General features: G+C 42.0%; 46 protein-coding genes and 1 riboswitch (1 of these 47 running past the window's edge). Of the genes, 14 read left to right on the forward strand and 32 right to left on the reverse strand.

Features of this window, described 5'->3' with window-relative positions; all coding sequences use genetic code 11:
• Positions 1–662: 662 nt before the first annotated feature.
• Both WKT12_RS11275 and WKT12_RS11280 read left to right on the forward strand, forming a co-directional pair.
• Entirely contained in the window at positions 663–1,631 is a 969-nt protein-coding gene (locus WKT12_RS11275) for a hypothetical protein (RefSeq protein ID WP_340319736.1), read from the forward strand.
• A 2-nt stretch (positions 1,632–1,633) separates the two neighbouring features.
• Complete coding sequence (locus WKT12_RS11280) at positions 1,634–2,494, forward strand: hypothetical protein (protein WP_340319737.1); 861 nt, start codon at positions 1,634–1,636, stop codon at positions 2,492–2,494.
• A 550-nt stretch (positions 2,495–3,044) separates the two neighbouring features.
• Here WKT12_RS11280 and WKT12_RS11285 read toward each other — a convergent pair.
• The 3 genes from WKT12_RS11285 to WKT12_RS11295 are packed head-to-tail and all read right to left on the reverse strand — an operon-like array spanning position 3,045 to position 7,815.
• On the reverse strand, positions 3,045–3,803 hold the full coding sequence (locus tag WKT12_RS11285) for a DUF4465 domain-containing protein (protein WP_340319738.1): 759 nt from the start codon (positions 3,801–3,803) through the stop codon (positions 3,045–3,047).
• 41 nt (positions 3,804–3,844) lie between these two features.
• Positions 3,845–5,818, reverse strand: coding sequence for a YncE family protein (locus WKT12_RS11290; protein ID WP_340319739.1), 1,974 nt, complete (start codon positions 5,816–5,818; stop codon positions 3,845–3,847).
• The gene (locus WKT12_RS11295; protein ID WP_340319760.1) at positions 5,818–7,815 is read right to left on the reverse strand and encodes a TonB-dependent receptor plug domain-containing protein; all 1,998 of its coding nucleotides are present in this window, start codon (positions 7,813–7,815) and stop codon (positions 5,818–5,820) included. Before WKT12_RS11295 ends, WKT12_RS11290 begins: the two co-directional genes overlap by 1 nt.
• A gap of 154 nt (positions 7,816–7,969) precedes the next feature.
• Positions 7,970–8,180: riboswitch (cobalamin riboswitch) on the reverse strand.
• A 66-nt stretch (positions 8,181–8,246) separates the two neighbouring features.
• On the opposite strand from WKT12_RS11295, the gene WKT12_RS11300 reads away from it, so the two are divergent.
• Complete coding sequence (locus WKT12_RS11300; RefSeq protein WP_294595088.1) at positions 8,247–9,425, forward strand: phosphoribosylaminoimidazolecarboxamide formyltransferase; 1,179 nt, start codon at positions 8,247–8,249, stop codon at positions 9,423–9,425.
• 92 nt (positions 9,426–9,517) lie between these two features.
• Here WKT12_RS11300 and WKT12_RS11305 read toward each other — a convergent pair whose 3' ends face one another.
• The 9 genes from WKT12_RS11305 to hpt form a co-directional block, all read right to left on the reverse strand.
• The gene (locus WKT12_RS11305) at positions 9,518–10,132 is read right to left on the reverse strand and encodes a porin family protein (RefSeq protein WP_340319740.1); all 615 of its coding nucleotides are present in this window, start codon (positions 10,130–10,132) and stop codon (positions 9,518–9,520) included.
• A 297-nt stretch (positions 10,133–10,429) separates the two neighbouring features.
• A complete protein-coding gene (locus WKT12_RS11310; protein ID WP_021970751.1) occupies positions 10,430–10,972 on the reverse strand; it encodes an outer membrane beta-barrel protein in 543 nt (180 codons plus the stop codon).
• A 57-nt stretch (positions 10,973–11,029) separates the two neighbouring features.
• Positions 11,030–11,221 carry a hypothetical protein gene (locus tag WKT12_RS11315; protein ID WP_021970752.1) on the reverse strand — a complete coding sequence of 64 codons (192 nt, stop codon included), beginning with the start codon at positions 11,219–11,221 and terminating at the stop codon, positions 11,030–11,032.
• Between the two features lie 23 nt (positions 11,222–11,244).
• Positions 11,245–11,871 carry a M23 family metallopeptidase gene (locus WKT12_RS11320; protein WP_021970753.1) on the reverse strand — a complete coding sequence of 209 codons (627 nt, stop codon included), beginning with the start codon at positions 11,869–11,871 and terminating at the stop codon, positions 11,245–11,247.
• Positions 11,871–12,542 (reverse strand): B3/B4 domain-containing protein, encoded by a 672-nt coding sequence (locus WKT12_RS11325; RefSeq protein ID WP_021970754.1) that lies wholly within the window; start codon positions 12,540–12,542, stop codon positions 11,871–11,873. The genes WKT12_RS11320 and WKT12_RS11325 overlap by 1 nt, the downstream gene beginning before the upstream one ends.
• Positions 12,543–12,615: 73 nt before the next feature.
• Positions 12,616–13,422 carry a peptidoglycan editing factor PgeF gene (pgeF, locus tag WKT12_RS11330; RefSeq protein WP_021970755.1) on the reverse strand — a complete coding sequence of 269 codons (807 nt, stop codon included), beginning with the start codon at positions 13,420–13,422 and terminating at the stop codon, positions 12,616–12,618.
• Positions 13,422–14,606: a GTPase ObgE gene (gene obgE, locus WKT12_RS11335; protein WP_021970756.1), complete on the reverse strand. Its 1,185-nt coding sequence runs from the start codon at positions 14,604–14,606 to the stop codon at positions 13,422–13,424. The genes pgeF and obgE overlap by 1 nt, the downstream gene beginning before the upstream one ends.
• Positions 14,607–14,777: 171 nt before the next feature.
• Positions 14,778–15,347 (reverse strand): adenylate kinase, encoded by a 570-nt coding sequence (locus tag WKT12_RS11340; protein ID WP_021970758.1) that lies wholly within the window; start codon positions 15,345–15,347, stop codon positions 14,778–14,780.
• 30 nt (positions 15,348–15,377) lie between these two features.
• A complete protein-coding gene (gene hpt / locus WKT12_RS11345; protein ID WP_021970759.1) occupies positions 15,378–15,914 on the reverse strand; it encodes a hypoxanthine phosphoribosyltransferase in 537 nt (178 codons plus the stop codon).
• Positions 15,915–16,014: 100 nt separating this feature from the next.
• Here hpt and WKT12_RS11350 point away from each other — a divergent pair, with 100 nt between their 5' ends.
• Entirely contained in the window at positions 16,015–17,532 is a 1,518-nt protein-coding gene (locus tag WKT12_RS11350; protein ID WP_340319742.1) for an NAD(P)H-hydrate dehydratase, read from the forward strand.
• 9 nt (positions 17,533–17,541) lie between these two features.
• Positions 17,542–18,594: a DUF4831 family protein gene (locus tag WKT12_RS11355; protein WP_021970761.1), complete on the forward strand. Its 1,053-nt coding sequence runs from the start codon at positions 17,542–17,544 to the stop codon at positions 18,592–18,594.
• Positions 18,595–18,784: 190 nt separating this feature from the next.
• Here the strand turns inward: WKT12_RS11355 and WKT12_RS11360 are convergent, their stop codons facing one another.
• Positions 18,785–20,140 (reverse strand): MFS transporter, encoded by a 1,356-nt coding sequence (locus WKT12_RS11360; protein ID WP_340319743.1) that lies wholly within the window; start codon positions 20,138–20,140, stop codon positions 18,785–18,787.
• Between the two features lie 182 nt (positions 20,141–20,322).
• Between WKT12_RS11360 and WKT12_RS11365 the strand changes: the two genes are divergently transcribed.
• Positions 20,323–20,877 (forward strand): DUF3332 domain-containing protein, encoded by a 555-nt coding sequence (locus WKT12_RS11365; RefSeq protein ID WP_021970763.1) that lies wholly within the window; start codon positions 20,323–20,325, stop codon positions 20,875–20,877.
• Positions 20,878–21,097: 220 nt separating this feature from the next.
• Here WKT12_RS11365 and WKT12_RS11370 read toward each other — a convergent pair whose 3' ends face one another.
• Positions 21,098–22,105: a class II fructose-bisphosphate aldolase gene (locus tag WKT12_RS11370; protein WP_340319744.1), complete on the reverse strand. Its 1,008-nt coding sequence runs from the start codon at positions 22,103–22,105 to the stop codon at positions 21,098–21,100.
• A 463-nt stretch (positions 22,106–22,568) separates the two neighbouring features.
• Here WKT12_RS11370 and WKT12_RS11375 point away from each other — a divergent pair, with 463 nt between their 5' ends.
• The gene (locus WKT12_RS11375; protein ID WP_007571099.1) at positions 22,569–22,820 is read left to right on the forward strand and encodes a type B 50S ribosomal protein L31; all 252 of its coding nucleotides are present in this window, start codon (positions 22,569–22,571) and stop codon (positions 22,818–22,820) included.
• Between the two features lie 385 nt (positions 22,821–23,205).
• On the opposite strand, the gene WKT12_RS11380 is transcribed toward WKT12_RS11375, so the two are convergent.
• Genes WKT12_RS11380 through proB form a run of 3 tightly spaced genes read right to left on the reverse strand, consistent with a single transcriptional unit; the run spans position 23,206 to position 26,574 of the window.
• Positions 23,206–24,864 (reverse strand): AMP-binding protein, encoded by a 1,659-nt coding sequence (locus tag WKT12_RS11380; protein ID WP_021969880.1) that lies wholly within the window; start codon positions 24,862–24,864, stop codon positions 23,206–23,208.
• 39 nt (positions 24,865–24,903) lie between these two features.
• Positions 24,904–25,461, reverse strand: coding sequence for a helix-turn-helix domain-containing protein (locus WKT12_RS11385; protein ID WP_340319745.1), 558 nt, complete (start codon positions 25,459–25,461; stop codon positions 24,904–24,906).
• 30 nt (positions 25,462–25,491) lie between these two features.
• Entirely contained in the window at positions 25,492–26,574 is a 1,083-nt protein-coding gene (gene proB, locus WKT12_RS11390) for a glutamate 5-kinase (protein WP_340319746.1), read from the reverse strand.
• Between the two features lie 167 nt (positions 26,575–26,741).
• Between proB and WKT12_RS11395 the strand changes: the two genes are divergently transcribed.
• A complete protein-coding gene (locus WKT12_RS11395) occupies positions 26,742–27,524 on the forward strand; it encodes a Cof-type HAD-IIB family hydrolase (RefSeq protein ID WP_340319747.1) in 783 nt (260 codons plus the stop codon).
• A 155-nt stretch (positions 27,525–27,679) separates the two neighbouring features.
• Here WKT12_RS11395 and WKT12_RS11400 read toward each other — a convergent pair whose 3' ends face one another.
• On the reverse strand, positions 27,680–28,408 hold the full coding sequence (locus WKT12_RS11400) for a class I SAM-dependent methyltransferase (RefSeq protein ID WP_021969876.1): 729 nt from the start codon (positions 28,406–28,408) through the stop codon (positions 27,680–27,682).
• Between the two features lie 188 nt (positions 28,409–28,596).
• Here WKT12_RS11400 and argR point away from each other — a divergent pair, with 188 nt between their 5' ends.
• The 6 genes from argR to WKT12_RS11430 all read left to right on the forward strand — a co-directional run bounded on the left by argR (position 28,597) and on the right by WKT12_RS11430 (position 33,282).
• A complete protein-coding gene (argR, locus tag WKT12_RS11405) occupies positions 28,597–29,082 on the forward strand; it encodes an arginine repressor (RefSeq protein ID WP_021969875.1) in 486 nt (161 codons plus the stop codon).
• Between the two features lie 14 nt (positions 29,083–29,096).
• Entirely contained in the window at positions 29,097–29,663 is a 567-nt protein-coding gene (locus WKT12_RS11410; RefSeq protein ID WP_340319748.1) for a GNAT family N-acetyltransferase, read from the forward strand.
• Between the two features lie 81 nt (positions 29,664–29,744).
• Positions 29,745–30,953: an argininosuccinate synthase gene (locus WKT12_RS11415; protein ID WP_021969873.1), complete on the forward strand. Its 1,209-nt coding sequence runs from the start codon at positions 29,745–29,747 to the stop codon at positions 30,951–30,953.
• Positions 30,954–30,955: 2 nt separating this feature from the next.
• Positions 30,956–31,168, forward strand: coding sequence for a PspC domain-containing protein (locus tag WKT12_RS11420; RefSeq protein ID WP_340319749.1), 213 nt, complete (start codon positions 30,956–30,958; stop codon positions 31,166–31,168).
• Positions 31,161–32,129 (forward strand): N-acetyl-gamma-glutamyl-phosphate reductase, encoded by a 969-nt coding sequence (gene argC, locus WKT12_RS11425; RefSeq protein WP_021969872.1) that lies wholly within the window; start codon positions 31,161–31,163, stop codon positions 32,127–32,129. The genes WKT12_RS11420 and argC overlap by 8 nt, the downstream gene beginning before the upstream one ends.
• 25 nt (positions 32,130–32,154) lie before the next feature.
• Positions 32,155–33,282, forward strand: a complete 1,128-nt coding sequence (locus WKT12_RS11430) for an aspartate aminotransferase family protein (RefSeq protein WP_340319750.1) — start codon at positions 32,155–32,157, stop codon at positions 33,280–33,282.
• A gap of 192 nt (positions 33,283–33,474) precedes the next feature.
• Here the strand turns inward: WKT12_RS11430 and WKT12_RS11435 are convergent, their stop codons facing one another.
• From WKT12_RS11435 to WKT12_RS11500, 14 genes are all read right to left on the reverse strand, one after another.
• Positions 33,475–34,383 carry a peptidoglycan DD-metalloendopeptidase family protein gene (locus tag WKT12_RS11435; RefSeq protein ID WP_021969870.1) on the reverse strand — a complete coding sequence of 303 codons (909 nt, stop codon included), beginning with the start codon at positions 34,381–34,383 and terminating at the stop codon, positions 33,475–33,477.
• 339 nt (positions 34,384–34,722) lie between these two features.
• Positions 34,723–35,364, reverse strand: coding sequence for a DUF3256 family protein (locus WKT12_RS11440; protein WP_340319751.1), 642 nt, complete (start codon positions 35,362–35,364; stop codon positions 34,723–34,725).
• A 284-nt stretch (positions 35,365–35,648) separates the two neighbouring features.
• Positions 35,649–36,377 (reverse strand): iron-sulfur cluster repair di-iron protein, encoded by a 729-nt coding sequence (gene ric / locus WKT12_RS11445; protein WP_021969867.1) that lies wholly within the window; start codon positions 36,375–36,377, stop codon positions 35,649–35,651.
• Between the two features lie 251 nt (positions 36,378–36,628).
• A complete protein-coding gene (locus WKT12_RS11450; protein ID WP_340319752.1) occupies positions 36,629–39,367 on the reverse strand; it encodes a hybrid sensor histidine kinase/response regulator transcription factor in 2,739 nt (912 codons plus the stop codon).
• Between the two features lie 93 nt (positions 39,368–39,460).
• Positions 39,461–40,351, reverse strand: a complete 891-nt coding sequence (locus WKT12_RS11455) for a carbohydrate kinase family protein (protein ID WP_340319753.1) — start codon at positions 40,349–40,351, stop codon at positions 39,461–39,463.
• A gap of 22 nt (positions 40,352–40,373) precedes the next feature.
• Entirely contained in the window at positions 40,374–41,543 is a 1,170-nt protein-coding gene (locus WKT12_RS11460; protein WP_021969864.1) for an MFS transporter, read from the reverse strand.
• A gap of 30 nt (positions 41,544–41,573) precedes the next feature.
• Entirely contained in the window at positions 41,574–43,763 is a 2,190-nt protein-coding gene (locus tag WKT12_RS11465) for an alpha-galactosidase (protein WP_340319754.1), read from the reverse strand.
• A gap of 120 nt (positions 43,764–43,883) precedes the next feature.
• Positions 43,884–45,761 carry a GH32 C-terminal domain-containing protein gene (locus WKT12_RS11470; protein ID WP_021969862.1) on the reverse strand — a complete coding sequence of 626 codons (1,878 nt, stop codon included), beginning with the start codon at positions 45,759–45,761 and terminating at the stop codon, positions 43,884–43,886.
• Between the two features lie 180 nt (positions 45,762–45,941).
• Entirely contained in the window at positions 45,942–48,350 is a 2,409-nt protein-coding gene (locus WKT12_RS11475) for a hypothetical protein (protein WP_021969861.1), read from the reverse strand.
• A gap of 275 nt (positions 48,351–48,625) precedes the next feature.
• Complete coding sequence (locus WKT12_RS11480; protein WP_445323141.1) at positions 48,626–50,437, reverse strand: DUF4980 domain-containing protein; 1,812 nt, start codon at positions 50,435–50,437, stop codon at positions 48,626–48,628.
• A gap of 19 nt (positions 50,438–50,456) precedes the next feature.
• Positions 50,457–52,031, reverse strand: a complete 1,575-nt coding sequence (locus WKT12_RS11485; protein ID WP_340319755.1) for a glycoside hydrolase domain-containing protein — start codon at positions 52,029–52,031, stop codon at positions 50,457–50,459.
• Positions 52,032–52,096: 65 nt separating this feature from the next.
• Positions 52,097–53,509 carry a DUF4960 domain-containing protein gene (locus WKT12_RS11490; protein WP_445323142.1) on the reverse strand — a complete coding sequence of 471 codons (1,413 nt, stop codon included), beginning with the start codon at positions 53,507–53,509 and terminating at the stop codon, positions 52,097–52,099.
• Positions 53,510–53,530: 21 nt separating this feature from the next.
• Entirely contained in the window at positions 53,531–55,264 is a 1,734-nt protein-coding gene (locus tag WKT12_RS11495) for a RagB/SusD family nutrient uptake outer membrane protein (RefSeq protein ID WP_340319757.1), read from the reverse strand.
• Between the two features lie 26 nt (positions 55,265–55,290).
• Positions 55,291–57,671, reverse strand: the 3' portion of a protein-coding gene (locus WKT12_RS11500) for a SusC/RagA family TonB-linked outer membrane protein (protein ID WP_445323143.1). 646 nt of this gene lie beyond the right edge of the window; the window shows 2,381 of its 3,027 coding nt (coding positions 647–3,027); its start codon lies off the right edge, out of view; the stop codon is at positions 55,291–55,293.

Consider the following 57,671-nt stretch of genomic DNA (forward strand, 5'->3'; position numbering starts at 1 on the left):
AAGATTCAAACCGAACAAACTTTGCCACAAACGGCAGAGTTCCCACAAAAAAACTAAAAGTAGGAAGGAAATTTACACTACAAGAAGTGCCCAATTTCACCACATCTTAAATTCAGACCGAACAAATCTTGCCACAAACGGCAGAGTTCCCACAAAAAAACTAAAAACTTGAAGAGAATCCACACCCAAAGAAGCACCAGATTTCACCGCATCTTAAGATTCAAACCGAACAAACTTTGCCACAAACGGCAGAATTTTCACAAAAAAGCTAAAAGTAGGAAGGGAATTTACATCACAAAAAGCATCAAGTTTCACCACATTCTTAAGATTCCGACCGAACAGACTCTGCCACAAACGGCAAAGATTGTACTGAAGTAGCAAAAAAATACTAAATCAAATTCTGGAAAATTAAGATAAACAATGTTCAATAACACCTCCAAACGCCCTAATTAAAGAGTAAATAATTTCTCTAAAAAAAACATTTCACTAATTTTGTCAGTAGAACAATTTAATTACGAAACACTCTTTACAAAAGTTAAGAACAAAGCAATACAGAAAAGACAGATTCACGCAGAATCTATAAAAATTATTACAACATCAGAAAGAAATATCATACAATCAACTTAATATCCCCCCATCTCGAATTTAAACTAATACTCAATATGAACATGAAATATGCATTAAGCAGTATGCTACTATGTTTCAGCCTGTTCTGCTTGCCAGGCTGCAACGACAGTGAAACTCCCTCCAACGCTCCCGGCGGAGAGGAAATAGAAAATACTACCAAAAGCTACGACTGGCAACTGGAGGGTAAGTGGAAATATGCTTCGGGCAATGACAGCGATTTTTCCCAGACGCTCATTTTCGAAAAAAACGGCAAAGGGTCTTATGATGACGGTACACTGGAATGGTACTGTTCCAACAATCAATTGTACATTGATTTTGACAACGGCAAATCCATAAAAGATTGTAACTATTCGTTTTATGGAGCAACTCTTCAGTTGAAAAATCCCCAGCTGTCGTATATTCTCGATTGTCCCGTTATCGGTTCCTGGCTTGCAACTGACGCACACAACCATTTTACCGGCTCTACTTTCTATTATACTTTCGCTCCTGATGGCGGTGCCGAATGTTTCACCTTCAATGCTTCCGGTATTTGGGAAAGTCAGAAATACTCGTGGTTCAGGACCAAAGACGGCATCCAACTGCTATTCAATATGACTACCAAAGACCTCATCTGTCAGGCGGATGCAGAGAAACTGACAATACAAGGCGACGGAGAATTCAACCATGCCAGTCCGTTCTATGGCAAATGGAAGTCCGTCTATTCACAGGATGGCGTCATTAACGAAGAAGATGAAAACTTTTCCACCATCGAGCTTTACCAACGAACCGATGATGATTACTTTATCTACTATAAGAAAGATAACAAATATGCCAGCTTCCAAGGTCTGATGTCTATCTTGCTCCCCAACAGAAGTTTATTAATAAAACCAGCCGATGGCAATGATCCTCTGTTCCTCTATTTCCGTTTTTATTATTCAAAAGATTCAGGAAAGGTTTATCTGGAACTAAGCAAAGACAACTCATTTACAGAATATACAAGATATGAATTTGTAACAGCATTATGAGCATGAAGAAAGCGATATTACTACCTATGCTGTGCCTCATCACCTTATGTGGATGTGAAAAGAGCACTGAATTATCCGAAATCACAGGCAATACAGGGAACAGTGAAAACCCTGAAACAGAAACGCCGGAAAACGGAAGTCTGACCTTTCAGTTACATACGGATAAGACAACCTGCAACTTGCTGGATCTGACCGTTTTTTCAATTTCGTTCAATCGTACCGTTTCCATGCTGGACATATCCCATCAGTTTGATTCAATTGCGTGGATAGTAGAAGATAAAGACAAAAATCTCCACTCATTCTGTATCATGGAACAGAATAAAAAGTTTTTCCAATGGAGTCACTGCTTTTATTATCCCGGCGAGTACAAAACATATCTGGCAGGATATAAAGACCAAAAAGAAACCTTCAGAAGTGATACACTCGACCTGCAAGTCGTTACAAAAGACTTTTTAGGCTGGAAATGGAACGAATTTCCCGATGAAACAGGGCAGACGGGAACTGGTACCGTAAACCTGTTCAACAACAACTTCGAATTGACATATTATAATCAGTTGTCCGACAATGGTGTGCCAGGGTGGAACCTTTACGTATTTAATTCTGCCGGCGAAGACGAACAGGAATTCTACGAAAAATCATCTGAGGCACTTTACCGCTACATAACAAGAATATACGGTACTCCTTCCATTGACAGAAATTCCCCCGAACTGACAGAAGCATATACAACCGATTTTGATTATCATCCTGACTATGCAACTCCTCTGGCTATTTGGGAAACAGAACAGACACGCATCGTACAGCTTCGGATTGATGACAGTTGGCCAACAGTTCGCATTTATGCGGAACCGCTTTCCGAAAAATGATCTGCCTAATAAATGACAGCAATCACTCCATTTTAGCATAGATAAACTTGACTTAAAGACCGAAAACCTGAAAAACAAAAAAAGCTGATTAAGAGTCTGTTGCCTAACCAAGATGGCTAAGAGCGGTACAGCTCAAAGGCAAAAGAAAAGACGATGCCAAACCCTTTTACTGAAGTTGTTACGTAGTCAGTTTGATATCAGAGTATGATTAGTGGTTTGACAATTTTTATCGGACAGCAATAACAATCTATAAGTTACAACAAACAAACCTCCTGCTTTAGCCTTCGTTTATTTATATGGCTAAAAGCAGGAGATTTTTTACTATTAAGTTTCAATCTATACGATTATTACTTTAGTAAGTTAAGACGGCCCCCCTTTCAGGTCCCTGTAGCTATTCCGTCATTTTCCGGAAGATCACTTTGGTTTGGACCATTTTCCCTTTCTCTTGGTATCATGAGTTGCCTACGTCTTAAAAGCAGAACCCCATCTTTACCAAAAGTCAGTTTTGACATACAGTCACCCTCCTAATTAGAGTAAGGAAGATAAAACCTTATTTTTCAGTCAATGTAATACCATCCAGACAGAAATAGTTCGGAGTATTCATGCCATACTCTCCTGTATCGGTAGATTCCATCTCGAAAGTAACATAAGCAGCACCTGCCAGCGGAGTCCAGTCGAACCATTCCCAAGTATTTACAACCGAACTCTTTCCATCGCGATAGTCTGCCAGATAGAAAGTACTTCTTCCGACTTCTTCACCAGAAGCATCATGACCGATAGCTGTTACTGTAAAATAATCTCCATCGGTAAAGGGACCTTTTACCACTCCACTGCCATCGTTTCCATCTTTTATTGCCAGATAATCGTAAGTCGTATTGGTAATGTAAGCACCCTTGAACTGATACTTATCTGTCTGCAAGTTATCCAATTGTGTAGGATTCGACAATGCTACGGTAAGATATACACTACCTTCTTTACCCTTACCTGTTATAGCACTGAGATTTAAATAGCCCGGAGTAGTTACATCGGTGGTATTGGTATATGTAAATCCGCCGCCGAATCCCCAAGTGTCGCTAAAATAGCTGTTACACTTAACCAACGATTTACTGTCTGTAAACGATGTAAGTTTATACCAGTCATTGTATTGTTCACCCTCTGTGGGAGCAAACGCCGTATTAGCTTCTGTCAGCTTGTCTTCGAAACTAACTACCACATCCTGCTTCTCAGGCACTGTTGGTGTTTCATCATCACTACAACTCCACAATCCTACGCATAAGCATGCGTACAAAACAAAAAATAACTTTTTCATCTGTCGTTTAATTAATTAAATGAATAAATATAGTTTACTGTTCATTTCTTATAATGCAAATTCTCTATTCCGGTAATCTCGGTAGAAAGCTCTCCTATCTGTCCGCAATATTGGTTGACTGCCGTATAAATCTTCACAAAATCAATCTCATCGAGAGTTACCTTGTTACCCTGGGCATCTACCGCCCAGTCTATCTTGAACTTCGACATTTCCGTACTGTTAGGGTGATTATCGGCATACCCCCAGTCGTAAGCATAGCCTACCCAAACTCCATTTTCATCAACGGCATTGTCTTTCAGACGAGTTCCACGGAACGTCAAGCGGTCACTTTCTTCCCAAAGCGGATAATACGAAGCCTGCTGATGGAACGTATTCCGATACACATAGCCTTCGTTTCCCTGATTATCCGTCCAGCGCACATCCGCATCTTCGGGCTCAGGACGATAATAGGTTATTTCGTAATTACGAATTTCCGTATTCTTTCCGTACTCACTGCCAGCCAATTCATACCACGTATCATCGGGCAGACCGTTGCCGTTCTCATCTTTCGACACCAGTACGATACCCGGTTCGGCACTTCCTCCCAGACGATCCTGCCAGGCATTCGGATTGTAGTTGGCGTTACCGTAAATCTTGAAATCGTACTCTCCGGCGACATTCGGCACAGGCTGAGAAAAGCCCAACACGATATATCCTCCATATGCCCCCAACGATAACAAGGACTTCTTCTGAAGCCGCTCGGTGGCATAGTCCAATACCTGCTGTTTGGTCGTAAAACCTTCAACGTAAGCCGTAGTAGTCGTATTCATATACTGCGTAGGTGCCGGAACATAATCGAGCACCTTATCGGCATAGGCAGCCATCCCGTCCGAATCATCCGGATTCTCCGGCGTATCGACATTGGCTGCCTCATCGCGGAACAGTACGGTATTCGGGTTCAACCCTACCCCGCTCAAACGGAACATGAGCTCACCCTCAGGTGTGAAGCACAACAAATCACCGTCTACCTGATAATTGTAGGCTTCTGTGATATATATATTACTGCTATACGGATTCACCTGAATGGAAAACGGACGCTCTATCCGAGTACCGTCGGTGATGAACTGGCTTCTCACCACCTCCCCTGTAGTCAGATTGAAAACCTTGAAGGCCGTCTGTCCGGTAGCGTAATCGTAATTATAGAGATAAGCCGTGTTGTAATCGAAGGCAAAGTCCATGACCGGCTCATCATATATCTTTTCCACTACATCCGACTGCGTGTTTATCTTCACCAGCTTATAGTCGCCTTGTTCTATCTGTTCGCCTTGAGTGGCAACCCACACACTATGATCAGGACCAGCCAATATTTTCCCCGGATTGGGACCGACCTCTATCTTCTTGCTTTCTGTAAAGGTCGACAGATTGACAACAGAAACCGTACGGTCTACTCCTATCCCAGCCCAGTCCAATCCTCCAGAATTGGAAACGTAAAGTTTACCGTCCTGCACACACAAATCCTCCGGATTACGACCCACTTCCGTGATGCCGTCTATCTCCAGCGAAGTCGTATCGATACGGGCTACTGTTCCATCGTAAGAACAGACATAGGCCTTTCCTTCCTCAAAAGTAATAGCACGAGGCTGACGGGAACTACCATTATCGGTCAGCATCGGAATCTGTTTGATGGAAAGCCCTGTCTGAAGGTCTACTACCTCTACCGTACTTGAAACATTCACAACTATATACAACTTACTGCCGTAAATATCCATGTCATTGGCCGTATCTCCCAGCCCGCGATGATTCAGCGCACGGAAATAATCGTACGAACAAGTCCCCGTCTGAAACGAATACCTTGCCAGCGTACTGTTATTCAGGTTAAACAGTCCCTCGTTCAATATATACATTTCCGCCGTTCCGTAATCCTCGACTACCCCGTTCGCCTCACCTGCCACATAAGGTTTATCTTCCAGATCGTCGCAACCGGCAAACAGGAGAGCCAGCGAACATATTATAAAAACCAGCTTCTTCATGCACATCAATATTTAACCCCGACCGTGATACGGAAAGACCGTCCGGGCATCGGGAAGTTTTTCACAATTTCATAATTCTTATTTGCCAGATTCAGTACCTCGACTGACAAGGAAATATCAGTCTTTCCCCATCGAAAACCGCGACGGGCAGACACACTGTGATCGGTATATCCATTCAACCGGTTCTTGGCTATATTCTGTCCCAGTGCATAACGCTTGCCCGAAAACAGCATGGAGTACGACAAATCGACCCACGGCGTTTCGAGTACGGCCTGTCCGGAGCCCGAAACACGTGGTGTATACGCAATCTGATGCTTATAGGTCTTTCCTTCCAGCGTAGAAAGATCCGGATTGGTGACATCCAATGCCCGCTGGTACGTATAATTTCCCGACAGAGTCAGCACATACTTTTCCACCGGCTGTATGCTCAGGCTTGCCGTAAAGTCTATTCCCTTTATATCGACCTTACCGAGATTGACCATGCTCCAGATAAACAGATTCTTGGTAGGTATAGCCACTATCTTATCTGTCACCCGGTTGGAATAAGCATCCACCGTAGCCGAAACATAAGGAAGCCAGTCGGATACATGCTTGCTGTATGTCAGCCCGACATTCAGCTGACTGGCATTTTCCGGTTTCAGACGAATGTTCCCTGTCTGTCCGTAATACAAGTCATTGAAACTCGGCAAGCGGAAAATATCTTTATAGAAAAAACGAATACGAAAATCTTCGGAAGCAAACGGCTTAAACGATACACTGGCATATGGGGACAATTTCCGATGCCCTCCGGCACTATTACCTTTGGCTACATCCTCATAAACCACTGTCGACAACAGAGAAGCCGAAAGTGTCATCCACTCATTGACATATTTGCCCGCCAGCGCGGTGAGCCACGAATAGCGTACAGGCTTGGCAAAATCTTTCAAGTCGCAGTTCATGCGGTTAACACTTCCGTCGGTCGAAAGAGAAAAAGAAAGACAATCCAACGCACGGAAAAGTACGGCTGCCGAAAGATAATACTCCTGCTGGAAATAACTGTTTTCACTCTGTCCGGTAGTTCCTTTATAATCAGGGTCCAGATAATGCTGGTACATCCAGTTCCATTTACCCGATGCCTGAAAGGCCCACTTACGGTTGAACTCTTTCTTATACTGGCTTTGGACAAACATATTCTTGTCCCATAAATGCTGGGAGGAATAATCGTAATACAGTGTAGTCGCATTGGGAAGTCCACGAGATGACTGGTAATAATAAGCCTTCAGCCTCCACTGTTCCGTATCGGAGAAATTACCAAACAAGCCGGCCTCAGCACGAAAGGTCTGTACATCGGTATTTTTACGCTTTTCACGGCTGGACTGATCGCCTTCATCGCCATAATATAAAGTATAAGGGTAGTGCCCGTCGGACGACATCCATTCGGCATTGGCCGTCAGTGCCCATTTCGCTCCCAGCTTCTGCTCCAGCAAGAGCGAAGGATTCAGCAATCCCCACGAGCCCGATTTCAGCGAAGCACTGAGATTTGTCGGCTTATCGTCATGAAAAACAGGAGTCAGTGTTTGGATATTTAAAACTCCAGCCGAAGCGAAGAACCGGGCAGGCTGAAAAATTTGATCACTTTGCCCGTTACTTAACATCAGACGGTCTACGTTCTCCAACGAAAAACGCCCGATATCCACCTGACCGGTCTGACAGTCGGTTACAGCAATCCCGTCGTATCCCACTACCGTATGCTGTGCTCCCAGACTTCGGATGGAAACCGTTTTCAGTCCTCCTATCCCCCCGTAATCTTTTACCGTTACTCCCGAAAAATGTTTCACGGCATCGGACACCTGCATCACATTCAGCGTTTTCAGTTCCTCACGGGAAAAAATCTGGAGAGGAGCGGCCGAACGTACTTCACGCGTCTGGTAACGGTCGGACACCACCACCTCCGGTATGTAATAAACCTTCGTGGTATCTACATCCTGCCCGCCATAACATCTCGCTGCAAACCCGACCAGCATTATCCAACTACATACGATATACCTCATTTTTTCATACATTATAATTACAGCCAACGGATTCTCCGCTTCTGCATCGCTTACGAAAATAAAGCATCGGGGTGAACAGAAAGAATATGTACCGACAGATCATCCCACGCTTTTTCCTCGAAAGCTGTGAAGAAACTATGCATGGCAGGTCTTCTGACTCATTCCTATTGCAGACTACCTTCCCGGAAAATCATTCCAGTGGCTTAAGCGATTGCCTGCAATATACACGGAATTTACAGCAGCGGGACTGTTCAGGACTTGCACCTGATTCCCTTTTAATCATCAGATTATCCAGTGAAAAAGAGATAACCTTTTGAACCAATGCGTCACAAAGGTAGAAAGTTTTTTCAATAAGCCGAAAATATTCCGTAATTTTGTAGACAAGCAACTAAAACATATAAATTATGGCAAAAGAACTCGAATTGAAGTACGGCTGTAATCCTAACCAGAAACCGGCACGTATTTTTATGCAAGAAGGAGAACTGCCTATCGAAGTATTGAACGGACGTCCCGGATACATCAATTTCCTGGATGCACTGAACGGATGGCAGTTAGTGAAAGAACTGAAAGAAGCTACCGGACTTCCGGCCGCAACCTCGTTTAAGCATGTCAGCCCTGCAGGTGCAGCCATCGGTCTGGAACTGGACGATACGATGAAAAAGATTTACTTCGTAGACGATCTTCCACTTTCTCCGCTGGCAAATGCATACGTACGTGCCCGTGGAGCCGACCGTATGTCTTCATATGGTGATTTCATCGCACTGAGCGACGTGTGTGATGAAGCTACCGCCCGTTTCATTCACCGTGAAGTTTCCGATGGAGTGATTGCTCCGGGCTATACAGACGAAGCGCTGGAAATACTGAAAAGCAAACGTAAGGGTACATACAATATTATCAAGATAGATCCGTCCTACCGTCCTGCACCGATAGAACACAAAGATGTGTTCGGTATTACATTCGAACAAGGACGTAACGAAATCAAGCTGAACGGTGACAATCTGTTTGCCAACATTCCTACTCAGAATAAGAACTTCCCCGAATCTGCACGCCGCGATCTGATGATTGCCCTGATTACACTGAAATATACCCAGTCGAACTCCGTATGTTACGTAAAAGACGGACAGGCTATCGGTATCGGAGCCGGACAACAGAGCCGTATCCACTGTACCCGTCTGGCTGGAAACAAGGCAGATGTCTGGTATCTGCGCCAGCATCCGAAAGTTCTGAACTTGCCATGGGTAGAAAAAATCCGTCGTGCCGACCGTGACAATACCATCGATGTTTATATCAGCGACGAGCATGACGATGTGCTTGCCGACGGTGTATGGCAGCAGTTCTTTACCGAAAAGCCGGAAGTTTTGACTCGCGAAGAGAAACGTGCATGGCTGAATACACTGAAAGGTGTTTCACTGGGTTCAGACGCATTCTTCCCCTTCGGTGACAACATTGAACGTGCTCACAAAAGTGGTGTAGAATACATTGCACAGGCAGGAGGATCCGTACGTGATGATCATGTAATCGCTACTTGCGACAAATATGGTATTGCCATGGCATTTACAGGTATCCGCTTGTTCCACCATTAATAAACCGCAATAACTCACAAACGATAAAGGCGGACAACACCGGCACTCTTTTTCCGGTTGTTGTCCGCCTTTTTGTTTATCTGTTCCTTCACTCAGAATTTATATCCTACCGTAGCGAAAATAGCCAAGTTACGAGGTCCGTGTTTCCACATACGAGCCAAACCAAATTCACCTTCTATACCTACCAGATAATGACGGAAATCAAGGTTCACACCCGCTTGTATACCTGCATCGAAACGACGAAGACCATCCCATATTTTCACATTATTCAAACAAGCATCATTGAAAGTAGCCCAGGACGAAGTAACATCATCCGTTTTCTGTTCAGTTTTACCTACAATACCACAACCGATGTACCCACCTCCGGCTATCACAACATCAAAGTTTTTAGGAGTTCCTATATGAAAAGCAGCCAAAATCGGCATTTCAAAATAATTCTGGTTGACAGTTTGCTTCGTATCACCCATCAACGAATATTTTGCACCCTTCGAAGTCCAGTTTAACCCTGTCTGAAAAGACACCCATCCTGTAAGTGGTATATCCACCCCGACTCCGATACGCTGGTTAAACAAAGCTTTTGCCGGTCCATAACCATCTCCCATCCACGAAGAAGCTCCTAAACCAATTTTTAAATTCCACATTGTTTCTTGTGCGTTGACAAACATTGCCGACAGAACACATAATACTAAGAGATACAGTTTTTTCATAGTCAAGACTGTTTATTGTTGAGAAAATAAGATACGCTTATTCCAATTAAGGTCATTGAGAAAAAGCTTCTAAAAACAAATATAAGCATATCACTCAACATTCACAATCTAAATTTTGGAAAAAGAATCACGAAACAACCATAATGACTATAATATCCGACTTTTTTACATCTTGTTCTTTCCTAACTGAAAATAAATTACCCCTGCTGTATGAATCGAACAAAATATACAACAGGGGCAACGGTTATACAACCCATACAGACTTTCTTGCCTGATTATACCTTTAAAAAGGTTGCATTAAAATTCATAATCGATACCGATAGAAATATTCTCTCCCTCGAGAGTTACGCCAAAGCCATCAGATCCTTTGAAATAATCATCACGATAACCAGCAAAACCAACTTTAGTGATAAAGCTGAAGCTATGATTTAACTTAACAGCCAGCCCCGGCTTCAAACCGATTTCAAAACCATTCACAGCATCTCCATGTTCAGCTTTTGAAGTAGAAAAGCCTAAACCCATATCGATAAACAAACGTACAATTTTGTTTTCATAGAAAGAATAACGAGCATACGGAGCTATCGCAAAACTATTTATATGTGAGGATATTTTTGCATGCTCATCATCATAAGATGTAGTACCCTTATGAGAATACGATAACTCTCCACCTATAGCCCAACGTTCATTCAAGTTATAACCGAAATCAGGCGAAATCGAGAATGTATTAATGTCGGCATCACAATCTCTCCAAAGACTGATACCACCTCCCAAATACATTTCCTGTGCATACGACGACAAAGCAGCCATCAACACAACCACAAGCATTAAAATTTTCTTCATGATTACATAAAAAATTAGTTAGTTATACAAAATATGTCTAGTGCTACGTTATTAGCCTTATCCATTCTTATGACGGTTAGCCCGTCTGCGGCGATATTCTGCTTTCATTTTAGCCGATCCAGAGCCATGCAGTCCAGTAATATACGTTTTTTTCTTCGCCTTTGTCTTTACCTTATCTTCCTTCTTTGCCGAAGGCGACTTGCTTCCTTTAAAGACAATTCCCTCTGTAAGTATTTTCTCTATATCCATATATTTTACCTTTTTCTTTTAATTTATTTTTTCGGTACTAATTTTACATGATTTCCATTCTTGGTACACACAAGCGTACGCTTTAAAGGAGTTCCCGTTTTCATATCAAAAAGAATACTCGGATTCAAATGTTGTCCGTTCACCCTTATTTCAAAATGCAAATGTTCTGTTGTAGCTCGCCCGGTGCGTCCTGTCAGCCCGACAGGTTGTCCGGCCTTTACCGTATCACCAACAGCTACCAAATTCTTCGAATTATGACTGTAAATGGTTTCCAGCCCGTTAGCATGCCGCACAACAACGACCTTGCCATATCCGCCATAATGCTTTGCCATACGTACTATCCCATCGAAGACACAGCGAATGGTATCATTCGCACGAGTCTTTATATCCGATCCACTATGTCCACCTCGCGCTCCATATGCAGATATCACCTTTCCTTTTGGCAATGGAAAACAAAATGCTGAATCCGGAAGGTTCTCTAAATGAATTTCAAAACTATTCCCCTTAGCAAAAAGCTCAGGAGTCTTTACACGAATATGGTTGCGCTCCATTACCGAAAATCCTTTCGGATCAGGCTCTGCTGCATATACAGATAATATACATCCCAACCATCCACACAGTAACAATCCAGCTCGTACTATTCGTTTCATCACTCAAAAAATACAAGTTCAACATCCTGGGCATCGGCAAACTCTTTCAGTAAGCCAATCATATAATTAACATTATCTTCCAGCCCCTCACTTCCACTATATCCGTTCATAATAGCAAGCAGATGTGTGGTGCTTTCACTTATCTTCGTGCGTTCATTATCGCTGGTAGGAGTTCCCACACCCCCTACAGCATCACGATATACCGGCATACCTTCTATATTCAGCTCGCCACGACCGATTCCCTCATAAGGTTCTCCCGCCTTACCGATACCTAATACCAGCCGATCGCCCTGTATCTTGTCCAGATCGAAGCCTCCGATGGAATGTCCGCTATATATTGAAGCCAGATTAATCAAATCTACCAATGTATCTATCTGATACAAAGGAATACCTCTCAATATACGACGACACAGAGCTTCCGAAGAAGGACGGTAACGACTAGGATCTTTCCCACATTTCTTATAAGCCTGTCGGGTTGCCTGAATAGCCGGCATTTCCTTAATGGAGTCGGTTGTATATTTAGAGCGATACAAAGCTGTAAACTCCCCGATACGTTTCCACAGCTCTTCATTATATGCTGTATTTTTTACCGTAGCAAAAACTGCAGCTCCACGAAACTGAGGCCATGCATGCTTCAGCTCATCGGATACTTCTATGGTTAATTTCTTCATTGTATACTGATTTTATTATTACTTCAACAAAACTCCTGTTCAATACAAACTACGACAAAAATAGACTGTACAATTAAACAGACTCCAACATAATACCTGAAAGAATACGTCCCGAAGCAATACCCTGCCTGCGCGCGGAAAAGAAATCCGAATTTTCTTTCCAGGTACAAATGCCACTTATCTCAATATTCGAAGGTAATACTCCAAAATCAAGTAACTGCAATCGGTTCGCCTCCCACAAATCAATATGCCATTTGTCACTACGGAAAGCGATATGCTCCATATCAAAACCACTCTGTTTAAAACAATCATATACTTCATCGCCCACTTCGAAAGCTTCCAGCGATATACTTGGGCCAATACATGCTATCACATCCTTACCTTGAGTCCCATAAGTACAACTCATAATTTCCAAAGTTCTGGTAACGATACGAGCAACCGTCCCTCGCCAGCCTGCATGTATTGCAGCAACAACACGATGCTTCACATCGAAACACATCACAGGCACACAGTCGGCTGTTGATATGCAGATACATTTTCCAGAGACATCAGTTACCAGTGCATCCACCCCTTCCAGCAATGAGGTTCTTTCTGCTTCCGGCCTATCAAGAAATTCATGATCGATAATCCGTACTTCCGTACGATGCACCTGATGCGGTATAATCAATTCCTTTTCTGTGCCCGGCAGCAAATCACACAATAACTGTCTGTTTGCCAAAACATTCTCCTGTGTATCTCCGCAGTAACTATTACAATTAAAGGAAGCATACTTTCCTGTACTATACCCGCCATGGCGAGTTGTGGAAAAACAAAAAATGCCGGGGTACGATTTCATCAAACCATACTCCAACATTCTTTTATCGTTTGAATACTGAATCATCACTTCTGCGGTTCGTCGTCCCAATCTACTTCCTCATACTCGTAGTCAAAATCTTCATCATCGTCAGCATCCTCATATTCATAATCGAAGTCCTCATCCTCACCCATTTCCTTCAACTCTTCCTGAAGCTTGGTTACATCTTTCGCACGGTGCACGATAGATGCCTGACGAAGTCCTTCCAAACGGTTGCTGTCTTTGTTCAATTCTTCCCACAAGATATCTTTCAACTGCTGAATGCCCATATTGGCAACAGACGAAATAAATACATGAGGTATATTTTCGGGCAATGTCGGTGTCAGCATCTCTATCAATTCTTCGTCCAGCATGTCACACTTCGTAATTGCAAGCACCCGTTGCTTGTCGAGCATCTCCGGATTAAACTTAGCCAGCTCATTCAGCAAAATATCATATTCGCGACGGATATCATCAGAATCGCCGGGAACCATGAACAACAACAACGAGTTGCGTTCAATATGACGCAAAAAACGAAGTCCAAGTCCTTTACCTTCACTTGCACCTTCTATGATACCCGGGATATCAGCCATGACGAACGACTTGCCGTCACGATAAGATACGATACCCAGATTAGGTTCCAGTGTAGTAAACGGATAATTAGCAATTTTCGGACGTGCAGCTGATACGGTAGACAAAAGAGTCGACTTTCCGGCATTCGGGAAGCCAACCAGACCGACATCTGCCAATAGTTTCAATTCCAAAATAACAGTCATCTCCTGCATCGGCTCACCAGGTTGCGCAAAACGCGGTGCCTGACGAGTAGCTGTACGGAAGTGCCAGTTGCCCAGTCCTCCACGCCCTCCTTTCAAGAGAATGACTTCCTGTCCGTCTTCGGTAATGTCGCACACATATTCGCCTGTTTCGGCATTGTATACCACAGTACCGCACGGTACTTCAATAACCTTGTCGGCACCATCTTTTCCGAAACTCTTGTTTTTCGAGCCATTTCCTCCGTGTTCAGCAAACACGTGACGCTCATATTTCAGGTGCAGCAAAGTCCAGTAATTGCGGTTTCCCCGCAAGATAACATGACCTCCTCTACCACCGTCGCCACCGTCAGGACCTCCGTTGGGCATATATTTCTCACGGCGCATGTGTACCGAGCCGCGCCCTCCCTTACCGGAGCGGCAGTAGATTTTTACATAATCAACAAAATTCGATTCAGCCATAATATTTCTTTGAAAAATTAAAAAAGCCGACCGTCAGTCAAACGGTCCTTCTGAAAAGTATACGGTTCACAGACTATCCTCTCAGTCTGTTCCGCACTACTATTTATTAAAAAAGAGAACGAGAAACCTCCAAACGGAAGTTCCTGCATTCTCCGTTTTTATGTCACTTAATTAAAGTTTGTCGATAGCTGTGCAAATATCTGCAAAGATACCATCCATTGAGCCCAGACCGTTGATGTGGCAATACTTACCATCATTCTTATACCAGTCAATCAGAGGAGCAGTCTGAGAATGATAAACTACCAGACGTTTCTTGATAGTTTCTTCATTATCGTCAGCACGACCTGATTCCTGTCCACGCTTAATCAGACGAGTCATCAGTTCATCTTCGGGTACTTCCAGATCAAGCATGATAGAAACCTCCTGACCACGAACCTTCAACATTTCTTTCAGAGCCTCAGCCTGAGCGATTGTACGTGGGAAACCATCGAAAATAACACCTTTGCTATCTTTGAAGCTATCGAATACGCTAGCCAGAATATCAATCATCAAAGCATCCGGAATCAACTGACCGTTATCGATATATCCTTTGGCAGTCTTACCCAGTTCTGTACCATTCTTGATTTCTGCACGCAAAACGTCACCAGTAGAGATGTGGTTCAAGCCATATTTCTCTACAATACGAGCACTCTGAGTTCCTTTACCTGAACCCGGTGCACCGAAAATTACAATGTTCAACATCTTTCTTACCTTTATTTAATTTATGAATAATTATTCTATCACTGTATAAATGTCACGGTAGTTACGTCCCAATCCGTCATAATCCAGTCCATATCCAACGATAAAATCGTTCGGAATATTCATTGCTACATAATGAATATCCAGATCCACCTTCAGTTTATCAGGCTTCACCAGCAATGTAGCGATTCTGATTTCTTTCGGATTATGTGCACGAAGCGTTTCTACCAACTGCTTCATAGTAAGTCCCGTATCGACAATATCTTCAACAATTACAACTGTACGTCCGGTAATGTCATCGCCCAGGCCTACCAGTTCCTTCACCTTTCCTGTGGAAGACGTACCTGCATACGAAGCCAGCTTCACAAAAGACACCTCACAAGGCATAGTCAAGTGCTTCATCAGATCGGCGGTAAACATAAACGAGCCATTCAGTACACTTATAAAAAGCGGGTTAGTACCAGATAAATCACGATTGATTTCGTCAGCCACACGGGCAACTTCCGTTAATATCTTCTCCTCAGGAATAAAAGTCTTAAAGCGTTTATCTTTGATCTGAATTACACTCATAATATATAACTTTATAAAATTGGGACAAAAATACGAATTATCCCTCAAACTTCTATACTTTTTTCGTACTTTTACCGACAAATAGCTATTGAGAATAAAGATGAAAATACTTAGTTGCACTCAACAAAAAGAGGCGGATGCTTATACTATCGCCCAAGGAAACATACTTTCCATCAATCTGATGGAGAAAGCAGCCTCACTGCTTACTGAAGAAATCTGCCGCCGCTGGGATAAATCCCATCGCATTGTTATATTTGCAGGTTCAGGAAATAACGGTGGCGATGCCGTAGCCGTGGCACGTATGCTGTTCCAGAAAAGCTATACTGTAGAAGTCTATTTGTTCAACATCACCGGTGTATTATCGGACGACTGCATGAAGAACGTACAACGCTTACAGGAATGTGGTTTCTCCAATTACCACGAAATCAGTACCAGCTTCGATCCTCCAAAACTGACCAAAGACGATATTGTAGTAGACGGACTTTTCGGTTCCGGTCTGAACAAACCGTTAAGTGGCGGATTTGCATCGGTCGTGAAATATATCAACGCATCACAATCTACCGTCGTTTCCATCGATCTCCCTTCAGGATTGATGGGAGAAGACAATTCAAACAATATCCGCCAGAACATTATCCGTGCCGATCTTACATTAAGCATACAGTTGCCTAAGCTTTCCTTCCTTTTCCCCGAAAACGAAGATATCGTAGGCGAATGGAAATTACTGGATATCGGCATCAATAAGACTTTCATCGAAGAAGCAGTAACTCCCTATACCATAACCGAAGCTGACGACATACGCCAGATGATAAAACCACGCGGACGTTTTGCGCATAAAGGTAATTTCGGACACGGGCTGCTGATTGCCGGTTCATACGGTATGGCAGGAGCTTCCGTCCTTGCAGCACGCGCTTGCCTGCGCTCGGGCATCGGACTGCTGACTGTCCACACTCCTGTGCGCAACCATGATATTGTGCAAGCCACCGTTCCCGAAGCTATGGTACAGAACGACGTGCATGAACTTTACTTTGCCGAACCCGTAGACCTGGACAACTTCCAGGCACTTGCTATCGGTCCGGGACTGGGACAAGAAGAAGAAACCGCACTTGCTACATTCGACCAACTGAAAGAATGTTTCATACCATTGGTACTCGATGCCGATGCTCTGAATATATTCAGCACGCACCGCAATTACCTGAACCGCATCCCGAAACGTACCATCCTGACACCTCATATCGGAGAACTGGAACGTATTATCGGAAGATGCAACAACAGCTTCGAACGACTGACAAAGGCTAAAGAACTTTCTGCCTACCTGCAATGCTATATTGTACTGAAAGGCGCCTATACCGTTGTCATCACTCCCGAAGGAAACTGTTATTTCAATCCGACAGGTAATCCGGGCATGGCAACCGGAGGAAGCGGCGATATATTGACAGGTATCATTCTTGCCCTGCTTTCACAAGGTTATGCACCAGAAAATGCTTGTCGCATAGCGGTATATGTACACGGCCTGGCTGGCGATATAGCCCGCTACCGAGCAGGAGAAATCAGCATGACAGCAAGTGACATCATTGAAGCTTTGCCTGAAGCGTGGAAAAATATTACAGAAACTAAATAACAAACTATTATGAACAGAACGATTATTGCATTGGGGTTGTTGGCATGTTCAGCACATATTGCAGCACAAGACATAAACATATACACTCCGGGCAGTGATGAAGGAATCGTATACTTCCTGCCTAAGACTGCACTGGAAGTCAACATTATTGCTACACGCATCACCTACCAGCCGGGAGAGTTATGCCAGTATGCCAATCGTTACCTGCGCATGAACAACGTAAATCCCCAGCCTGAAACGTACTGGGAAATTAAACAAATTGATGTTCGTTCGGCCGGAGTACCCGATTCCACTCAGGCATATATCATTAAACTGAAGGACAAAAGTGTACTGTCTAACATCGAACTGACTGAAGACGGCATTGCCAAAGCCATAAACACTACGTTCCCGAAAGAGTACGAACAAAAGCAAGACTACGAATTGGAAAAGCCTCTTCCTCACGAAAGTACACGCAAGTACATGACAGAGGAAATTCTGATGGCAGGTTCTACGGCAAAGATGGCGGAACTTACAGCTAAGGAAATCTACAATATACGCGAAAGCAAGAACTTGATTCTGCGTGGACAAGCTGACACGATGCCTAAAGACGGAGCATCCTTGAAACTGATTATCGACAATCTCGACAAGCAGGAAAAGGCACTGACGCAAATGTTTGCCGGAACAACCGACCGTGAAGACAAGGTATTTACAGTCCGTGTCACTCCAGAAGACAATGTAAAAGATAAAATCGTCTTACGTTTTTCTCGCTTACTGGGAGCTTTGTCTACCGATAATCTGGCAGGTGACCCGATATATATCAGTATCAACAGCACAGTTCCGCTGCCAGCCGCAACCGACGACGGTAAGAAAAAGAAAAAACCCGAAGGAGCCATCTACAACATTCCAGGAAAAGGACATGTTTCTGTAAGCTATCAGGGAAAGAAATATTTCGAAAACGATTTGCCCGTTACCCAATTCGGTTCAACTGAAGTATTGGTTAATGACCTGTTCAATAAGAAAATCAATACACGCGTTGTATTCAATCCGGCAACTGGAGCAATTCTGAAGATAGAAAAAGACTGATTCCAATTATACTAAAAAAAGTCATGGGGCTGCACCGTCAATTAATCCTCGGTACAGCCCCATTACTTTTTTTCTCTGCGATAAAGCCTTACACATAAAAAAAACACCTCCGCAGAAGTCCACCTGCAGAGGTATTTTATCAATCATTTTTTCAGGAACAGTCCGTTTCCTGCTTATAATCCAAAAGCAATTATTTTATGTTAGCCTCTTCCAGTTTGTATCCGAACTTCTTGTCGGCTACTTTCAGCGCAAAGGCGATTATCAATGACAGCACTGCAAGACCTGTAAAGATGCACATCGGCAACGTATAATCGTATAGATTCGCACCATTTACCTTTCCTACAATACAATATTTATCCAGCACAACACCAATCAAAGTAGGTATACCCCACAATCCGATATTCTGAATAAAGAAAATCAATGCATAAGCAGTGCCCAACTGATGAGCAGGGAATATCTTGGCAACCGAAGGCCACATGGCAGAAGGTACCAGCGAAAAAGCAACACCCAGTATAATCATCAGCACGATGGCTACCAAAGAACTGGTAACAAAAGGCAGTGCATAAATACAATGTACCCCAATCAGCATGGCAGCACCCAGCATCATGATAGAAGCAGCCTTACCACGTTTATCGACCATTCCACCGAATACCGGAGTAAGGAACAAAGCGCCCAAAGCAGGAAGTCCGGCAAAGAATCCGGCAACACTTTCATCGATGCCATATTTACTGATCATCAATTCGGAAGCAAACTTCTGGAACGGGAATACACATGAATAGAACAATACGCAAAGCAAGGCAATCAACCAGAAACCCGGATTAGAAAGAATTTTGGCAACATCCTTGAACGAGAATTTTTCTTCCGGAGAATTGTCCACTTCAGCCTCAATCTGACGGTCCAGCTTCTTATCCAATACAGAAAATGCAAAGAAAGCAATCAAACCACCTACCAGACATACCAGTCCGACCAGTACCGGAGTTGTAATATCGTAAGCACGCGCCATCGGGATAGCCACTGCATAGGCAGCCTGCGAACCCACACGAGCCAGCGCAACCTGAACACCCATCGCTGTAGCCATTTCCTTTCCACGGAACCATTTTGCAATCATCTTGGTAACGGTGATACCCGCAACTTCTGCTCCCACACCAAAGACAGAGTAACCAGCCGATGCCACGAATACACTTACCTTATATCCCAATATCGTACCGGTAGCATCTGCCATGCCAGTCATGGCATAATATTCTACTCCTGTACCCAGCACCATCAGTATGGTAGCCAGTTTTCCGGTGAAGCGAATACCAAAACGGTCAAGTATCAGTCCACCCCATATCAACATCAGGAAGAAAACATTCAGAAAGCTGTATGCCCCCGTAAAGAGTCCAAACTCACTACTATCCCACTTCAAATCGGTTTCAAGCATCGTCTTCAACGGTGCAACAACATCATTTACGTAATACGCAGCCATCATTGTGAAAGCAACGATAGCCAATGCTCCCCAGCGGATAGCCCGGGAATCATTCAGTCTTTTGAGATTCTGTTCTTTCATCTATTTTTTATTTATTTTTATATATTCCTTAAAAATGCGACAAAGATACGTTTTTTTTCATCGTTTCTATTTCATTTTTCAAAATATGTTCTAACTTTGTAACAGAACGTAACACACATTTAAGGTAAAACGCGTGCAAAGTTCTATAATCAATTTCATTCCATCAATAAAAAGAATCAACCATGAGAAAAACAAAAGTTACAGTTCTTTGCGCCGTAATGAGCGGAAGTCTTCTATTTTCCTCTTGCATCGGTTCATTCGGACTTTGGAGCAAGCTTAAAGACTGGAATCAAGGATTAGGCAATAAATTTGTAAACGAAATCGTATTTCTGGCATTTCATATCGTACCGGTATACGAAGTTGCTTACATAGCCGACATTGTAGTACTGAACTCCATCGAATTCTGGTCGGGTTCAAACCCCATTGCACAAGTAGGTACAGAAAAAACAATCCAAGGTGAAAATGGTGAATACCTTGTACGTACCAACGCCGACGGTTACACCATTATTAAAAAAGGAGAAGAAGACAAACCTCTGGATTTAGTATACAATAAAGAAAACCGCACATGGAATGCGGTAGCCGAAGGACAGACATTCGAACTGATAACCATGAACGAAGACGGAACCATTACATTCAAACAGAAAGATGGTACTCCGATGACTGTTACCCCCGACATGATGGGACTGTCTACAGCACGTGCCACACAAAACGGTTCGTTATTCTTCGCTGCAAAATAAGCAATCAATCGAAAACACACATACACACAGAGAAATGTGCTGGAATTTTATAGAATAAATTCCGGCACATTTTCTTTTATACAGCAGTGTCTTCCCTGTCCGGTAGCGGTACACAGCAAGTCGGCAAACAAATTCAATAAAAAAAGCAGCCTCTCCACCACGGAGAAGCTGCTTCACTATTATAATTAAGGTGTATAAAGTCTTTATTATCTACCTGTCATTAGCACTGAGCCAACTTACCGTCTGAGCCCAATACGTTGATGATTTTGTGCTTGTAAAGTTTTTCCATGTTATCACGAGCCGGGCCCAGATATTTACGTGGATCGAATTCAGCTGGTTTTTCAGCGAATACTTTACGGATAGCAGCAGTCATAGCCAGACGAGAGTCTGAGTCAATGTTGATCTTGCAAACTGCAGATTTAGCAGCCTTACGCAACTGATCTTCAGGAATACCGATAGCTGCTTCCAGTTTACCTCCGTATTTGTTGATAGTATCAACTTCTTCCTGAGGAACTGAAGAAGATCCGTGAAGAACGATAGGGAATCCAGGAAGTTTCTGCATTACAGCGTCCAGAACAGCGAATTCCAATGGAGGAGGAACCAGACGACCTGTAGCCGGATCAACGTGGCACTGTTCCGGTTTGAACTTGTAAGCACCGTGAGAAGTACCGATTGAGATAGCCAATGAATCGCAACCTGTACGAGTAGCGAAGTCGATTACTTCTTCAGGGTTAGTGTAAGTGTGGTGTTCTGCAGAAACTTCATCTTCTACACCAGCCAATACACCAAGTTCACCTTCAACTGTTACGTCGAACTGATGTGCATAGTCAACTACCTTCTTAGTCAAAGCTACGTTTTCTTCGTAAGGCAGGTGAGAACCGTCGATCATAACTGAAGAGAATCCCATGTCGATGCAAGATTTGCAGAGTTCGAAAGAATCTCCGTGGTCGAGGTGCAATACGATTTCAGGATGAGCGCAGCCCAATTCCTTAGCATATTCTACAGCACCTTCTGCCATGTAACGCAGCAAAGTCTGGTTTGCATAGTTACGAGCACCTTTAGATACCTGAAGAATAACCGGAGATTTTGTTTCTACAGCTGCTTTGATGATAGCCTGCAACTGTTCCATATTATTGAAGTTGAATGCAGGGATAGCGTATCCACCTTTGATTGCTCTGGCAAACATATCTCTAGTGTTTACCAAGCCTAATTCTTTGTAATTAACCATTGTTGTAAATTTTATAATTGTTAGTGATTAAATTCCATACGCAAATTTAAGAAGAAATGTCACAACTCTTTTCTTCCGCCGATAAAAAAAGTGTTTCAACCATGCACATTTTGACTTAAATCATTTCGATTTTGCCTAAAAACACCTTAGTATGCAAAGTGTATGTTACAAATATAACTGCCGTATCCGCCCTTTCAAAAAGTTAAAACAAGCCTCTGTTTTCATCATTACAGGCCGTACAAGAAAGCATTTTTACACCTTATAATATATGAAAAACGACATATCTTCCGAAAAAGCTCCCTGCCTCGGATTACATCCGACAGTTCTTTATATAAAAAATTGCACAAATCATTTTCTATTTCAAAGAAAAGCAGTATCTTTGCAACCCGAAACAGACCATTACACACTTGTTTTGCAGTGTTACCACATATAGCAAATAATAACAATAAAAGTATATACTGAAATGAAAAAAGGCATTCATCCTGAAAACTACCGTCCGGTAGTATTTAAAGACATGTCAAACGGTGACATGTTCTTGTCACGTTCAACTTGTGCAACTAAAGACACAGTAGAATTCGAAGGCGAAACTTATCCTTGTGTTAAGTTGGAAATCTCTAGTAGCTCTCACCCGTTCTACACAGGTAAATCTAAATTGGTAGACACTGCAGGACGTGTTGATAAGTTCATGAGCCGTTACAACCGTATCAAGAAGTAATTATTACTTGCCGATATATAGAATCGGGCGTTTCTTTCACGTGGGAAACGCCCGATTTTATTTTATTCCCTCCCTTCCTTTTCGTCCGGCATTCGGTCAGGATGCCGTGCCGTCCGCAACAGCCGTTTTCTTCTCTTCCGCCTTTATCCGCCTCCGTCTTTTACACTCCGGCATAGTCTTCCCTGCAAGGTAATAGCTGTTCATAAATCTTTCCCGACCTTTTATTACATGCTTCCCGAGAACAGTATAAAAACGTCTTGACGTTTTCCGAAAATTTGTACAAAAAATAATCTTTTTTGTACAAAAAAAGAAGGCATTGCCACGAGAGATTCTACCCTCTCCCAGCAATGCCTCAACAATATCAGCAAGAACTTTTCAGAAAGCCTTACTTTGCAGTATCTTTTGCACGTATTTCCACACGGCGAATCTTTCCGCTGATAGTCTTTGGAAGCTCGTCGACAAACTCGATGACGCGCGGATATTTGTAAGGAGCAGTCACACGCTTTACATGATCCTGCAATTCTTTTATCAGTTCCGGACCGGCTTTCTGCTTGTAATCCTTTGCCAGAACGATAGTAGCCTTTACCACCTGACCACGTATTTCATCGGGCACACCGGTTATGGCGCACTCAACAACAGCCGGATGAGTCATCAAAGCACTTTCTACTTCAAACGGGCCGATACGGTAACCCGAGCTCTTGATTACATCATCGGCACGACCTACAAACCAGTAGTATCCGTCTTCATCGCGCCATGCCACATCTCCTGTATAATATACTCCGTCGTGCCATGCTTCACGCGTCAGTTCCGGATCACGATAATATTCCTTAAACAATCCCAGCGGCTTGCCCTTATCGGTACGGACAACTATTTGTCCCTGCTCACCATCTTCGGCCGAACGACCGTCGGGAGTCAGCAAATCGATATCGTACTGCGGATTGGGCACTCCCATGCTGCCCGGTTTCGGATCCATCCATGGGAAAGTAGCAAGAGTAAGAGCTGTTTCTGTCTGTCCGAATCCTTCCATCAGACGGATGCCTGTAATTTTCTTGAATGTTTCATAAACCGAATAGTTCAAAGCCTCGCCGGCAGTAGTACAATATTCCAACGATGACAGGTCGAACTTGCTCAAGTCCTCACGAATCAAGAAACGGTAGATGGTAGGAGGCGCACACAAAGAAGTAATATGATAATCGTGAATCTTCTGCAAGATATCGGCAGGCGTAAACTTTTCATGATCGTATACAAAAATATTGGCCCCGGCAATCATCTGACCATAAAGTTTTCCCCATACAGCCTTACCCCATCCGGTATCGGCAATCGTAAGGTGAAGACTATCTTCATGCAGATTATGCCAGAAACATCCCGTCGCAATATGTCCCAGCGGATAAGTAAAGTCGTGTGCCACCATCTTAGGTTCTCCGGTAGTACCCGAAGTAAAATACATCAGCATGATGTCGTCATTCGTATTCACATGTTCCGGACGCACAAAAGGAGCAGCACTTTCAATGCCCTTGTGGAAGTCCTCAAAACCTTCCGGATAATCCGGTCCTACGCTGACCAGCTTCTCTACGCTGGGAGATTCAGGCATTGCATCCAGTATATGCTTGGTAATAACTTCTTCACCCGCAGCCACAATCATCTTGATAGTAGCAGCCTTGCAGCGGTAAACGATATCTTTTTTTGTCAGCAAATGAGTAGCAGGAATAACAATAGCGCCAATTTTATGCAAAGCCAGAATGGAGAACCAGAATTCATAACGGCGCTTCAGAATCAGCATGACCTTATCACCATGACCTATACCGAGGCTTTGAAAATAAGAAGCCGTCATATCGGTATATTTCTTCAGATCGGCATAAGTAAACTGAATATGTTCTCCTTTGTCGTTTGTCCAAAGCAAGGCATTCTTTTCCGGACGCTCTGCTGCCCAGGCATCCACTACATCGTAACCGAAATTAAAGTTTTCGGGGACTTTTATCTTGAAATGCTTTATAAAGTCCTCTTGCGAGGTAAAGCTTGTTTGTTCCAAAAATCGTTCTAACATATATTATATCGATTGTTTTTAGTAGTTGGTTTGTATTGTTTATTGCATAACGACAGCCAGAAACTTCACGGTCTTTCCATCGAGTGCCAGCATGCCATGTGGCTTACTCGAATCGAAATAAAGGCTGTCCCCCGGATTCAGGATAAGCTCCTTGCCGTTGATGTTCAGCAGCATACGTCCTTCTATCACCAGATTAAACTCCTGTCCTTCATGAGTATTGAAGTATACCGGAGTACCTTCCGGTTTCGGTTCTACCGTTACTACAAACGGATCAGCCTTACGTCCCTTGAAGCCAGAAGCAAGCGACTGGTATTTATATGCTTTGGTTCGCTCTACAGAAACACCTGTTCCACGGCGAGTAAGAAAATAAGATTTCATCTTTGGCTCTTCACCAAACATCAGTTCATCCAGCGTAATGCCGTACTTACGTGCTATCCGCTGCAATACGCTCACGGAGAAATCACACTCACCCGACTCAAGGGCACGATATTCTTCCACCGCAAAGTTACAGTCGGCAGCCACTTCCTCCACACTCAAGTCTAAAGCGTCGCGCAAACCTTTCAAGCGTTCGGCTATCTGCTTAATTTGTTCATCCATATTTATTATGCTTTAAAAATGATTTTCAGATTAGTCAAGGTACAGGTAATCGTAATGCACCAGCGGACGCTGCCCGTGCATGCCCAGCATTTCGCGCGCCTCAGCAGAGTCGACTCCGATACGTCCCACTCCAATCTGGCACCCCCGTGCATCCATTATCTTTACGATATCGTCTTTTTCAAACTCTCCTTCGATAGCCGTCACTCCCACCGGAAGTATACTGACAGCCTTTTTGCCTTTCACAGCCTTGACGGCTTGGTCGTTCAGGTGCAATTCTCCTTTGGCAAATCCTTCGCTGTGAGCAATCCACTTCTTGACACTCGACACAGCTTCGGAAGAAGGAACAAAACGCGTACAGACCGTTTCGTCGGGATGCTGCAACAAATCGAGTAAAATATTTTCCTTTTTCCCGTTGGCAATAATAACAGTAATGCCTTCATCGGCCACTTTGCGGGCTATAGTCGTCTTGGTAAGCATACCTCCCCTGCCAAAGCCCGACTTCTCGGTCTGAATATAGTCGGACAAATCCTTTCCATGTTCCACCTCCCGTATGACCGATGTACCCGGCTGCGAAGGCGAACCATTGTAAATACCATCAATATTACTCAGGATTATCAGTGCCTGCACATCAAGCATTGAAGCAATCATGCCCGAAAGCTCATCATTATCGGTAAACATCAGTTCAGTAACGGAAATTGTATCATTTTCGTTTACGATAGGAATCACCCCGGTTTCCAGCATCACCCGCATACAGTTACGCTGGTTCAGATAATGACGACGGGTAGCAAAACTCTCCTTTGTTGTCAGTACTTGCCCTACGGCAATGCCATGTTCACGAAACAGTTCGTAATATCGGTTTATCAGTTTTGCCTGTCCCACGGCCGAATACAACTGACGCTGTTCAACACTGTCGAGCTTTCGCGACACTTTTATCTCACTGCGCCCCGAAGCAACGGCTCCCGAAGAAATTAGCACAACCTCTACTCCTGCCTTATGCAGTTCGGCTATCTGATCAACCAGTGCCGACACACGCGTTACGTCCAGCGTTCCGTCCCGGCGGGTAAGTACGTTACTTCCTACCTTTACTGCTATCTTTGTAAACTGATATGCCATAATAACGTCTGTTTCTTTTTTTCGCATGGCAAATATAACTTTTTACTTCGTAAAGCAAGCGAACTGCATGAATAAAATATAAAATTGTTACTTATTGATACACATCAATCCAAATTCAGGGGAAAATCAGTACCTTTGCGTGACAAAAATTTAACACCTTACTACATATGGTCAAAGCTATCTTCTTCGATATCGACGGCACACTGGTATCATTCAATACACATGCTATTCCTCAGTCTACACAAGACGCACTGAAACAATTGCGTGAAAAAGGTATCAAGGTATTCATTGCAACAGGACGCCCCAAAGTACTGATGATGGAAGCTGTAGGACATTTACCGTTCGACGGGTTCATTACCCTGAACGGCGCACACTGTTTCACTTCCACCCATCAGGATATTTACAAGGGGAATATACCGGAAGACGATATTGAGCGCCTCATCGGTTATCATCACGAGCATCCGGAAACACCTTTCGTCTTTGTACACGACGACGAATGGTTCATTACCAATGTAAACGAGGCAGTAAAGGAAGTAGCTCAACTGATTGAAATAAATATTCCTCCCGTACGTCCTATAGAAGAAGCGCGCAACAAGGAAATCTTACAGATTATGGGATATTTTAAAGAGGACGATGAACTGGAAGTATTCCGCAAGGTACTGACACATTGCGAACCGATGCGCTGGTATCCACTCTTCGCCGATATTATCGCACGCGGCAACAGCAAAAGCAAAGGAATAGACCATGTACTGGATTATTATGGTATCGACCTGAAAGACACGATGGCGTTTGGCGACGGAGGTAATGACGTCCCCATGCTGAGTCACGTAGGACTGGGAGTGGCTATGGGCAATGCTTCTCCTGAAGTACAGGCAGCTGCCAATTATGTAACAACTTCGGTAGACGAAGACGGTATCATAAATGCCCTGAAGCATTTCAATATCTTATAAGAACTGAAGTGAAAGAATAACAGCCGGACGTTTTGTCTTGCCGGCATTTCGCAGAACAATACTTACCTTTCAGCAAATATCGATTGCCCCGACAACTGTCCTTAACAGCATCATTCAGGTCGGGGCAATCGACATCTCTGAAAAAAAGATCAATATCAATCAATCCAGAGTTTTGCCAGATAATCGTAGTGTTCACCTTCCGCTACGATTTCGGCATGAAATCCGTATTGCGACACATAAGCAGAAAGAGTATCAAAATCGATATACAACCAGTCGAATGTATCTCCTTTTATCTGCTTGTACTGCATCCGGAAGTCAACTTCTCCATAATAATCAGCAGCCAGATCGAGCACATAACTGCCGTCTTCATCTTCATACAGGTAACGCAAATCGCTGGAATCTAACAAAATACATCCTCCAGGAGCAAGCAATTGCTTCATCCGCAGACAAAAATCGGGCATATTTTTCAATTTGCCGATAATACCCGAACCATTCATCAGCATTAGAATCGTATCAAACTGTCCGGTAAAATGTTCATCGAATACATTGACATGCAACGCCTTTACTCCCCGTTCCTGCATAGCCTTGACCGACAGCGGCGATATATCAATAGCAAGACTGTCCTTTCCCAACTCCTTTAGAGCCAGCGAATGGCAGCCACTTCCCGCTCCCACATCCAGAATCCGGCCCTTCGCCAGTTGCAAGGCTACCTGTTCCTGACGGGGCATATCCTTGTAGGTACGAAACAATTCCGTTACGGGAATCTCATCTTCATCAAACTGCGAGGAAAACACCCGCAAGCGTCCAGCCTTACCCAGTTTGAGAAAATCATAAATAGCAGCCCCCATCGGGTCCTTTTCTTCCGGCAATAAATTTATATCCATATCAGTGAATTATTCATTATTATATATACCGGCAAAGATACAAAAAGAGGTTTAAACTGCATAACAATGATTATTTATTCATCCCGTTTGTATAAATCGAGAATAAAACAAGAAAAAAATACGTTTTTCTGTATATTATTTCAATATTATCTGTATATTTGCAGCCTATTAAAGAATAATTATACACAATGAAAAGTAAGAACAGCCGACTTGATTCCATTAAGATGATTATCTCAAGCAAGGAGATAGGAAGCCAGGAAGAGCTTCTTCAGGAGCTGGCAAAGGAAGGTTTCCAACTGACACAAGCAACACTTTCACGCGACTTGAAACAACTGAAAGTTGCCAAGGCTGCCAGCATGAACGGAAATTATGTATACGTATTGCCCAACAATACCATGTACAAACGTATGACCGAACCCCACACAGCCTCTGAGATGCTCCGTCAACCGGGATTTGTGTCTATTGAATTTTCCGAAAATATTGCAGTCATCAAGACAAGACCAGGATATGCCAGCAGTCTGGCATACGACATCGACAACAATCACTTCCACGAAATCATCGGAACCATTGCTGGCGACGACACAATCATGCTCATTGTCCGTGAAGGCTGTACCCGCACCAGCGTAAAACAAGCACTGGCACATGTAATACCGAATATAAACCTAATAAAATAAGATACAGAAAGAAAATGGATACTAAACAAATTGATGTTATGGTAGCCGACGCCTCACACGAGGTATACGTTGACACAATATTAGATACAATCCGTGAAGCAGCCAAAGTGCGCGGCACAGGTATCGCAGAACGTACGCACGAATATGTAGCGACAAAGATGAAAGAAGGTAAAGCTATCATCGCTTTGTGTGGTAACGAATTTGCAGGATTCACTTACATCGAATCATGGGGGAATAAACAGTTTGTAGCAACCTCCGGACTTATTGTACATCCTAAATATCGCGGATGCGGACTTGCCAAACGTATCAAGCATGCGTCATTTACACTGGCACGTCTGCGCTGGCCGAAAACAAAGATTTTCAGTCTGACTTCGGGAGCTGCCGTAATGAAAATGAATACAGAATTAGGATATGTACCTGTCACTTTCAATGAGCTGACCGATGATGAATCGTTCTGGAAAGGATGTGAGGGTTGTATCAACCACGAAATTCTGGTTGCCAAAAAGCGTAAGTTCTGTATCTGCACAGCCATGCTTTACGATCCGGCATTGCACACAGACGACAAAATAAATAATTTTTAAATTCAATCAATCAACAAGAATATTAATACAGAAAAAGATGCCTCATTTTTCAGCCATCGTTTTTCACTAAATAAAAGCCTTATGGAAGAAAAGAAAAAAGTAGTCGTTGCGTTCAGCGGCGGGCTGGACACCTCATTTACAGTCATGTATCTGGCAAAGGAAAAAGGTTATGAAGTATATGCGGCTTGTGCCAACACAGGCGGATTCAGCCCCGAACAGTTGAAGCAGAACGAGGAAAATGCCTATAAGTTGGGAGCCACCAAATATGTTACACTCGACGTTACTCAGGAATATTATGCAAAGAGTTTGAAATACATGATTTTCGGAAACGTATTGCGTAACGGTACTTATCCTATTTCTGTAAGCTCGGAACGTATCTTCCAGGCACTTGCCATTGCACGTTATGCCAATGAAATCGGAGCACATGCCATTGCTCACGGTTCTACAGGTGCAGGCAATGACCAGGTTCGCTTCGATATGACTTTCCTGGTAATGGCTCCGGGAGTTGAAATCATTACGCTTACCCGCGATATGGCACTGAGCCGTGATTATGAAATCAATTACCTGAAAGAACATGGCTTTGAGGCTGATTTTACCAAACTGAAATATTCATATAATGTAGGTATATGGGGAACTTCTATCTGTGGAGGTGAAATTCTGGATTCAACTCAGGGATTACCAGAAAGCGCATACCTGAAACAGGTAACAAAAACGGGCAGTGAACAGCTCAAGCTAGAATTCAAAAAAGGAGAATTGTATGCTGTCAACGGTGAAGTGTTCGAAGATAAAATCAAAGCTATTCAGAAAGTAGAAGAAATCGGAGCAGCTTACGGTATCGGACGTGACATGCACGTAGGCGATACCATCATCGGTATCAAGGGACGTGTAGGCTTCGAAGCCGCCGCTCCTATGCTGATTATCGGTGCACACAAGTTTCTCGAAAAATATACATTGAGCAAATGGCAGCAGTACTGGAAAGATCAGGTAGCCAACTGGTATGGCATGTTCCTGCACGAAAGCCAGTATCTGGAACCGGTAATGCGCGACATCGAAGCTATGCTTCAGGAATCACAGCGTAATGTAAACGGTACAGCTATTCTCGAACTTCGTCCGTATTGCTTCTCTACCGTAGGCGTCGATTCAAAAGACGATCTGGTTAAGAATAAATTCGGTGAATATGGTGAAATGCAGAAAGGATGGACTGCCGAAGATGCTAAAGGCTTCATCAAGGTACTCTCTACTCCGCTGCGTGCTTATTATGCAAACCATAAAGACGAGGAGAATATCTGATTATGTCTGGTAACCAAAAGCTCAGACGTCCACGTACGGGAAGAATGATAAGCGGAGTATGTGCAGGACTGGCGAACTTCTTCGGTCTTGATGTATCTATCATCCGCATCGTATACGTGATACTGACTTTTTTTACTGCATTTGCAGGTATACCTATTTATATATTAATGTGGATTATTATTCCACAAGAAAACAACCATTATTTTCATGATTAAAGTAGGAATTATAGGAGGGGCTGGATATACGGCAGGCGAACTGATTCGCCTGCTCATCAACCACCCTGATGTAGAAATAAAATTCATAAACAGCTCCAGTAACGCCGGCAATAAGATTACCGACGTGCACGAAGGATTGTACGGCGAAACCGATCTGGTATTTACAGATGAATTACCGCTCGATACAGTCGACGTCATATTCTTCTGTACAGCACACGGTGACACCAAGAAATTCATAGAAAGCCACGACATCCCCGAAAATGTGAAAATCATCGACCTCTCGATGGATTACCGTATCAAGGACGAAAGTCATGATTTCGTATACGGTCTTCCAGAACTGAACCGCCGGGTAATTTGCCAGAGCAAGCATGTGGCCAATCCGGGATGCTTTGCTACATGTATCCAGCTTGGATTACTTCCGTTGGCCAAACACCTTATGCTGAATGATGATGTCATGGTAAATGCCATCACCGGAAGTACAGGAGCAGGAGTTAAACCGGGAGCGACTTCACATTTCAGCTGGCGTAACAACAATATGAGCATTTACAAACCGTTTACTCATCAGCATGTTCCCGAAATCAAACAATCTCTGAAACAGCTTCAGAACAGTTTCAATTCTGAAATTGACTTTATCCCGTACCGTGGTGATTTTGCCCGGGGAATTTTTGCCACCATCGTCGTAAAGACCAAAGTGGAGCTGGATGAAATTGTCAAGATGTATAAAGACTATTATGCTGAGGATTCATTTACTCACATTGTAGAAAAGAATATCGATTTGAAACAAGTAGTCAATACCAACAAGTGTCTTATCCACCTGGAAAAACACGGTGATAAGCTGCTCATTGTTTCTTGTATCGATAATCTGCTGAAAGGTGCAAGCGGACAAGCTGTACATAATATGAACCTGATGTTCAACTTAGAAGAAACTACGGGCCTGATGTTGAAGCCCAGCGCTTTCTAAGTGATAAAAACAATTTAAACAAGCCATGAAACTATTCGACGTATATCCCTTGTTCGACGTAAACATCGTACAGGGAAAAGGTTGCCACGTGTGGGACGATAAAGGCCAGGAATATCTTGACCTTTACGGAGGACATGCTGTAATATCCATCGGCCATGCTCATCCGCACTACGTAGAAGCAATCAGCAAACAAGTAGCCAAACTGGGATTCTATTCGAACTCAGTCATCAACAAATTGCAGCAGGAAGTTGCCGACCGTTTGGGCGCAATGTGTGGTTACAACGATTATCAGCTCTTTCTTATCAACTCGGGAGCTGAAGCAAACGAGAACGCACTGAAGCTCGCATCTTTTTATAACGGACGTACCCGTGTCATTTCATTTGCCAAGGCTTTCCACGGACGTACTTCGCTGGCTGTAGAAGTAACAAACAATCCTAAAATCATTGCTCCTATCAACGATAACGGACATGTAACTTATCTCCCGCTCAATGATACCGACAGTATGAAGGCCGAACTTGCCAAAGGCGATGTATGTGCCGTCATCATCGAAGGTATTCAAGGAGTAGGTGGCATCCAGTTGCCTACCAATGAGTTTATGCAGGCTCTACGTCAGGCATGCGACGAAAACAATACCGTACTGATACTCGACGAAATCCAGTCAGGATACGGACGAAGCGGAAAATTCTTTGCACATCAGTACGCAGGCATACGCCCCGATCTTATCACCGTAGCCAAGGGCATCGGAAACGGTTTCCCAATGGCAGGTGTACTTATCAGTCCTAAATTTACTCCGGTATACGGACAACTGGGTACTACATTCGGAGGAAATCATCTTGCCTGTGCAGCTGCTATTGCTGTCCTCGATGTAATGAAAGAAGAGAATCTGATAGAAAACGCAGCACACGTAGGTAGTCACCTGATTGAGGAGTTGAAAAAATTCCCACAAATCAAAGAAGTTCGTGGACTTGGACTAATGATTGGAATGGAATTTGCCGAACCTATAAAAGAATTACGCCAGCGCCTGTTGTTCGAACAGAAAGTATTTACCGGCGTAAGCGGTACCAATGTTATCCGTCTGCTTCCTCCTCTCTGCTTAAGCATGACCGAAGCTGATGAGTTCCTGAGCCGTCTGAACAACGTTCTGACCAAATAAAGACAACTCAACACATATAAGATACAATAGCCATATCATAACTCTAAACGAGGATTGATATGGCTATTTTGTTATACAAGGCACAAAAAAAAAGCGTCATATCTACTCACTAATATGACACTTTTTCAGCAGGAAAGGTAGAATACACTCTCCTTCGCTTTTATCCAAGAATCCTCTACAATTTACATTACATTAAGAACATCTCAGTACCTGACCAATACGTAAGGTTGTGGTACGCTTGATACCGTTTATCTGACACAAGCGATCGATAGAAACATGATACAAACGAGAAATACGTCCTAATGTATCACCCTTACGAATCTTGTGATAACGAATTGCGGACTTCTCAGCATCTGCTGCTCCCGACTTGCCACTCTTTACAGCCGACATAGCTCGTGAACGCTGATATTCATAGCGGTTAGCTCCGCGAATGAACAAATAACTATCTGCTACAATATCTTGTTTGGGGAAATCAAACATAAATTCCGGATTGATGACCTCGCCCAAAAAACGAGTTTCGAAGTGCAAATGTGAACCAGTAGAACGTCCGGTATTACCACCCAATCCAATAGGATCTCCTGCTTTCACATACTCATTCTCCTTAACAATCTGTTTCGAGAGGTGACCGTAAATGGTTTCCAGTCCGTTATCATGACGTATAACTACATATTTACCGTAACCACGACGTTCATATTTCACCATACGCACTTTACCGTCAAAGGCCGCACGGATAGTATCGCCGATATATACCTTGATATCAAGTCCATTGTGCATACGACGCCAACGCGGACCGCACTTAGAAGTAATTATCGTATGAGAAGTTGGCATGCAGAACCCCGTCAAATCGATACGGAAACTATCTGGAACCTGTACAGTGTTACCATAAGCGTGAACACGATCGTTGTTCCAGTTGGGATAAAGACTATAAGCAGGATAAACTGCCTGTTCTGCTTTTATCTGGCGAATCAATGCCAAAGAATCTACTGCTTTTAATTTTCTGTCGATTGGAGCCTGGCGAGCCAACAAATCCTGTCCGGATACATTTATACTGACTAAAGCCAAGGCTGCTACTGCGACTGTTCTAATACATTTTAAAATCATTACGTTTATACTATTTTTCAGCCTGTACCTGCAAGTAATTTTTCGACTCTCTATCTATATTCTCGCTTCGGTACAACTGCCGGTTCAAAACAAATCTACATTAAAAATGTCTTTTTCTGACACTGAGGTTTCAAAAAATCGTTTCAAATATAGCATTTTTCCACTAAAAAACAGAGCGTAGTTAACGATTTTTTATGTATTTTCATACGAAAAGCATTTATTTATTTCGAATACATGTTATTAAACATACAGGTGTTACAATAAAACAACAATTGGCTGTAAATCATATCTTCATGCATTCTTCGTATGATAAGAGTAATTTATATTCTTCCGAAGAGATTAAAGACGTACAAAGTGTCCTTCTTTCCAGATATATTTCAAGGGCTCCTGTACCAGATAGGGCTTTATCTCCTCAGCAGTTTCCTTATCCAAATAATCGGGAGTAGCATAAGTAAACGATAAAGTATTATCTGTTTCCGATAAATCTGCTTTAAGCAGGAACATATCTGCCCGCGCACGCAAATTCTTCAATGAATCGGCCTGAACCTCCGAAGTCGGTGTCTTATAAAAAGCATCTTCTACCGGCAAAGTAAGAAATTTATCTGCCGGAAGTCGCTTCCACGATGTATCATAAAATGAAATACTGCTATCGCTTGCCGGTCCCTCGAATGTATGTACTACACAAATTACTTTCACCGAATCATTCAGCGGAAGCAATTTCATTTCAGCCATACTTACCTTACTGATTTTCAGTTTCAGGTAATTATCTGTCAGCTTCAGCATCTCCGAAGTATTTCCAAAACGGTTTTTTACTTCTGCTTTCATGTTACTGGCCAAGAAATCTCCGAAGTCCTCTCTGTTTACTTTTGTCAGCATAGGTGAAAGTGAATCGGGCAAAGCAATGAACAATGATTTCATGTCTTGTGCCTGTATACTTAAACAACAAAGTAACACTCCGACTACAAACAATATCTTTTTCATAAAATATTTCGTTTTTATGTGATTTTGAAGTTACTAAAAGTACTCATTGCCTGCAAAAGTAGTACTTAAATAGTATATATTGAAATAAATATCCTGCTTTTTGTTACTACCAACCAAGATATTCTAAAGAGCTATCTATCAGTTTATCGTTTGCTTCAACAAGATTACGACGAGAATAAGCCGCAAGGGAAAAATAAAAAAGCCACCCTCTAACAGGTGGCTCATAAATTGAATATCTTTCACTCGACAGGTTATCATATCCATGAGAATCCCCTGTCCTACCATCAATATACAATTTTACGTTCGATCTCTTCAAAACGAGGGAACAGCAAATTATTCTCCAAATGTATATGTTCGAACAGAGCATCTACGAAAGCTTCCAGTTCCTGCATTAACAAACGGTAGCTGGCACAGCCATCTTGCGGGACAGAAAAATGTCCGGTCAGTTTAATGATATGCAGATAACGGTTACCTTCTCCTTCATGTTCCATCTTCATTACACGGATAGGATTGGCTATCGTACCACAATGCATCGGTTCCATACGCTGTCCTTTTTCTTGAGCAGCATATAAATCGTATAAATAAGGGAACAAAACATTTTCTTCTTTCTGCAAGTGCATTTCCAGATCCTGCAACGATTCAGTAACCAATGCCTTCAGTTCATGTAGTTCCGGATGTGCCTCGCCATGTACCCGTTCTACTTTCTCCAACAAAGACAACAATTCAGGTCCTCGTGCACGGATACCGCGATGGTGTATCTTCAAGATATAGTCCATCAGCAAATCGAGCGGCCACGAAGCAAAAGGAATACGGCCTCCTCCATCAGCTTCCTGACGTTCAAGTGCCTGTATCACCTCTTCGGCAGACAATCCAAGATCGGTACATGCTTTATCCAATGTTGTTTCTCCGTGGCAGCAAAAATCAATGCCATATTTCTTAAATACTTTAGCCGCAGCAAAATCCTCGGCAACAATATTTCCTACACTTGTATATTTCCAGTCTGTTGCTTTCATATTTATATCCTTTATTGATTACGGGTGCAAAGGTATGCTTCATACTCAACAAACTTTGTCACATAGGTGACACGAACCTATAATGAAAGTTAAACGCTTTAATACAGACAGAAAGACCTGTAACTACAAGCACAAAGATTCTGCTTTAAGAATTCAAAAAAAGGCTTCAAAAACTCTCGCGGGAAACTGAAGAAAACGTCGGGACATTTTTTTAAAACCCGCTGACGTTTTCTTCCATTCATCGGCGGAAATTATCCTTTCCGTTTCAAGAAGTCAGTAGGACTTTCGCCAAAATAGTCTTTATAACATTTCGTAAAATAAGAAGGCGAACTGAAACCAACTTCATACGTAATTTCGGCAATTGTTTTTTCGGTAGAAGCAAGTAATGAAGCTGCTTTCTTCAGACGGGCTATGCGAAGCAGTTCATTCGGAGAATAACCTGTCAGTGCCTTGGCTTTTCTATACAACTGAACACGACTCATTCCGATCTTATCGCCCAAGTCCTCCACACTTAATTCGGAGTTACCTAACTGTTCTTCAATCAGCGACCGCAGTTTTTCGACAAAGCCTTTATCCAAGTCGGCAATCGGTTCTTTATGGAGCGAAGTTTTATCGGCAAAGAAACTTTGCAGACGACGGCGATTATCAATCAGATTACGCAGACGAACCAGCAGCAAACGAGCGCTGAAAGGCTTCAATATATATGAATCGGCCCCGCATTCATATCCTTTTACTTTCTGTTCATCCATGGTATAGGCAGTCAACATCATAACCGGAATGTGGGAAGTCTGCACTTCCGACTTCAACCTGCGACAGCACTCCATACCATCCATCACAGGCATCATTACGTCACAAATAATCGCATCGGGTACATACTTCATAGCCTGCTGTACACCTTCCTGCCCATTGGACGCCTCTATCACAGTATAATTATCGCGAAGAAGCACTTTTACATAATCGCGTACATCTTGATTATCATCGATAACCAAAACCGTTTCTCTGTCATCTCGTTCCACAACTTCAGGTACGCTCTGTATTGTTTCCTGATCGGCAGATACAACAGCTCCTTCCTTTAAATTTTTTAGTATTACATTCTTTTCTACATGTTCAGCGGGAACTCCTTGCTGTTCGGCCGGCATCTCTATAGTAAATACAGTGCCCTTACCTTTCCTGCTATCTACCGAAATCGTACCGCCGTGCATCTCGACGAAAGCCTTTACCAATGCCAATCCGATACCAGATCCAGCATGATGAACATCTATCTGATAAAAACTTTCGAAAATATGCTTTACATGTTCTGCCGGCATTCCTATCCCTGTATCAGAAACCTGATAGCGCAACCAACGGACATTCTCCTTATCGAATATGGAAAGCTTTACTTCTATAGTTCCATTTTCGGGAGTAAACTTAAATGCGTTCGATAACAGATTGTACGTAATACGCTCCATCTTTTCAGCATCGGCTACCATCATATAGCCTTTGTCTGAGGAATCTACAGATACAGCAAAATGGATATGCTTACGATAAGACAACGTACGGAATGCATCAGTCCACTCCTTGATATTTTCTGAAATGTCGAAACGAGATAAAGTCATATCCAACTTTCCGTTTTCGAACTTGCGGAAATCTAATATCTGATTGATAAGGCGAAGCAGAACAGTTACATTCTTTTGTATGATATTCAAAAGGAAGCGTTCATTCTCTCCTAAATTCTTACTCTCGGCCAACTGATTGACCGGATCGGCTATTAAAGTGAGCGGAGTACGAAAATCATGTGAAACATTGGTAAAGAAAGCCAGTTTGGCATGGGTAGCCTCTTCCAATTGCTTGGAAAGACTTATCAACTGGTCACGCTGCTCTTCCAGACGCTTTTTCTGATCAGATAATTCAGCATTCAGCCGGTTCTTCGTCCAGAATGCACGTACTACAAAAAAGAGTAACATCGCTACCAAGATCAGGATGACGATGCAGGCATACAGCAACATCCTCTGAGAAGAATAGCGCATCAGATATGTATCCAGCAACCTGTCTAATACTTCGATCTTAGTATCCAACTGACTGATATGAGCAGTCTGCATCTGCATGATACGGGCATTCGCCTTATTGACCAGTGCTGTCGACAACTTTGTTTCACGAGTATACTCTTTTCCTTGAAGAATATTCATCGCTACCTCCATAACTTTATCGCCTCCCGTAGGATAAATGAACGTAGCATCCAGATGCCCATCGGCTACCTGCTCCACACCATATCCTTCACCGGCCAGTGCATCTATCCCAACAAACAGCATATCATGCTGGCGGTTTCTTTTTACAGCAGCATCGTATGCACCTATTGCCATACGGTCGTTATGCGCAAATACCATGTCAATATGAGGATAGCGTAAAAGAATTGTATCGAAAGCTGATTCAGCAGCTCCTTTAAGCCATGCAGCATCTGCCGAAGCAATAATCTTAATACCCGGAGTTTGCTTTAAAGCGTCCTTTAATCCCCGATGTCGTTCCAAAGCTGAGGTAGAGCCACGCAATCCGGTTACTTCCACCAGATTTCCTTTTCCCTGCAAACGTTCAGCTATGTAACGCCCGACATGATGCCCTATTTCATAATTATCTGCCCCTACATAAGCTGTATATTTACGCGAATGAATTTTCCGGTCGACCAATACTACCGGAATTCCTTTATCGTATGCTTTTTCGATTATAGGAGTAATAGCCTCAGCCTCATTAGGAGAAACGATCAGCAAATCAACATGCTGGGAGATAAGTGCCTCTATATCGGCTATCTGCTGAGCATTGTTATCTTTGGCCGTGCGGATATCCACTTCCACGCCCGGATAAAACAACGCTTCACGACGGAGTTCCTTATTCATTTGTTCGCGCCACTCATCATCACTACATTGCGATACACCAATCACATAACGTACCTCTCTCGGGGCACATCCCACAAGCAACAGGGAAAATAGCAGAATCAGGGCAAACAAAGAATGTTTCATAGTATATGTATATTTATAACGATACCTTCACACGCTTTGTCCTTGCCTTTCCGGCAACAAAGCGTGTGAAGGATATGCAGGGTAAAAAAGGAGTTACTTAATAACGCGTTCTTTCAATGACTCTGGCAAAACAGGCATTGCTCCATTCTGCGTACAAACATAAGCAGAAGTTTCTACAGCCAGTTTATGCGCTTCACCAATAGACAGACCGCTCAAAATAGAAGCAACAAATGCGGCAGTAAATGAATCACCAGCTCCCACCGTATCGGCAACTTCTACTTTCGGTGTTTCAACAAAAGAAACATCTCCCGGGGTAAAGACATAACTTCCATTTACTCCACAAGTAAGAATCAGCATCTTCAAGTTATACTTGGCAAGTAATATCCAACATTTATCCTGAAGATCGATACCAGGATAACCGAACATACGGCTCACGGTAACCAATTCTTCATCATTTATCTTCAAGACATTGCACTTTCTAAAAGAATTGCAAAGTATTTCTTTGGTATAGAATCCCTGACGAAGATTAATGTCGAATATCTTCAACGTATTTTCTGTAGACATAGCATCGAGGAAACGATTTATCGTTTCACGCGAAACTACGCTACGCTGTGCCAGAGAACCAAAGCAAACAGCTTTAGTATGCTTTGCCAAATCCTCAAGTGCCGGTGTATAAGGTATATTATCCCATGCTACACCTTCCTTTATATCATAACAAGGTACTCCCTCATCATCAAGCTCTACCTGTACCGTACCCGTAGGATAAGGTACAATTTCTACCATTGCATTCAATTTCTTCTCACGGAAATTATCCAGAATCTCCATGCCAAGCTTGTCGTCACCTACAGCACTAACAACCCGGCTGTTCAGTCCGAACTGAGATACATGATAAGCAAAATTAGCAGGGGCACCACCTATTTTCTTTCCTTCGGGAAGCACATCCCATAGCGCTTCACCCATTCCTACGACAATCGTATTTTCCATATTATAGTTTCTTTTATCAAAGTTAGACATTCTTTTTAATTTTCAATGTATAAAACAGCAAATATATTACTCCGACAGTCATTACAGCCACTGCTCCATCCTGTCCGATAGCATCGCTGGCAAATCCCATAAACAACGGAAAGACCGTACCGCCAAACAATCCCATAATCATTAATCCCGAAATTTCGTTTTTCTTTTCAGGTACAGCAAGCAAAGCCTGTGAGAATATAATTGAGAAGATATTAGAGTTACCGAAGCCAATCAACGCAATAGCAATATAAATAACTGCTTCTGCATCGGACATGAACAGTCCTATCATGGCCAATAACATACAAATAACACTGACAATAAAGAAAGAACGCGAAGACACCTTCTGTAAAATAATAGCTCCAGAAAAACATCCCAATGTACGGAATATGAAATACAAACTGGTAGCAAATCCGGCCTCATCAAGCGTCATACCCAAACGTTCCATCAAAATTTTAGGAGCTGTAGTGTTGGTACCAACGTCAATACCTACATGGCACATAATACCCAGGAAACAAAGCAAGATAAACGGACGTCCCAGCAATTTCAGACAGCTGACAAATCCAGAAGCCTTATCAGGTTTTTCCTCTTCTATAGGAGTTGCACCTAACCATAAAACAGCAATAACAGCTATGACCATATATACCGGGAACAGTACACGCCAACCTAATCCGAAGGTAGGCATTGCCTGAGTTGCACCCCACATTGCAATATACGGAGCCAAGAAAGAGGCAATCGCCTTAACAAACTGTCCAAATGTCAATGAGCTGGCAAGTTTATCACCCGAAATAATATTACTCAATAATGGATTAAGTGAAGTTTGCATCAAGGCATTGCCGATACCCAGCAATGAAAATGAGCAAAGCATGAATCCATAACTATCACCAAAAATAGGAATAAGAAGTGACACGAAAGTAACTGCCAGACTAAGCATTACAGTTTTCTTACGTCCAATTCTGTTCATCAAGATACCCGTAGGAACAGAGAATATCAGAAACCAGAAAAATACCAGTGAAGGAAAGATGTTAGCCTCTGAATCACTCAAGTTCAAGTCCGCTTTCACATAGTTCGACGCAATTCCTACCAAATCAACAAATCCCATTGCAAAAAAGCAAAGCATGATAGGAACCAATTTAGCGTACTTCAGTTTATCGGTTGTTGTCATTTTAGTAAAGCTTTATGGTAAATAAATAGTTTAATTTTGCTCGGTAAGTTCTATCACATGGCTCTGAAGAGGTTTGAAACCAAATGCTTCAATGCCAATTTTCATCAGATAATCTCCAGAAACAATCTTGCCATCGGATTTTAATGTCGACTTTTCTCCAGGCATCAAATTAATTTCTTCAATTTTATACATCTTATTGGGATTTAATCCTTTCAACTTAACCGGGAATAGTTTTTCCTCAAAACGTGGATAGACATCGTAAGCGAATAGAACGACTTTGCTCTGATCGGCATTTACGTAATTCACAGCCATATGATTACAGTCGTAAGGTGAAACCAGACGATATTGATCTCCATCTAAGATAACCGATGACAAACGTTTCCAATTGGCTACCGCAGTTTGACAATATCTCAACTCATCACTTGACAATTCTTTCAGTCCTATATCAAATCCGAGCTTACACATAGAAGCCACATCAGTACGGAATTTGATAGAAGCACTCTTGTTCCAGCTTGTGACATGAGCACACATTGCTTTGGCCGGGAAGAAATGAGAAAAGCCCCACTGAATGTAAATACGTTCTACCGGATCGGTATTATCGCTGCACCAAAACTCAGTAAAATGTTTCAATGCTTCATAATCACAACGTGCTCCTCCTCCCGAACAAAGCATAAGCGGAAGTTTAGGATAATTTTCAGAAACACGTTTCATAACATTATAAACGCCACGTATATGATCGATATAAAGGCGTCCTTGCTTATCCTTCAGATAAGGAGAATAGATATTCGTAATAGGGCTATTACAATCCCATTTAAAATAGGCCAAATCAGGATTCTCCTTCATCAGGTTATCTATTACAGAATATACATAATCCTGAACATCAGGATTACTCAAATCGAGTACAAGCTGGTTACGATAATAATAAGTTTCACGATTAGGATAGCTAATAGCCCAGTCGGGATGCTTTTCCATCAGTTCACTTTTGGGATTAACCATTTCAGGTTCTATCCAAATACCAAATTCAACACCAGCCTCCTTGGCATAACGTACCAGTGCCGGTACCCCACCAGGCAGTTTTTGTGCATTTGCCTCCCAGTCTCCCAAACCAGCCTTATCACTGTTTCGCGGATACTTATTGCCAAACCAGCCATCATCCAGCAAGAACATATCTACTCCCAGATCCTTAGCTTCTTTCATCAGTTCAGCCAATGTAGATTCATCAAAATCGAAAGCTGTATTTTCCCAGTTATTAAGTAAAGTCATACGTGAACCTTGCCCGTCTTTCAACTGGTAACTGCGAGCCCATTTTTGAAAGTTACGACTTCCCTCTCCTGTACCTTTACTTAAGGTAAAAATAAATTCCGGAGTAGTGAAAACCTCCCCCTTCGGCAATTCATATACAGAAGCATAAGGATTAATAGAAGGAATGACACGCAAATTGCCAACATTATCGACTTCAAACGTAAAGCGGAAATTTCCAGTCCATCCAATAGTTCCCATCAAAACATCACCTGCATTCTCTGCCACCGGCTCTCCCAAACCTACCATAAAGAAAGGTTGAGTATGCATAGCAGCACGACTTCCCAGCTTGGTATCAACTATTTTCTTACCAAACTGCAATTTCTGATTACTCATTTGTACTTCTTTCGCCCAGTCACCACTGAATTCGGTAAGATAATACGACGGACAACTGAAATAAAGCATGGTAGAAGCATAGCGGAACAAAGACACCGGTTTCTTTTCCTGATGCTTTATCTCACTCCATGTTTTAATAATATTTTCCTTTGGATAGGCTACATAGTGCAATGTAACATCTACAGGATATTTATCATCGCGAAGTATGATATCTGTCTGTGTGCCTCCATCGACTTCTTTTGTAGAGGAAGATACATAATACAACCAAGTAGAAGGATTGCCATCACTATGCGTCATTCCCCATGCAGGCTCAAAAAAGTCCTCATTGCCAGAAGTACTGCATACTTCCCAGCCACGTTCTATCACGCTGGCATCGGAAGCAGGATGAATATTCCACTCCAATTGTTCCAAATCAGATTCATGAAGCAGCTTCTCACCCAAATAAGACTGGTAAAGTCTGCCGTTAGGAGCGACCTGAAGAATAAGGTCTGTCTTATCCGTAGAGATACGGATCATTTGCTTTTCGGCAGCATACGTTTGAACCCCCATCAAGGCTGCAAGAGCAAAAGTACAAATATGTTTCATGGTTTGCAGGTTAAAAATTAAAAAAGAAGAGAATATTTATAATAAAACAAGTTCAAGTTCCAAAGAACATGAAAGGACGCCAGAACCTGAACTTGCAAGGAACTGAAACGGTCAATACGTTTACAGTCCCAGTTTATATATTTTCATGTTGCCTATCTGTGCTTCACCATTTTCAGAATAGAAACGCAGTGCATTGTATGGTTGAGTCGGGAATACCAGATTTGTCATAGCAATACGTCCGCCATCAACAAAGATTTCTACCGAACACTTATCTACGAATATATTCAGATGGTAAGTTTTTCCTTCACACAATGAAAGAGGAGCCCATGTACCCAATGCAAAATCATTTTTATAATTGACAGACATCGTCTTACGGTGATCATCGGTTTCTTTAGCATTCACATCGAACTTGCCAATTTTCTCCAAATCAACGAATCCACTTTCTGTACGATCAGTAACCAGCTTGCCAGCCTTCATGTCAAGATAGATCTTAACTTTCTCGCCTTTAGCATTCAGCAGATCAAATCCTACGACTTGCGCTTTACCTGGAGTAACATCCATTTCCAGTTCATAAGCCCCATCTGTCTGAGGAACAATTTCGTCAATCTTATATTCACCATTCACTGTGAAATCGTCTACCTTTCGAGTATCCTTACGCAATGCTTCCGTCTCCTTCACAGCATTGGCAGCCATGTAAATTTGTCCGTCTTTGGTATAAAGAGACAATTCACGAGGCAAAGCATTAGCGCCACGGTACTGCTTAATCGGAGTGATATTAGCATATTGCCAGTTACTCATCCAAGGCACAGCAATGGTCCGGTCACCAGTATTAGAGAAACATACTGTAGCATAGTGGTCTTTACCATAATCAAGCCATTTTGTTACTTCAGGCTTAGTATCACACTTAAATTCTTTACCATCAAAGTCACCTACAAAGTATTCTGTTGCGCTACCACCAAACATACATCCAGGGTTAATGTTAACAATCATCACCCATTTCATGTTGTTCTTATCGCCGTCAACCGGTAATTGAATAAAGTCCGGACATTCAAACTGATTAGGCTGTACACCGTAACCTTTTCCGAAGCCACTCAAATATTCCCAGTCTTTCAAGTTAGAAGAAGAATAGAAACGCATCTCCTTGTCGGCCGAAACAATCATATACCATTTCTGAGCCGGTTCATACCAGAACACTTTAGGATCGCGGAAATCTTTCAGTCCGTCAAAAGGAGTAAGGACTGGATTTTTCTCGTATTTTGTATATGTACGTCCGTTGTCGTTGCTATATGCCATACACTGAATCTGTCCATGTTCATCACTGGCAGATGTATAAAAAGCAATCATGGCATCTTTACCGTAGCCTGCGCTGTTATTATGATCGACTATAGAACTACCTGAAAAAATATGTCCTAAGGTATCGCGTGCGATAGCAGGCTTCAGGTGTTCCCAATGAATCAAGTCCTTGCTGACAGAATGTCCCCAATGCATATTCCCCCACTTTGAGCCATAAGGATTATACTGGAAATACAAGTGATATTCTCCATCCTTATAAACCAAACCATTAGCATCGTTCATCCAGCCATACAAAGGAGTATGATGATAAATAGGACGATAGTAGTCAGTATTTGCTGTATTAAAAGTATCCGATAATTGAATATTTTCCCAACATACTGCTTTAGCCGGTACTTTACCAATAGTAACCGTTGCTTCTTCAGCTCCCTGAGGCAATTCGAATGGAACATAGTACTCTATGCTATCTACAGCCAGACGGATGTCCATTGCCATATCAGCAGGGCTACCAGTATCGAGTTTAACCTTACCTTCACCAGCAGTTTCCTGAATAGGAAGCAATAAATACTTAGCCGGATGGGCTATATGAATGACAGTCAGCGAATCCCCCTGATTTTCGAATGTCAGGTTATTTTTCTGCGACTGACAAGCTATCATGCTACATAAAAAAGCTTGTCCCAAAATCAGATTAAAGATTTTACGTTTCATGGTATATGCTTTTAGAATGTTTTAAAGATACAATTTTTTATGTTAAAATAAAATACCCGATTTTTATATATAGACTAATACCTATTGAAAACAAATATAGAATCAAAACGCTCCTCATTGACTCCATCTTCGCAAAATGCGAAGACAGAGCATACAGAAGACAAATTAAGAAATTGGAAATCAGAATTTGATTTGAGCTGAGAACTCAACTGTAAACGGACGGATGTAACTACCAGCCATAACAGTATTAGCATATTTGCCAGCTTCGTCTTTAGTAACCAATTCGGCACCGGCAATACTACCTTTGGCTCCGGTCTGATTCAAGAAGTTGACAACAGAACATCCCAGTGACAATTTTTTGTTCACCTGCCAGTTCAAGCCACCAAAGGTTTCCCAACGTCCATTGAAATAATATGCATCGTTAATATTAGCGTAAGTTTTGCTAAAGTAACGGAAGCTAGTCCAGATTTTCAAGTCTTTGGTAATCATATAGCTCGGATCGATTTCAACAATTACCTGAGGTATTTCTGCTACGATATTTCCTGTAGCATTAATCTGACCTATATATCCATCAGAGAACTTAACCGATGTTTCATATTTCTTATAAGTCGGTTTCTGATAAGTAAACAGGAAGTGCAAATCGAATCCTTTGAACGGAGTAGCAACAACGTCGGTGGTCCATCCCAAAGTCTTGATATCATAATTAAGCGGAGCGGCCAAAATTTCATTCACACCATTTACAGCATGCTGAAGATTCAACGTAGAGTTGTTGTTTGTCTTCGAGATATAAGAGAACAAAGAAGTCAAACTCAACCATTCATTATTGAAATAAATACCGGCACGTCCCAGAGGTACTGAGATTTTATCGGTGTTCGGCAAAGTTGCCGGTGCAAAATTTTCAATTCTCGGATGCTGAGTAATATAAGTAAAGTCACCAGTAAATCCGAACTTATCAGTTAGCTTATAGGTAGCGGCAGCACTTAAAGCATAATTAAACCAGTCGTAATTCATTGGAGTAGGCTGAATAGCTACAGCTCCTTGTGTACCCGGAGTACCAGCTGCATAACCAGTCTGATTGCCATCAACATCGTAAACCGGTACAGCAGTTGCACCAAGATAATAATTAGCAAAACGTCCGACGTAATCACCATTAGCATTTTTCACAGCGGCATTGTTTCCGCGAAGTGCCTGATACTCGAAACGTGCACCATAATACAAATTGAACTTATCTGTAATATCCCAATCATGAGTAAAATAAACAGCCAATTTATTTTCATGACCCTTATAATATTCAGATGCATTCTTGTTGAAATCGTAATAATATCCGTTTCCTGCATAAGAACGACTTGTTGAAGTAGCAAAAGCCGGATTCCACAAACGTACCGGATAACTGCCATCAACAGGAACAGACTGATCGTACATTGTAGTATTTGAAGCGTAATCAATATCGTAATACCACTCATTCAATCCCAAGCGCCATGTACCGTTCGACAATTTACGTGACAACTCTGTAGTAAACATAAACTCATCAATGAAACCGCGATTCAGACAAGACATACGGCTCTGTACATATTCTCCATCATACGGCTGCATAGAACCATCGGCTGCCTCATACTGATAATTCACCGAACTATTAGTACGCTGACTCAATTCCATCGGAGTCTGGTATACACATGAACCTGTAGCATGATCGTACTTCATAACCACTTTCCATGCCAGTCCGTTATCCCACTTATAATCGTTCATCAAGACAAATTCACTACCTTTATTCTGTACAGCATCATAAAGATTAGTCTTCTTCAATTCGCCCGTGCGCATATCACGATATACCATTTCATTATCCATAGGCAAATATGATGTAGTACCGAGGGCAAAATCACCAAACTCTTTTACGCTACCATCGCCGACGTAAATAAACGGAGCAGACTGAGTTGCATACATATATACTGGGTGACTGTTGCTATAATGATACATAGCAGTAAACTCACCACGATTATTGTTATAACGTTTTGTTAAAGCAAACTTGTAAATTTGAGTTCTATCCTGGAACGGAGTTGATTTGATTTTAAATGTTCCCGGATCGAAGTCCTGATAAATACTTCCACTATAGAACCAATCTTTCGCGATTTCACCATTCAGGTTTAACGAAATTTCCTGCATGCCGAAGTGGTTGGCCTTATAATTTAATGTACCATGAAAACCTTTTTGACCCAGTTGAGTAAAGGAGTTTACAGCATAACCAATATTACCCGTCGTAATAGCAGTTTCAGAAATCTTAAGAAGTCCCACATGGCTTAAGCTGGCATCAGCACGCCACAAAGAATTAACACTGTGAGGATTTGTTGCATAAGTAACAGGAACACCATTTTCCAATACATTTACGTCTGCAGAAGGAAGACCAATCTGAATTTCACGAGGTCCGTTAGCACTGGCAGCATTCAACATAACATTACGGTTGCCTTCTTCTTTAGAACTACCGTTGTTTGATGATTTGTTTTCTTCTTGTGCGTATCCATTTACACAAGCTAAAGCGAGCAGCAGAACAGCAGCTCCCATACGATTGCAAAACTGTTTTTTCTCAGTCTTCATAGCATTAAAAATTAGTATGAAAGATTTGAATTTTTATTTGCCACAAAGGTACGCAACTAACTTTTCAACAGGTATAAGAAATGTTACATCGTATAGCAAATTTGTTACATGAAACAATTATAGCATACGAAGCAACATTTTTACAATCCTGTATATAAACGACTTACAGTGTAATCATATTTCTATTTGGCTTATCAGAGTAGCCTATTAAACAGACTGATATCTATATACAGCTTCTGCTGAAAGCTGTTCCAGATACCAGTCTGTTACCAGATTTATTGCAATCTATAAACATCCAACGATTTTACGGTATAGCCATTTTCTTCTGATTCAAAAATCAATTTATTATACGGCTCTGCCGGAAATACCAAGTTGGTCATTACAAATTTTCCATCTTCTCCAAATGCTTCGATACTGGATCGATCGACAAACAAACGAAGATGGATAGTATCTGTATTGTCTACAGGAGCCACTGTTACTGCAGGAAAATCACGACTAAAATCAACAACTCCACTAACACTACGGTCCATCACAAACTGCTTACGCACGACATCATAATACATCGATACTTTCTCACCTTTTCCATTCACCAGAGAAAAGGCTATTTTCGAGCTACCAGCATTTTCTATTATCATATCCAATTCATAAGCTCCATTATTATCTGTCAACAGACTTTCGACTTCGTGTATACCTGAAACCTTGAAAGCTGGAAGATTTATCTTTTTTCCACGTGCTTTTTCTATTTCAGCAGAAGGTTTACTCCGCAAATACAACTCCTCATCTACTTTATAAAGAGTAAGGTCGCGCGCAATTGTATTCGTACTACGATACTGAGTCGTAGGAACATTATTTGCATATTGCCAGTTACTCATCCAGCCCAACGCTATACAACGACCGGCTGGAGCATTACTCCATGTAACAGTAGCATAGTTATCTTTTCCCCAGTCCATCCATTTGGTCAGAGTAGGAGATTCATTTACAAATACCTTACCATCAAAGTGTCCAACAAAATATTGTGTGGCACTACCTCCGAACGGTCCGCCCGGATTGATGTTGCAGATGAGCACCCATTTCTTTTCTTTCGTACCTTCAACCGGAACCTCTACCAGATCAGGGCATTCCCATACACCACCATGTGCACCTTGCATAGTGCCGAAACTGCTTTCTTTCTTCCAGTCCTTTAAATTAGGAGAGGAATAAATCTGTATTTCCTGTCCTACAGCCAGCATCATCACCCAATGCTTACCTGGAGCATACCAGAATACTTTCGGATCACGGAAATCACGTTCAGAAGAAGTCAGAATCGGATTATGCTCATATTTGGTAAAAGTCTTACCATTATCCAAGCTGTATGCCATACTTTGAGATTGTACATCTCCCCACGGACTTGGTTTAGCTGACGTATAGAATGCAATGACAGCACCTTTACCGAAACCGGCAGTATTATCTTTATCAACCACACAAGATCCACTGAAAATAGTACCCCATGCATCTGCTACGATTGAAGTACCTTCATCCGTCCAATGTACCAAATCAGTACTTGTAGAATGTCCCCATGTCATATTTCCCCACATTGATCCATAAGGATTATATTGGAAATACAAGTGATAGACACCATCCTTGTAGAACATACCGTTCGGATCATTCATCCAGCCATATACCGGAGTATGATGATAAACAGGACGGAATTTCTCACGATTGGCAGAATCGAAAGTATCAGAAACCTTTATTTCCTCCCAGCACAATGAAGAAGAGGGCATACCCGTAATATCGATCGAAATAGTCTTTCCCGCATAAGCAGACAAATCCAATGGTACATAATAATCAACTCTTTCACGAGCCAGGCGAACATTGATGCTCTGATCTAACTGAAACTGATTATTAACAATAATGTTAACCTTACCTTCCGGCGCATTCTCCTGAACGGGAAGAAGTAAAAACTTCTTCACGGTATCTAAAACAACAATATTTTGTTCATTAGCCAGATGCTTAACATTCACATTATTCTCTACACCTTGAGCCGTCAGTGAAAAGCCCAACATAACGGTCAACAGACTATTCTTTGATAAAAATAAATTCAAATTCATAAATCAATTAATCAGTATATTAATAATAACTTACTTCAACATTGCTTACCTCAACGGTACCTTCGTAGCAGTTAATAGACCAACAATTCTTTTGCGTGCCATAAATACGATTTGTATAGGCAACGTTATCATTGATATAAACAACACAAACAGAATTGTCAGTATAAACAGTTACATGATACTCATTATCGGAAGGAGTATTGAACAGGTATCCGTCAATACCATTGATGAATCCCCTACCTTCTTCTCCCTGTTCTTCAAAATTCAATTTCTTCTTATTACCGTTATCTTCCGGATTAACAACAATCGAATAATATTTCTTCGAATCGGTTCCACGAACCAATGAGAATCCAAACTTATCAGTCTTGTCTGTAGTCTTTACAGTAAAAGAGATCTTATTAGCAACATTCAAGCGGTTGAATAACACGAAAGCATCTCCCGTCAAGACATAATTGCCAGCGTTTTCATTTACTCCATTATCGCTTTTTGCCATAACCTTCAACGATGATTTTGAAGTATATTTCTTGTCGATGCCTTCTACACTACCCAATGACAAAGTACCATCTTCGTGCTGGATAATACGATGAGCAACCAGGTTACCTGCCCATTGAGGTTCATTCGGATCGGCTCCTACAGCTGTATTGTCATTACCTTCACGTGTCGGACACCATCCCCAGATATAACGGTTAGTACCATCCGAAGCAGTCTTTCCGGCATAGAAAGCACGAGAATCCAAAAGACCTTCATGATCATCCGGCCATATACCTGCATCATTGGCTGTACATGCCTTCAGTTCTTCCAGCGTATGTCCTTTAAAATACTGAACTTTACGGATAGCAACATGTTTTTCTGAATACACCAGATACCACCAGTCACCCATCTTAAAGACATCCGGACATTCGTAGAAACGATCCCACATCATAGACATGAATACTCCTTTGTGTTCCCAGGACTTCAAGTCAGAAGAAACGAATTCGGCCAGCACACCTTTGGTTCCCTGCTGAGTAGAAACAATCATGTGATATACACCATCGTCTCCTTTAAAGACAAACGGATCACGGAAATCTTTTGCACTATATCCATAGTCATTGCCCTGCAAATAGAAAGTCTTGCTTTTGGTCCAGCTCTTAAAATCGGATGAAGTTGCCATCATTACAACTTCCAGACTTGAAGTATGTCCTGTATAGAATGTATAATATAATTTTTCAGACTCATTATAAATCGTACTTCCTGTACCTATCGCAGCATCAGCTTCCGAAGCACTTCCGGTAGGAATCACCTCACCTAATGACTGATACGAACCCACATTCTTTGTACTTACCCCCCAAATAGGATGATAGGTTGCCTCCTGATTAGGACGAAATTCCTGCAAATATAAAATCTTAAAGTCCTGTTCTACCGGATCATAAAACGGCATCGGATCGCCTACATAACCCACATACGGTTTATAATAAGTAGAGAACTGTTCGTCTGTCGAAGCGAAATACGTCGCTGTACCATCCCAATCCTTTTGTGTCAATATAGGATCATCGTCATTACAACTACCTAATGACATAAGGGCTGCTAAAGCTAAAGAATATATCATTGTTTTCATAAATTACATTGTTAAGTTAACGTTGTCCGATAAATGTCCTTTATCGGACAACTATTATTAAATATTTATTTTGACTCGCTTATTAAATAATTAATAGCATTCTGAGTAACTTTTGCGACATTTCCATGATACTGGTCGGCAGAAGTATCTACTCCATAAGCATACCAGTCATAACATCCAGAACCAATGCAAAGTACTCCACCGGTTGTTCCGTTTGAAGGATATTCCCATGCAACCACAGAACCATCGCCTCCATATCCTAAACTAATAGCGCCATGATTTGCTTCCCAAGCATTCAGAGTATCATATCCTCCCCAATCGGAACCGATATGCCACTGAGCGGTACTATTGGTAATTCTGTAACCGGTATCACACATATAAACACCATCCTTACCATCGATTGTTGAAACAACGCCTTCATAAAGTGGATGATCTGCATGGTTGGTAACAAAGAAGCTCCATGGTCCCGTAGTTATTTCCGCAGTTTCTTCTGACTGGCCCCAGCAGTTATTAGGAGCATTGTCATCTTTTGTAATACCTAATTGGGCTGCATAGAATGTAGCAAAACGAGTCAGCAACAAACTACCTCCGTTTTCATAAAACTCTTTAATCTTCGAAACGGCCTGTACTGCACTCGGAGCAGCAGCTTCAAACTTAGTCATAGAATCAATGCCACCATCGATATGCAGATGCCACCATATTACCTTACACTCATCCAATTTAACTCTATCCGCACGGATATCATCGAACGACAAATACTGAGCATTCGGAATATTCTTCAACATCCAGTTTGCAGCTTCCTTTTCCTCCGGATTCAGTTCGTCTATTGAAGAAGCCAAACCTACATATACAGCACTTGGAGAGTCAGACTGAACCACACTTACAACATAAACAGTAGTTGCACTTTGATAAGTAACCGTAAATTCTACCGGATCAGTAAAGTCGACAGCCTGTCCTGATGCCGGAGATACAGTAGCTCCCTCCGTTGTTTCAATCGTAGGAATCAGACTGGTTATATCAGCACTTGTCGGTATTCGTACCACGATAGAATGATTTTCTTCATCGATAATACCTGTATACTCATTATTCAACTTGAACGATGTAATTTTGGCCTCATCATGCTTTACAGTAACGGTATAATCTAAAAAGGCATCACCATTTGTAACCTTTATTGTTTGAGGAAAAGAGAAATTGACAACATCTCCCACTTTCATTGAAGCTTCCGCACCATCGGAAACTTCAATTGCTGTAACTTTCATCGCATCTGTATTATAATCAACAGGTACTCCCACCACGACCGATTTAGTCGAATTATCAATGATCCCCTGATATTCGTCCAGTTTCAAGGTTTTCAACCAAGTATCTCCACTCAATTGAAGGTCTGAAGTGTTATCATCATCACATCCCACAATAAAAATCAAGGAGAGAAGGATAAAAAAAACTTTATTAATATGTTTTATTGCATTCATAATATTCATTTATTAAGATTTACAATTTAATTACCAACCTCCACAGTTCTGTGTATAGTGACCGTTACTAGCACTTATCTGAGCGAATGGTATAGGCAGGTATTCATTTTTATTTTTAGTGAACGAAGCATTCGAGTAAATAGTACAGTCGTTTGCCTCTTCTGCATAAAACTTATTCAGGACCTGATCGGCTTCTCCCCAACGTACCAAATCGAAGAAACGATCACATTCCATAGCCAGTTCTACACGACGTTCAAATTTCAACATCTTCAAAGCTTCATCCTTTGTATAAGTTCCTGTATAAGGTTTTACGTAGAAAGTAACTCCATAAGTAGAAGGATAATCTGCAATCATGGTTGTGCTCTGGCTTGCACGGTTACGTAATTCATTAATCAAGTCAACAGCTTCACCAATACGTCCGTCATTCAACTGGATCAATGCCTCTGCACGCATCAACAACACATCAGCATAACGAAGAACGATATGGTTCATAGGGCTTCCCCACCATCCACCTTTTATCAAATATCCACTATCCGGATCTACATTCTGTTTCAATGTAACGTAATAACCATACAGACCATTACTACGGCTCCAGGTAGAAGACTTATCCATCATGTACTTCTTATTGAACTCGTACGGGAACCCCGGCATACCTACAGTCAGGAACAGACGAGGGTCTGCATTATCAGCAGTTACATTGTAGTCACTATTATTAAAGGTATCGAACAACGGATGTCCGTCTTTATCTGTTCTAAATGCATTTACCAGATTCTGGCTCGGTTTATAGAAATCACAACCGCCATCTGTTACACCCGGAATATTCGGAACAATCAAACCATACGACCAGTTACAGTTACCATTGTTCGTACCATCATTCATGGAATACTGCATAGCCCACAAAGATTCGCATCCGTTTTCATACTGAGGTTCCGGGCGGAAGTTATTATGAAAATCCGGTTCCAAGCCGTAACCTCCGGCCGACATGATTGATTTTTCTGTATACTGAACGACCTTTGCCAAATCTTCAGCATTAATGCTTGTCACCTCATTGTTTTCAGGATTGTCCTGACGATAGGCCTTGTACAAATAGGTCTTAGCCAGATAAGCAGCTGCAGCAGCTTTGGTAGGACGACCTTTATCGGCTTGTGTATCCGGCAGATAATCATAAGCAAACTGGAAATCATTTGCTATCTGCTGCCAACTCTCATCATTTGTATAAGTTGTATTCGACAGATTATTGTATTCCTCAGGAGAAAGACTTTCATCGTTTGCCAAAACGATATGCTTATACAACTGCTTCAGCAAGAAATGTCCATGTCCACGCAAGAATTTCATTTCAGCAATACGCTGGTTTTTCAATGGATAAGTACTTTCATCCATCTGATCCAATAACTGCAAAGCTGTATTGGCACGAGAAATGCAGTTATACAAACGCTGCCACATATCACTGATATTCCATGCTGTAGTCATGATACCTTGAGAGATATCCAATGTATGAAATACATCTCCATCCTCCGTACCATTTCCACCTTTATAAGCGTCGTCCGAGCGAACATCATAGTTCCACATAGAGAAAGAAGAGTTGATATCTTCTGCAGAAATCCATACCGCATAAGCCGAAACGACCAGGTTATCTACATATTCAGGATTCTGTAACTGTTCATTATCAATGGTTCCTTGTGGTACCTGGTCCTCCAAAAAATCGGAACATCCAGAACAAGTTAAGGTAAGTCCTAAAACTGTTGCATATAATAATTTTCTCATAATTTCCATTTTAATAGTTACTTGTTTTAAAAGCTGACATTAACACCAAAAGTCAAGTTCAAAGGAATCGGATAACCAAAATTCGGGTTTTCCGGATCGACGCCCGTAAAATTTTTACTCTTAATTGTAAGTAAGTTCTGTGCACTTAAATAAAGACGCAGGCGTTCCATCTTCATTTTCTTTGCAAAATTCTCCGGAACATTGTAACCAATCTGAAGATTACGCAGTTTCAGGTATGAACCATTTTCTACAAAATAAGTAGACACACGTTTTTCATTATTTATATCATCACGTGACAATGCTGGGATATCTGAATCCGGATTAGTCGGAGTCCATGCATCAAGAACGCGTTTACCTTTGTTCAAGAAACCAATATTCAAACCACTCCACAAGTCTGTTTCCTTTTTCAAATCACTGATGATATCAACTCCCTGAACGCCTTGCCAGAACAAAGTCAAGTCAAAATTCTTATATTCCAGATAGATATTCAATCCATAACTGAATGCAGGTGTCGGATCATAAATCCACTGCTGGTCTTTTTCATTGATAACACCGTTACCATCAATATCACGCCAGCGGATACGTCCCAATCCAGCGCCTTCCTGAGTAGCATGATTATCGATATCAGCTTGTGACTTAAAGATACCATCAGCAACATAACCAACCTGTGCACCATTCGGATGACCAACAACACTTTCTACTCCATTACCACCAAATGTACCATTTGCAGCCACTGTTGCAGGAAGAGCTGTAATCTTATTACGGTAAGCAGAAATATTACCATTCAAATCGTATTTCAATCCAAAGGCTGTTGTATTACGATAACCAATATTCAACTCGAAACCTTTATTTTCCATTTCACCGGCATTAATCCATTGAGTACTACCTTCACCCATGGCTGCGATACCGGCCATCTGAACAAGAATATCGGTTGTCTTTTTATAGAACCAGTCGAATGATCCATACAATGTCTGGTCGAATATAGAGAAATCGAAACCTAAGTTGGTCTGAGTAGTTGTTTCCCATTTGATATCATCGTTTCCAATCTGATTACGCTTAAATCCAGATTGCAGGATACTTCCTCCATTTGTACCAGCAATATCATAAGAAGTACCGTAGCTCTGTCCTCCCGATTCACTTACACCATAATTCGGAACGTAAATGGTGTAACGGGCGATATTTGAGATTTCCTGGTTACCTGTCTGCCCCCATGAAGCACGAATTTTCAAATCATTCAGCCAAGTGAGTTCTTTCATGAACTTTTCGTTGCTGATACGCCATCCCAAAGAAACAGAGGGGAAAGTAGCATAACGATTATTCTTACCGAAACGAGAAGAGCCATCACGACGAACCGTCAAAGAAAGCAGATACTTATCATCGTAAGTATAGTTCAATTTACCAAAGAAGGAAACCAGAGAATATCCTTCACCCGAGCCATAAGCCTGAGCCGTTCCTGTACCGGCATCCGGCCACATATAATCCGGATTCAAAATACTGAAATCTTCTTTATATCCAGAAAACCAGCTATCATCTTCACGGTTCAACTCCATACCAACCATCACATCACCACGATGTTTGCCAACTTCCAAATTATAAGTAGCTACGGCATTCCACATCCATTTGGTCCAGTGTTCTTGTTTAGCTTCTACGGCATTCTTGTCGTTTGCAACGTTACCTTCGGTGATAGGATATGTAAAGATACGCTGTTCCTTTTGAGCATAATCCAAACCAAAAGTCGAACGGATATTAAAGCCTTTGAACGGATTCAAGTTGATATATGCATCACCGAACAAACGCCAATAAGTATAACGGTTATCTGAATTTCTATCCAGACGAGCTACCGGGTTTTCACGGTCAGGATAGCCACCTACAGGACCAGCATATTCCCCATTGATGTCGTATACAGGCAAAGACGGATTAAACTGTAACACATTTTCCAAGAAACCGCCCGGAGCCTGAACTTCTGAAGTACGGTTCAAGGTAAAATGTTCTCCAACCGTCAACACCTTGCCAATCAGATTATAATCAGAGTTCATACGAGCAGAGAAACGCTCGAAATCGGTATCTTTAATAATACCTAAGTTTTTGTAATATCCTAAAGAGAAGAAAGAAGAACCTTTTTCAGAACCATTACTTACTGATACATTGTATTGCTGAATAACACCGGTACGGGTTGTTTCATCAAACCAGTCTGTATCAGCAGATGGTACAGTATTATTAGAATCAAGGAAGCGAGACATAGTAATACCATTCAATTGAGGATAACCATTGCTATCGTATCCCCAGTTGTATTTATATCCCAGCGGGTTGGTATTCGGATCCTGACCACCATTTACATAAGCCTGCCACATAGCCTGGCCATATTCCTGCGCATTCAAGACTTCCATTTTATTATTGTACATAGAAG

The sequence above is a fragment of the Phocaeicola sp. HCN-6420 genome (assembly GCF_037890145.1).
Lineage (GTDB): Bacteria > Bacteroidota > Bacteroidia > Bacteroidales > Bacteroidaceae > Phocaeicola.

Excerpts from the sequence above, each read along its gene's own strand:
- WKT12_RS11275 (WP_340319736.1), top strand. The coding sequence starts at position 663 with ATGAACATGAAATATGCATTAAGCAGTATGCTACTATGTTTCAGCCTG.
- WKT12_RS11365 (WP_021970763.1), top strand. The coding sequence starts at position 20,323 with ATGAGAAAAACAAAAGTTACAGTTCTTTGCGCCGTAATGAGCGGAAGT.
- pgeF (WP_021970755.1), bottom strand. The coding sequence starts at position 13,422 with ATGATTCAGTATTCAAACGATAAAAGAATGTTGGAGTATGGTTTGATG.
- argC (WP_021969872.1), top strand. The coding sequence starts at position 31,161 with ATGATTAAAGTAGGAATTATAGGAGGGGCTGGATATACGGCAGGCGAA.
- WKT12_RS11450 (WP_340319752.1), bottom strand. The coding sequence starts at position 39,367 with ATGAAACATTCTTTGTTTGCCCTGATTCTGCTATTTTCCCTGTTGCTT.
- WKT12_RS11470 (WP_021969862.1), bottom strand. The coding sequence starts at position 45,761 with ATGAAACGTAAAATCTTTAATCTGATTTTGGGACAAGCTTTTTTATGT.
- WKT12_RS11370 (WP_340319744.1), bottom strand. The coding sequence starts at position 22,105 with ATGGTTAATTACAAAGAATTAGGCTTGGTAAACACTAGAGATATGTTT.
- WKT12_RS11395 (WP_340319747.1), top strand. The coding sequence starts at position 26,742 with ATGGTCAAAGCTATCTTCTTCGATATCGACGGCACACTGGTATCATTC.
- WKT12_RS11455 (WP_340319753.1), bottom strand. The coding sequence starts at position 40,351 with ATGGAAAATACGATTGTCGTAGGAATGGGTGAAGCGCTATGGGATGTG.
- WKT12_RS11320 (WP_021970753.1), bottom strand. The coding sequence starts at position 11,871 with ATGAAACGAATAGTACGAGCTGGATTGTTACTGTGTGGATGGTTGGGA.
- WKT12_RS11400 (WP_021969876.1), bottom strand. The coding sequence starts at position 28,408 with ATGGATATAAATTTATTGCCGGAAGAAAAGGACCCGATGGGGGCTGCT.
- WKT12_RS11295 (WP_340319760.1), bottom strand. The coding sequence starts at position 7,815 with ATGCTGGTCGGGTTTGCAGCGAGATGTTATGGCGGGCAGGATGTAGAT.
- WKT12_RS11325 (WP_021970754.1), bottom strand. The coding sequence starts at position 12,542 with ATGAAGAAATTAACCATAGAAGTATCCGATGAGCTGAAGCATGCATGG.
- WKT12_RS11355 (WP_021970761.1), top strand. The coding sequence starts at position 17,542 with ATGAACAGAACGATTATTGCATTGGGGTTGTTGGCATGTTCAGCACAT.
- WKT12_RS11475 (WP_021969861.1), bottom strand. The coding sequence starts at position 48,350 with ATGAAGACTGAGAAAAAACAGTTTTGCAATCGTATGGGAGCTGCTGTT.
- WKT12_RS11290 (WP_340319739.1), bottom strand. The coding sequence starts at position 5,818 with ATGTGCATGAAGAAGCTGGTTTTTATAATATGTTCGCTGGCTCTCCTG.
- WKT12_RS11435 (WP_021969870.1), bottom strand. The coding sequence starts at position 34,383 with ATGATTTTAAAATGTATTAGAACAGTCGCAGTAGCAGCCTTGGCTTTA.
- WKT12_RS11420 (WP_340319749.1), top strand. The coding sequence starts at position 30,956 with ATGTCTGGTAACCAAAAGCTCAGACGTCCACGTACGGGAAGAATGATA.
- WKT12_RS11280 (WP_340319737.1), top strand. The coding sequence starts at position 1,634 with ATGAAGAAAGCGATATTACTACCTATGCTGTGCCTCATCACCTTATGT.
- WKT12_RS11385 (WP_340319745.1), bottom strand. The coding sequence starts at position 25,461 with ATGGATGAACAAATTAAGCAGATAGCCGAACGCTTGAAAGGTTTGCGC.
- WKT12_RS11315 (WP_021970752.1), bottom strand. The coding sequence starts at position 11,221 with ATGGATATAGAGAAAATACTTACAGAGGGAATTGTCTTTAAAGGAAGC.
- hpt (WP_021970759.1), bottom strand. The coding sequence starts at position 15,914 with ATGAGTGTAATTCAGATCAAAGATAAACGCTTTAAGACTTTTATTCCT.
- ric (WP_021969867.1), bottom strand. The coding sequence starts at position 36,377 with ATGAAAGCAACAGACTGGAAATATACAAGTGTAGGAAATATTGTTGCC.
- WKT12_RS11485 (WP_340319755.1), bottom strand. The coding sequence starts at position 52,031 with ATGAAAACAATGATATATTCTTTAGCTTTAGCAGCCCTTATGTCATTA.
- WKT12_RS11375 (WP_007571099.1), top strand. The coding sequence starts at position 22,569 with ATGAAAAAAGGCATTCATCCTGAAAACTACCGTCCGGTAGTATTTAAA.
- WKT12_RS11380 (WP_021969880.1), bottom strand. The coding sequence starts at position 24,864 with ATGTTAGAACGATTTTTGGAACAAACAAGCTTTACCTCGCAAGAGGAC.
- WKT12_RS11415 (WP_021969873.1), top strand. The coding sequence starts at position 29,745 with ATGGAAGAAAAGAAAAAAGTAGTCGTTGCGTTCAGCGGCGGGCTGGAC.
- WKT12_RS11465 (WP_340319754.1), bottom strand. The coding sequence starts at position 43,763 with ATGAAACATATTTGTACTTTTGCTCTTGCAGCCTTGATGGGGGTTCAA.
- WKT12_RS11305 (WP_340319740.1), bottom strand. The coding sequence starts at position 10,132 with ATGAAAAAACTGTATCTCTTAGTATTATGTGTTCTGTCGGCAATGTTT.
- WKT12_RS11300 (WP_294595088.1), top strand. The coding sequence starts at position 8,247 with ATGGCAAAAGAACTCGAATTGAAGTACGGCTGTAATCCTAACCAGAAA.
- WKT12_RS11440 (WP_340319751.1), bottom strand. The coding sequence starts at position 35,364 with ATGAAAAAGATATTGTTTGTAGTCGGAGTGTTACTTTGTTGTTTAAGT.
- obgE (WP_021970756.1), bottom strand. The coding sequence starts at position 14,606 with ATGGCTGAATCGAATTTTGTTGATTATGTAAAAATCTACTGCCGCTCC.
- WKT12_RS11410 (WP_340319748.1), top strand. The coding sequence starts at position 29,097 with ATGGATACTAAACAAATTGATGTTATGGTAGCCGACGCCTCACACGAG.
- WKT12_RS11285 (WP_340319738.1), bottom strand. The coding sequence starts at position 3,803 with ATGAAAAAGTTATTTTTTGTTTTGTACGCATGCTTATGCGTAGGATTG.
- WKT12_RS11495 (WP_340319757.1), bottom strand. The coding sequence starts at position 55,264 with ATGAGAAAATTATTATATGCAACAGTTTTAGGACTTACCTTAACTTGT.
- WKT12_RS11430 (WP_340319750.1), top strand. The coding sequence starts at position 32,155 with ATGAAACTATTCGACGTATATCCCTTGTTCGACGTAAACATCGTACAG.
- proB (WP_340319746.1), bottom strand. The coding sequence starts at position 26,574 with ATGGCATATCAGTTTACAAAGATAGCAGTAAAGGTAGGAAGTAACGTA.
- argR (WP_021969875.1), top strand. The coding sequence starts at position 28,597 with ATGAAAAGTAAGAACAGCCGACTTGATTCCATTAAGATGATTATCTCA.
- WKT12_RS11340 (WP_021970758.1), bottom strand. The coding sequence starts at position 15,347 with ATGTTGAACATTGTAATTTTCGGTGCACCGGGTTCAGGTAAAGGAACT.
- WKT12_RS11350 (WP_340319742.1), top strand. The coding sequence starts at position 16,015 with ATGAAAATACTTAGTTGCACTCAACAAAAAGAGGCGGATGCTTATACT.
- WKT12_RS11310 (WP_021970751.1), bottom strand. The coding sequence starts at position 10,972 with ATGAAGAAAATTTTAATGCTTGTGGTTGTGTTGATGGCTGCTTTGTCG.
- WKT12_RS11360 (WP_340319743.1), bottom strand. The coding sequence starts at position 20,140 with ATGAAAGAACAGAATCTCAAAAGACTGAATGATTCCCGGGCTATCCGC.
- WKT12_RS11460 (WP_021969864.1), bottom strand. The coding sequence starts at position 41,543 with ATGACAACAACCGATAAACTGAAGTACGCTAAATTGGTTCCTATCATG.
- WKT12_RS11490 (WP_445323142.1), bottom strand. The coding sequence starts at position 53,509 with ATGAATATTATGAATGCAATAAAACATATTAATAAAGTTTTTTTTATC.
- WKT12_RS11480 (WP_445323141.1), bottom strand. The coding sequence starts at position 50,437 with ATGAATTTGAATTTATTTTTATCAAAGAATAGTCTGTTGACCGTTATG.